Annotated in this window: 43 protein-coding genes and 5 pseudogenes (1 of these 48 only partly in view); 28 read left to right on the plus strand and 20 right to left on the minus strand. The window is 69.5% G+C overall.

Annotated features, from left to right (window positions below; all coding sequences use genetic code 11):
* Window position 1: 1 nt before the first annotated feature.
* The 4 genes and pseudogenes from ACIRB7_RS10760 to gvpO form a co-directional block, all read right to left on the minus strand.
* The gene (locus ACIRB7_RS10760; RefSeq protein ID WP_403595402.1) at window positions 2–457 is read right to left on the minus strand and encodes a hypothetical protein; all 456 of its coding nucleotides are present in this window, start codon (window positions 455–457) and stop codon (window positions 2–4) included.
* A gap of 376 nt (window positions 458–833) precedes the next feature.
* Window positions 834–1,442 carry a hypothetical protein gene (locus ACIRB7_RS10765; RefSeq protein WP_403596180.1) on the minus strand — a complete coding sequence of 203 codons (609 nt, stop codon included), beginning with the start codon at window positions 1,440–1,442 and terminating at the stop codon, window positions 834–836.
* 282 nt (window positions 1,443–1,724) lie between these two features.
* Window positions 1,725–1,955: pseudogene (locus ACIRB7_RS10770) on the minus strand (gas vesicle protein K); the annotation flags it as partial.
* 152 nt (window positions 1,956–2,107) lie between these two features.
* Window positions 2,108–2,239: a gas vesicle protein GvpO gene (gene gvpO, locus ACIRB7_RS10775; RefSeq protein ID WP_403595405.1), complete on the minus strand. Its 132-nt coding sequence runs from the start codon at window positions 2,237–2,239 to the stop codon at window positions 2,108–2,110.
* Window positions 2,240–2,588: 349 nt separating this feature from the next.
* Between gvpO and ACIRB7_RS10780 the strand changes: the two genes are divergently transcribed.
* Complete coding sequence (locus ACIRB7_RS10780) at window positions 2,589–3,470, plus strand: histone protein (protein WP_403595408.1); 882 nt, start codon at window positions 2,589–2,591, stop codon at window positions 3,468–3,470.
* 3 nt (window positions 3,471–3,473) lie between these two features.
* Window positions 3,474–4,547 carry an SRPBCC family protein gene (locus tag ACIRB7_RS10785; protein ID WP_403595411.1) on the plus strand — a complete coding sequence of 358 codons (1,074 nt, stop codon included), beginning with the start codon at window positions 3,474–3,476 and terminating at the stop codon, window positions 4,545–4,547.
* 114 nt (window positions 4,548–4,661) lie between these two features.
* Here the strand turns inward: ACIRB7_RS10785 and ACIRB7_RS10790 are convergent, their stop codons facing one another.
* Entirely contained in the window at window positions 4,662–4,835 is a 174-nt protein-coding gene (locus tag ACIRB7_RS10790) for a CsbD family protein (RefSeq protein WP_403595414.1), read from the minus strand.
* A gap of 421 nt (window positions 4,836–5,256) precedes the next feature.
* Between ACIRB7_RS10790 and ACIRB7_RS10795 the strand changes: the two genes are divergently transcribed.
* Together ACIRB7_RS10795 and ACIRB7_RS10800 are read left to right on the plus strand one after the other, a co-directional pair.
* Window positions 5,257–5,436 (plus strand): RNA polymerase sigma factor, encoded by a 180-nt coding sequence (locus ACIRB7_RS10795; RefSeq protein ID WP_403596183.1) that lies wholly within the window; start codon window positions 5,257–5,259, stop codon window positions 5,434–5,436.
* An 83-nt stretch (window positions 5,437–5,519) separates the two neighbouring features.
* Window positions 5,520–6,101: a hypothetical protein gene (locus tag ACIRB7_RS10800; RefSeq protein WP_403595417.1), complete on the plus strand. Its 582-nt coding sequence runs from the start codon at window positions 5,520–5,522 to the stop codon at window positions 6,099–6,101.
* A gap of 52 nt (window positions 6,102–6,153) precedes the next feature.
* Here the strand turns inward: ACIRB7_RS10800 and ACIRB7_RS10805 are convergent.
* Window positions 6,154–6,489, minus strand: a pseudogene (locus ACIRB7_RS10805) (RNA polymerase sigma factor); the annotation flags it as partial.
* A gap of 251 nt (window positions 6,490–6,740) precedes the next feature.
* On the opposite strand from ACIRB7_RS10805, the gene ACIRB7_RS10810 reads away from it, so the two are divergent.
* From ACIRB7_RS10810 to ACIRB7_RS10840, 7 genes and pseudogenes are all read left to right on the plus strand, one after another.
* Window positions 6,741–7,220: an Asp23/Gls24 family envelope stress response protein gene (locus tag ACIRB7_RS10810; RefSeq protein ID WP_403595420.1), complete on the plus strand. Its 480-nt coding sequence runs from the start codon at window positions 6,741–6,743 to the stop codon at window positions 7,218–7,220.
* A 63-nt stretch (window positions 7,221–7,283) separates the two neighbouring features.
* Window positions 7,284–7,463 carry a hypothetical protein gene (locus ACIRB7_RS10815; protein ID WP_403595423.1) on the plus strand — a complete coding sequence of 60 codons (180 nt, stop codon included), beginning with the start codon at window positions 7,284–7,286 and terminating at the stop codon, window positions 7,461–7,463.
* A gap of 235 nt (window positions 7,464–7,698) precedes the next feature.
* Window positions 7,699–7,863 carry a hypothetical protein gene (locus tag ACIRB7_RS10820; RefSeq protein WP_403595426.1) on the plus strand — a complete coding sequence of 55 codons (165 nt, stop codon included), beginning with the start codon at window positions 7,699–7,701 and terminating at the stop codon, window positions 7,861–7,863.
* 35 nt (window positions 7,864–7,898) lie between these two features.
* Entirely contained in the window at window positions 7,899–8,546 is a 648-nt protein-coding gene (locus ACIRB7_RS10825) for a DUF6286 domain-containing protein (RefSeq protein ID WP_403595429.1), read from the plus strand.
* A gap of 50 nt (window positions 8,547–8,596) precedes the next feature.
* The gene (locus ACIRB7_RS10830) at window positions 8,597–9,196 is read left to right on the plus strand and encodes an alkaline shock response membrane anchor protein AmaP (protein WP_403595431.1); all 600 of its coding nucleotides are present in this window, start codon (window positions 8,597–8,599) and stop codon (window positions 9,194–9,196) included.
* A gap of 651 nt (window positions 9,197–9,847) precedes the next feature.
* Window positions 9,848–10,255 (plus strand): annotated as a pseudogene (locus ACIRB7_RS10835) (hypothetical protein); the annotation flags it as partial.
* 117 nt (window positions 10,256–10,372) lie between these two features.
* On the plus strand, window positions 10,373–11,341 hold the full coding sequence (locus ACIRB7_RS10840; RefSeq protein ID WP_403596186.1) for an endo alpha-1,4 polygalactosaminidase: 969 nt from the start codon (window positions 10,373–10,375) through the stop codon (window positions 11,339–11,341).
* A gap of 36 nt (window positions 11,342–11,377) precedes the next feature.
* Here ACIRB7_RS10840 and ACIRB7_RS10845 read toward each other — a convergent pair.
* Window positions 11,378–12,840 (minus strand): annotated as a pseudogene (locus tag ACIRB7_RS10845) (hypothetical protein); the annotation flags it as partial.
* A 555-nt stretch (window positions 12,841–13,395) separates the two neighbouring features.
* Entirely contained in the window at window positions 13,396–14,562 is a 1,167-nt protein-coding gene (locus ACIRB7_RS10850) for a PP2C family protein-serine/threonine phosphatase (RefSeq protein WP_403595434.1), read from the minus strand.
* Window positions 14,563–14,663: 101 nt separating this feature from the next.
* On the opposite strand from ACIRB7_RS10850, the gene ACIRB7_RS10855 reads away from it, so the two are divergent.
* Entirely contained in the window at window positions 14,664–15,164 is a 501-nt protein-coding gene (locus tag ACIRB7_RS10855) for a MarR family transcriptional regulator (protein ID WP_403595438.1), read from the plus strand.
* A 174-nt stretch (window positions 15,165–15,338) separates the two neighbouring features.
* On the opposite strand, the gene ACIRB7_RS10860 is transcribed toward ACIRB7_RS10855, so the two are convergent.
* Window positions 15,339–15,851: a MarR family winged helix-turn-helix transcriptional regulator gene (locus ACIRB7_RS10860; RefSeq protein ID WP_403595441.1), complete on the minus strand. Its 513-nt coding sequence runs from the start codon at window positions 15,849–15,851 to the stop codon at window positions 15,339–15,341.
* A 144-nt stretch (window positions 15,852–15,995) separates the two neighbouring features.
* Between ACIRB7_RS10860 and ACIRB7_RS10865 the strand changes: the two genes are divergently transcribed.
* Both ACIRB7_RS10865 and ACIRB7_RS10870 read left to right on the plus strand, forming a co-directional pair.
* Window positions 15,996–16,898, plus strand: a complete 903-nt coding sequence (locus tag ACIRB7_RS10865) for a PP2C family protein-serine/threonine phosphatase (RefSeq protein ID WP_403595444.1) — start codon at window positions 15,996–15,998, stop codon at window positions 16,896–16,898.
* Complete coding sequence (locus ACIRB7_RS10870) at window positions 16,802–17,287, plus strand: PP2C family protein-serine/threonine phosphatase (protein ID WP_403596189.1); 486 nt, start codon at window positions 16,802–16,804, stop codon at window positions 17,285–17,287. The genes ACIRB7_RS10865 and ACIRB7_RS10870 overlap by 97 nt, the downstream gene beginning before the upstream one ends.
* 53 nt (window positions 17,288–17,340) lie before the next feature.
* On the opposite strand, the gene ACIRB7_RS10875 is transcribed toward ACIRB7_RS10870, so the two are convergent.
* From ACIRB7_RS10875 to ACIRB7_RS10885, 3 genes are read right to left on the minus strand one after another with little or no spacing between them, the layout of a single operon-like run.
* Complete coding sequence (locus ACIRB7_RS10875) at window positions 17,341–17,784, minus strand: DUF6003 family protein (protein WP_403595446.1); 444 nt, start codon at window positions 17,782–17,784, stop codon at window positions 17,341–17,343.
* 40 nt (window positions 17,785–17,824) lie between these two features.
* Window positions 17,825–20,353, minus strand: coding sequence for a SpoIIE family protein phosphatase (locus ACIRB7_RS10880; RefSeq protein ID WP_403595449.1), 2,529 nt, complete (start codon window positions 20,351–20,353; stop codon window positions 17,825–17,827).
* A complete protein-coding gene (locus tag ACIRB7_RS10885; RefSeq protein WP_403595452.1) occupies window positions 20,350–24,402 on the minus strand; it encodes a HAMP domain-containing protein in 4,053 nt (1,350 codons plus the stop codon). The genes ACIRB7_RS10880 and ACIRB7_RS10885 overlap by 4 nt, the downstream gene beginning before the upstream one ends.
* 164 nt (window positions 24,403–24,566) lie before the next feature.
* Between ACIRB7_RS10885 and ACIRB7_RS10890 the strand changes: the two genes are divergently transcribed.
* Together ACIRB7_RS10890 and ACIRB7_RS10895 are read left to right on the plus strand one after the other, a co-directional pair.
* Entirely contained in the window at window positions 24,567–25,259 is a 693-nt protein-coding gene (locus ACIRB7_RS10890; protein WP_403595455.1) for a MarR family winged helix-turn-helix transcriptional regulator, read from the plus strand.
* A 332-nt stretch (window positions 25,260–25,591) separates the two neighbouring features.
* Complete coding sequence (locus tag ACIRB7_RS10895; protein WP_403595457.1) at window positions 25,592–26,809, plus strand: phosphatidylserine/phosphatidylglycerophosphate/cardiolipin synthase family protein; 1,218 nt, start codon at window positions 25,592–25,594, stop codon at window positions 26,807–26,809.
* A gap of 52 nt (window positions 26,810–26,861) precedes the next feature.
* Here ACIRB7_RS10895 and ACIRB7_RS10900 read toward each other — a convergent pair whose 3' ends face one another.
* Complete coding sequence (locus ACIRB7_RS10900; RefSeq protein WP_403595460.1) at window positions 26,862–27,314, minus strand: hypothetical protein; 453 nt, start codon at window positions 27,312–27,314, stop codon at window positions 26,862–26,864.
* 242 nt (window positions 27,315–27,556) lie between these two features.
* Here ACIRB7_RS10900 and ACIRB7_RS10905 point away from each other — a divergent pair, with 242 nt between their 5' ends.
* Entirely contained in the window at window positions 27,557–27,889 is a 333-nt protein-coding gene (locus ACIRB7_RS10905; RefSeq protein WP_403595463.1) for a DUF4190 domain-containing protein, read from the plus strand.
* Between the two features lie 68 nt (window positions 27,890–27,957).
* On the opposite strand, the gene ACIRB7_RS10910 is transcribed toward ACIRB7_RS10905, so the two are convergent.
* Window positions 27,958–29,076 (minus strand): lytic polysaccharide monooxygenase, encoded by a 1,119-nt coding sequence (locus ACIRB7_RS10910; protein ID WP_403595466.1) that lies wholly within the window; start codon window positions 29,074–29,076, stop codon window positions 27,958–27,960.
* Window positions 29,077–29,486: 410 nt separating this feature from the next.
* On the minus strand, window positions 29,487–30,509 hold the full coding sequence (locus tag ACIRB7_RS10915; protein WP_403595469.1) for a LacI family DNA-binding transcriptional regulator: 1,023 nt from the start codon (window positions 30,507–30,509) through the stop codon (window positions 29,487–29,489).
* 401 nt (window positions 30,510–30,910) lie between these two features.
* On the opposite strand from ACIRB7_RS10915, the gene ACIRB7_RS10920 reads away from it, so the two are divergent.
* On the plus strand, window positions 30,911–33,496 hold the full coding sequence (locus ACIRB7_RS10920; protein ID WP_403596193.1) for a glycoside hydrolase family 9 protein: 2,586 nt from the start codon (window positions 30,911–30,913) through the stop codon (window positions 33,494–33,496).
* Window positions 33,497–33,519: 23 nt separating this feature from the next.
* Window positions 33,520–34,914, plus strand: a complete 1,395-nt coding sequence (locus tag ACIRB7_RS10925) for a cellulase family glycosylhydrolase (RefSeq protein WP_403595472.1) — start codon at window positions 33,520–33,522, stop codon at window positions 34,912–34,914.
* Between the two features lie 93 nt (window positions 34,915–35,007).
* On the opposite strand, the gene ACIRB7_RS10930 is transcribed toward ACIRB7_RS10925, so the two are convergent.
* Window positions 35,008–35,439, minus strand: coding sequence for an MmpS family transport accessory protein (locus ACIRB7_RS10930; protein ID WP_403595475.1), 432 nt, complete (start codon window positions 35,437–35,439; stop codon window positions 35,008–35,010).
* Window positions 35,440–35,837: 398 nt separating this feature from the next.
* Between ACIRB7_RS10930 and ACIRB7_RS10935 the strand changes: the two genes are divergently transcribed.
* The 8 genes from ACIRB7_RS10935 to ACIRB7_RS10970 all read left to right on the plus strand — a co-directional run bounded on the left by ACIRB7_RS10935 (window position 35,838) and on the right by ACIRB7_RS10970 (window position 52,481).
* Entirely contained in the window at window positions 35,838–44,825 is an 8,988-nt protein-coding gene (locus tag ACIRB7_RS10935; RefSeq protein WP_403595478.1) for a DNRLRE domain-containing protein, read from the plus strand.
* 65 nt (window positions 44,826–44,890) lie between these two features.
* Complete coding sequence (locus ACIRB7_RS10940; RefSeq protein ID WP_403595481.1) at window positions 44,891–45,235, plus strand: hypothetical protein; 345 nt, start codon at window positions 44,891–44,893, stop codon at window positions 45,233–45,235.
* Window positions 45,236–45,449: 214 nt separating this feature from the next.
* Window positions 45,450–46,772, plus strand: coding sequence for a DUF2254 domain-containing protein (locus ACIRB7_RS10945; protein WP_403595484.1), 1,323 nt, complete (start codon window positions 45,450–45,452; stop codon window positions 46,770–46,772).
* Window positions 46,773–47,441: 669 nt separating this feature from the next.
* On the plus strand, window positions 47,442–47,924 hold the full coding sequence (locus ACIRB7_RS10950; protein WP_403595487.1) for a DedA family protein: 483 nt from the start codon (window positions 47,442–47,444) through the stop codon (window positions 47,922–47,924).
* Between the two features lie 346 nt (window positions 47,925–48,270).
* Window positions 48,271–49,026: a (5-formylfuran-3-yl)methyl phosphate synthase gene (locus ACIRB7_RS10955; RefSeq protein ID WP_403595489.1), complete on the plus strand. Its 756-nt coding sequence runs from the start codon at window positions 48,271–48,273 to the stop codon at window positions 49,024–49,026.
* A gap of 8 nt (window positions 49,027–49,034) precedes the next feature.
* On the plus strand, window positions 49,035–50,438 hold the full coding sequence (locus ACIRB7_RS10960) for an aldehyde dehydrogenase family protein (protein WP_403595492.1): 1,404 nt from the start codon (window positions 49,035–49,037) through the stop codon (window positions 50,436–50,438).
* A gap of 2 nt (window positions 50,439–50,440) precedes the next feature.
* Entirely contained in the window at window positions 50,441–51,547 is a 1,107-nt protein-coding gene (locus ACIRB7_RS10965; protein WP_403595495.1) for an NAD(P)-dependent alcohol dehydrogenase, read from the plus strand.
* 28 nt (window positions 51,548–51,575) lie between these two features.
* Window positions 51,576–52,481: a class I SAM-dependent methyltransferase gene (locus ACIRB7_RS10970; protein ID WP_403595497.1), complete on the plus strand. Its 906-nt coding sequence runs from the start codon at window positions 51,576–51,578 to the stop codon at window positions 52,479–52,481.
* 63 nt (window positions 52,482–52,544) lie between these two features.
* Here ACIRB7_RS10970 and ACIRB7_RS10975 read toward each other — a convergent pair.
* The 3 genes and pseudogenes from ACIRB7_RS10975 to ACIRB7_RS10985 form a co-directional block, all read right to left on the minus strand.
* A pseudogene (locus ACIRB7_RS10975) lies at window positions 52,545–52,685 on the minus strand (calcium-binding protein); the annotation flags it as partial.
* 34 nt (window positions 52,686–52,719) lie between these two features.
* Window positions 52,720–53,223 (minus strand): DUF4265 domain-containing protein, encoded by a 504-nt coding sequence (locus ACIRB7_RS10980; protein ID WP_403595499.1) that lies wholly within the window; start codon window positions 53,221–53,223, stop codon window positions 52,720–52,722.
* Between the two features lie 122 nt (window positions 53,224–53,345).
* Entirely contained in the window at window positions 53,346–55,250 is a 1,905-nt protein-coding gene (locus ACIRB7_RS10985; protein WP_403595501.1) for an SMI1/KNR4 family protein, read from the minus strand.
* A gap of 166 nt (window positions 55,251–55,416) precedes the next feature.
* Between ACIRB7_RS10985 and ACIRB7_RS10990 the strand changes: the two genes are divergently transcribed.
* Window positions 55,417–56,403 (plus strand): TerC family protein, encoded by a 987-nt coding sequence (locus ACIRB7_RS10990; protein WP_403595504.1) that lies wholly within the window; start codon window positions 55,417–55,419, stop codon window positions 56,401–56,403.
* A gap of 361 nt (window positions 56,404–56,764) precedes the next feature.
* Here ACIRB7_RS10990 and ACIRB7_RS10995 read toward each other — a convergent pair whose 3' ends face one another.
* Window positions 56,765–57,671: the 3' end of a SpoIIE family protein phosphatase gene (locus ACIRB7_RS10995; protein ID WP_403595507.1), read on the minus strand. Its footprint extends 1,475 nt past the window's final position; the window shows 907 of its 2,382 coding nt (coding positions 1,476–2,382); its start codon lies off the right edge, out of view; its stop codon occupies window positions 56,765–56,767.

Here is a 57,671-nt window from a genome sequence, read left to right on the forward strand (position 1 = left end):
TTTAGCGGTTGCGCCGGCGGCGCACGAGGACGAAGACGAGGAAGGCGGCTGTCGCCGAGAGCAGCGGGGCCCACTTGGACCCTGCGGCGTGCGCCGCCTGAGTAGCCTTTTCACGGACGGCGTAGGGGGTCTTGTCGGCTGCGAGGTGTCCGGCTCGCGAGGCGGTGTCGCGGACGTGCGAGGCGGTTTGGGTCGCGGTATGCAGGAGCGGCTCAGGTGTCTTGCTCTTTGCCAGTTCGGTCGCGTGGCCGGCTTTCGCCCGGGCCTGGGCGGTGGCTTGTTTGGCTGCGGCGATGGTGTGTTCCTTGATCGCGGCGGTCCTCTCTTTGGCCGTGGGCTTGCCGTCGGTTCCGGCCCACGGTTCATCGGCCGGGCCGGGTTCTTCCTGGTGGGGCTCGGCCTCTGGCTGCTCTCCAGAAGGAGAGGAAGACTCGTTGCTGTCATGCTGGCTGGTCATCGGGTGCCTCTCCATCCCGGCCGTATCGGCCGCGGCTGCGTCAGTGGTGCGCTCACCGGCACGCCGGCTATCCGGCTTCGACCTCGTCGTGAACCCGGGCTCTGAGGGCCCGTGCTGTGATGATTGCCCGCTGAGCGGCTGCACGCCCGGAGCCGGGCTGGTGCTCTCCCTCGGTCGGACGCAGCAATACCGGCCCGGGTCCGGCAGTCCACGGAACTCGACTTCTGCCGCTGGCACGCGAGAATCATCGCCGACGGCGCAGCTGGCTGCATTTCGCACGCCGAGGCGCCCCGGGCTGGCTCGCTATGGCTGGCTGCGGGATCGGTCCGTAAACCAGTGCGTGCAGGTAGCTCCCGTGAGGCCGGCTGGGGCCGCCTCAGCGTGTGCGGTACCAATTCTGGACGTCTTGCACGTGCGGTACGTGAGGAGCAAGCGGGCTGGCGCGCTGCCACATGTCGCGGAGTTGTGAGGTGGGCCGTTGCTGTTCGCCGTGGAGGGCGTTGAGGATCAGCAGGCCGCCCGTGAGGGCGGGGACCGCCCACTGGGCGTAGGAAAGCTGACGTTCGGCTTTGACCGTGTCGTAGGGGCGGCCTTCGGCGTCTTCTGCGTCTTGGGGGAGGCCGACGGAGACCAGCTCGATTTTCTTGCCCAGCGTCCGGGCGTAGGCGGTGACGGCGAGAGCGGCGCCGGTGAGGACGGTCTTGGCCAAGGTGGAGGAGGCGACACCTTGCTGGGTGGCGACACGGGCAGCGTTGGCGCCGAGCAGTCCGCCGGCGCCGACCAGGTGCATGCTGATCGCGGCAGCGCTGACTGGTGTCCACCTGGCCCAACCGGAGCTGGCGAGTGACGCGTTTTCTTTCCATGACCTGGAGTGGTGTTTTGCTGCGCCGTTGAGGCCGACTGCGCCCATCAGCGAGCCGCCGAACCAAGCGGCGAGCCCGACATCGTGGAGGCTGCGCAGGACTGTGTTGCGTTCGGACGTCATGGGGCTCCCTACGGCATGCGGCGGAGGCGCCGTCGTCGTATAGAGCAGCGCTGCTGCCACCGTCCGCCGGGGCTGCCACCGATTGCCAGCGGAGTTGCTCCAAACGGCCCGAGCGATGGAAGGTAGCCGAGGCGAGCAGCGGGGGTGGTGCGCAGTGCGGAGGCCGGGGATGGCGGCACTACCGCCGTGCCTTATGAGGTGTATGAGCGGTGCGCCGCAGATGGGGTCGGTGGGCCGGGAGGTTGCGCTAGGTGCGGGGCGGCAGGAGGGGCCCAGCCGGCCGAGATCGAGGTTGAGGTCCTCCAGTGCGTAGCCGTGCTGGGCGTACAGGTCGGCCAGGCGGTCGTGGAGGGCAAGGAGTGTGGCTCCCAGCTCCTCTTCCCGTTCGTCGGTGAGGTCTCCTGCGTCCACGCGGCGCATGGCCTGGCGCTCGATGAGCTGGCGCAGGAGTTCGACCGGGGTGAGCACGAGCTTGAGGAGGTCTTCTTCGACCGTGTCACGGTCGGTGTACATGCGGTGGGCTGGGCGTGGGGTTGCCTCGTGCGGGGTGGGGGGTGTCTGGAGCAGCCGGAACGCTTGGGACAAGGGTGTCGTGACGCCCTCCAGAGCGGGTGCTGGGGGCGGGGGTGGGTGGCGGGGTGGCCGCTGGGGGGTGTTCGCGTTCTTCACTCACCGATGCGGTCCAGTTCCATCACTTCCACCTGGGCTTGCCAGCCGTCCTCGGTCGGTTTGAGGGAGAAGGTGGAGTCGGGGGTGCGGCCCAGCAGTTGGGCCAGCTGGACGGTCGCTGAACGCATCGCCGAAGCCGCGCTGGGAACTCCCGCCTTCCGCTTCGCGGAGGTGCGGGGGCCTTGTCCTGTGTCTCGACGTCTTCTTCGGTTGCGCGAGGACGGGTTCTGCGCGGTCTTGTCGGTTCTGCGGCCATCGGACGCTCCGCTGGGGCATACCGCTTGCAGTACCTACAATCTCTACATATAGGGAAATATGCTCTGCATCGGGGGTAGGCGGCGTACAGGCCTCCCGAGCGGGGCGTACTTCGGCCGGCGCCATCAAGACAGCAGCCGGCACATCCGCAGACCCACCCAGCCGGTGTTCCTGGGCAGCGTCGTGCCGCCCGCAAGCGCCCTGGTGAAGGGACAGCAGCTCATGCAGAACACGACCAAAATCGCGCTCGCGGCCGCCGTGGCCGGGGGCTACGTACTCGGTCGGACAAAAAAGGGCCGCCTCGCGTTCACCGCGGCGACCTACCTCGCCGGCCGACGCTTCGGTCTCGAGCCCGGCCAGCTCATGGCGCAGGGCCTCACCAAGCTCAAGGAGACGCCTCAGTTCGCTGAGATAAGCGACCAGCTTCGCGGTGAAGCCCTGGATGCGGGCAAGAAGGCTCTGACAGCTGCGGCCAACCGCAAGCTCGCCGACCTCGCCGGCTCTCTGCACCAGCGGACCGCCGAACTGGGCAGCCTCGGCGCAACGGAAGACGAGGAGCAACAGGAGGAACCCGAGGAGGACAAGGACGAGGAGGAGGACGAGGAGAGCTACGAGGAGCCGGAAGCCGAAGAGAGCTCCGAGGAGCCTGAGGCAGACGAGGAGGAAGAAGAATCCGAGGAGTACGAGGACGAAGCGGAGGACCCCTACGAGCCGGAGGCAGAGGAAGAGGAGACCGAGGAAGAAGAGGAACCTGAGGAGGAACCCCCGCCCCGCAGGCGCGGCCGGCCCCGAGCCAGGGCTACCCAGGACGCACCCGCTCGAAAGGCGCGCCGCTCGACGCCCTCCGAGCCGCCGCCCCCGGCACGGAAGACCGCGGCGAAGAAGGCACCGACGGCGAAGACCCCGTCGAAGAAGACCGCGCCCTCCGAGACTGCGGCCAAGAAGACAGCGACGAAGGCCCCGGCGAAGAAGACCGCGGCGCGCGGTCCGGCGAGCAAGACAGCCGCCAAGAAGACCGCAGCGCGCACTCCGGCACGCAGAACGGCAGCCAAGAAGACTGCGGCGAAGAAAACGCCGGGCCGCAAGCCGTCCACGCGGAGGTAGGTCATGGCACAGCCAGACCGCGCCAGCGCGCAAGAGCCCAAGTCCGGGCTGGACCAGCTGCTCGAAGAGCTGACCACGTTCCTGGGTACCCAGGCCGGGCAGCTCGCGGACAAGGCGTCGGACAAGCTGGGTGATGTGACAGGTCAGCTCCAGGACGTGGCGCAAGGCAACGGGAAGCTGTCCGACATCGTCGGCATCGGGGGGCGGATGCTGCAGGGCGACTCGCCTATGAAGGCGATGATGAGCCAGGGCCTGAGCGGACTCAAGGACAAGGTGACCGACGCCGCCTCCCAGATGTTCGGCAAGGGCAAAAAGGGCCGTAAGAGCGGCGGCAAGGTCATCAACATCATCGAGTTCCTCGATGTCGGCTTGCCGCTGCGCACCGTGTACGACCACTGGACTCAGTTCGAGGACTTCAGCGGCTTCGCCAAGGGTGTACGCGACGTCTCCCGCAACGATGACACCACCAGCGACTGGAAGGTCAAGGTCGGGCCGTCGACACGCGGCTGGAAGGCCACCGTGCAGGAGCAGGTACCGGACGAGCGGATCGTATGGACCTCCGAAGGCCCCAAGGGCACCACACGCGGCTGCGTCAGCTTCCACGAGATCACGCCAACGCTGACCCGCATCATCGCGGTGGTCGAGTACTACCCCTCCGGACTCTTCGAGAAGACCGGCAACCTGTGGCGCGCCCAAGGCCGGCGCCTGCGCCTGGACCTCAAGCATTTCCTCAGGCACGTCTCGCTCACCACCGACGAGGCCGAAGGCTGGCGCGGCGAGATCCGTGACGGCGAGGTGGTCCGCACCCACGAGGAAGCACTGGAAGAAGAAAGCGAAGCGGAAGACGAAAACACGGACGAGGAGGAAGGCGAATTCGAGTACGAGGACGAGTACGAAGACGAAGAAGAGCAGGAAAACGAGGACGGACGGCCTGAGGAGGACGAAGAGCCTGAGGAGAACGAAGAGGAACCCGGAACGTACGCTGGCGACGCGGACGAGGAGGAGTACCAGGACGAGGACGCCCCCCAAGAGGACGACGAGGACGAACCAAGCCGCCCGCGCCGGCGGCGCCGATAGCCGCCCACAAGGCCGCGCCATCGGGACGGCCGTCGATAGGGGCCGACGTGAGACGTCGGCCCTTATCTATGGGTTTCCTGGAAGTCCCTGGTACCGGGGCTCCAAGGCGTGGGGTCAATGCTTGAGCGTGTCCTTGGCCTTCTGGATGGTCTGCTTCGCATCGCCCGCCATCTGCTCGCGGGCCCCCTTCGCCTCCAGGCTCTCGTTGCCGACAGCCTGGCCCGTGGTTTCCTTCAGCTTGCCCTTGGTCTTCTTGACCGCGTTCTTGACCTTCTTGCCAGCCGCCATGTCTGCCACCTCCCACACCGCCGCTTGGTGTGGTCTGTAAAGAAGCTGCCCAGTGCGTACCCCCGGACGGGCACCCTAAGCGAATTATCCCCCCAAATCGGAAAACGCTACCGGTCTTCTCCCCGCGGCCAGGTGGCTACTCTGCCTTCTGCTGATTCTGGATGCGGCTTGCAGCGCCTCCCGGGGGATAGCGGCACAGTGCCGGCCGGGAGCTGGCGCAAGCGAGATTGTTCCCTCCGAGGCGTCGCATAATGCGGCGTCGGACCCGTGGCTCCGGCGCCTGGATCGGCGCGTGACGGACATCTACGACGCGGTCGCCAGCGTGCGGGATGCAGCGCATGCCCGCCGACTTGTCGCGTGGTGTGCAGACGCGGGCAGCTCACCACCTCGAGTGGCAGAGGCCGACGAAGCCACAGCCGCCATGACGCGAGCGCTACTGGGACTGAGCCCCGAGCTTCGCGCGTGCTGGGTCCTGCGGGAACTGCACGGCCTGCACTACGACGAAATCGCCCACGTGGTGGGCAGCAGCGAACAAACGGTACGCGGCAGACTCGCTCGCGCACGACGCATACTGATGGAGGCGATGCGCCCACGGCGCTAGAAGACGACCACCTGGCCTCCGGCGACCAGCCCGAAAACGCGTGCGCCACGAACACCGAAGCACCCTTGCGCGGACAAGCCGACATGCTTCCCGGCGCGGAGTTCCTGCCCTGCGGACGCCACCTGGGCCGCGCCTGGGAACAAGCCCGCACCCCCGCCGACACGACAGATCCGCACACCAGACACTGCCCCAGTTGCCGCGAAGCCATCGAAAGGCTGACAGCGCTGGACCGGGCCACCCGTGCTCTGCGCGCCGAGGAACGACCCGACAGCCACAGCCTCGCCAACCGAATCATCAGCGCTCTCCGCGCCGAGGTACGGCTGGGCACCCTCCTGCGACCGGCCGGCCCCGATCACGACCTGCGCATCACAGAAAGCGCCAAAGTTCTGCGCCGGGCCGCCGACACCGTACCCGGCGCCCGCACAGCCAGCTGCCGTCTGACCCCGTCCAACGGCAACCGCGCCGCCCATGCCGTCGCCATCTCGATCGCGGCCAAACTCGACAAGCCGCTGCGAGAGCGCGCCGAAGCGGTACGCCGAGCCGTACTTCACGCAGCCGAGCACGTTCTTGGTCTCGCCGTCACCACCGTCGACGTAGAAGTCAACGCCGTGCTGGAGCCCTCCCGCGTACCGAGCGGCGAAAGGGCTGAGCTGAGCGAAGGATGACCGCATCCCCACCGGGAAGACAGCTGGCGAACCGCGGCCGAAGCAACCGCGTCGCCGTTCCCGGCGTAGCCGCTGGCAGCCCGGCAGCGGGTTCCGGAACGGTGTCCAGGGGAAGTGGGTGGGGCCGGCGGCGCAGGGTGTTGAGGCAGCGGTTCGTCACGATGCGGTACATCCACGTGCCGAACGAGGCGCCGTGCCGGAATTCCGGCAGCTGCCTCCAGGCGCTGAGGAAGGAGTCCTGAACCGCGTCCTCGGCGTCCGCGCGGTCGCCGAGCCGATGCTGGGCGAGGGCGAGCAAGCGGCTGCTGTGCCGCCGGACCAGTACGGCGAAGGCCTCTTCATCTCCGTCGCACGCCCATGCCACCAGCACACTGTCGTCCAGGCCGATAGACGTGTCCTGATCGGCCGCAGCGGCGACGGCGTGCACCGAGCCCGACCGCAGGGGGGAACCTGTGCGGGGTGGGGGAGGGGGGCTCGTCCGGTTGCGCATCCGCCGCTCGCTTCCTGCCGCAGAATCGCGGCCCGCGTACGCCCTCCTCGATGGTACGGCTGCGAGCGTGAGGAATGTCCGTGCGGTGTGTCTAAAACATTGAGGGCACCGCACCGGCGCGCCCGGATCGACATCATGGGGAGGTCCTCATGTCGGACACCGTCAACCCCACCGCGGGCGGGAAGACGCCACGCTCTGCGGGTAAGGCCCTCGCGGGTCAGGCAGGAGCCGGGGCCCCGCCTGAGACGCGGGGCCGGACGACCATCGCCGACAGCGTGGTCGAAAAGATCGCAGGTATGGCCACCCGTGAGGTGCCGGGCATCCACAGCCTCGGCTCATGCATGGCCCGCACGCTCGGGGCGGTCACGGACAAGGTTCCCGGCGGCCGTCCCAGCGTGTCCCGCGGCGTGAAGGTCGAGGTGGGTGAGCGGCAGGCCGCCGTCGATCTCGACGTCGTCGTGGAGTACGGCGTCGCCATCGTGGACATCGCCGGCGACGTCCGCACCAGTGTCATCACGGCTGTGGAGCGCATGACCGGCCTTGAAGTCGTCGAAGTGAACATCGCCGTCGACGACGTCCACCTGCCCGACGAGGAGGACGACGAGGAAACCGCGGGCCGCGTGCAGTGACCCCTCGACCCGGCAAGGCCACCGGGACGAAAGACGACCGACGTGAAAGTTCAGGTGAGTGAGATGAGCGCAGCAACCGTGGGCCTGCTTGCCGGCATGGCCCTGGGCTTCGCCGCCTATTTCGGCGGCTTCTGGGCGTTCCTGCTCGTGGCGTTCCTGGGCCTGGTGGGCCTGATCATCGGCCTCATGATTCAGGGTGACCTCGAGATGTCCGACTTCACCCGTTCCCGGGACCGGCAGTGACAACGCAGCCCGGCGCTGCCCTGCCCGGCGCGGCGGCCCCCACCCAGGCGGCGGTCCTGCCACCGGCCGAGCGCGGTGCCACCGTGATTCCGGAGAAGGTGGTCGCCCGCATCGCGGCCCGCCCGCGAAGGAGGCACTGGCCGCGCACCCAGGTGCCTCGGCCGCCCACGCGAAACTGACGGCTCCGCACGCCTCCGCGACCATCGGCGGCGGATCGGCACGGCTGACGCTGACCGTGGGCCTGCCCTACCCGACAGACCTCGCCACCGCCTCCCGGCAGGTGCAGCACTACATCAGCGAGCGGGTCGCCCGCCTCACGGGGATGCGCGTCACAGAGGTGACCCTTGCCATCGAGCACCTGGTTTCCGCAGATGGCCAGGAACGCCGGCGCGTGCAGTGAACCGGAGCGCATTCCCCCCGGGAAGGAGAGCCGGCATGGAACGCGACCCAAAACCCCCAGCCGCAACGGAGCAGCTCACCGCGGCCGACGAGGTGACCTCCCGTACGGTGGAGCAACTGGCCAAACAGCCTGCGGCCGAAGGCCGGCCGACTCCCCGCCCCTGGTCCGCGCGCCGGATACCCGCCGCGCTCACGGCCCTGCTCATCGGGGCCGCGGCAGGCATCCTCTTGTTCGACGTCGTCAGGGTCCGCGCCGGCCAGACTGCCGAGGCCTGGCGCACGCGCCTGGCCGATGAACTGGCCACCCGCCCACTGCACGACATCTGGATACAGGTCGGTGCCGCCGTCATCGCCGTCCTCGGTCTTTGGATGCTCGTCATGGCACTCACCCATGGTCTGCGCCACAAGCTTCCCCTGAAAACCCCCGACGCCCAGACGCACGCCGTGCTGGACCGCGCCGGCGCAGAACTCCTGCTGCGGGATGCAGCGATGCGCGTCCCCGGTGTCAGCGCCGCCAGGATACGGATCCTCCACCACCGCATCGGGGCGCGCGCGGACGTGCGCTACCGCGCCCCCGCCGATGTCAAGGCCGACCTCCTGGTCGCTCTCCGGGCGGAACTCGACCGGTTCGCCCTCGCGCGTCCACCTCGGCTCACCGTCAAGGTGCGCCCACGCCGCAAGTAGCACACGCCTGGGCATGCCTGCTGCCGAGCGAGAGACAGGGATGGGATTCCATGAAGAGGAAATCCGCAGTCAACCGAGTCGTGCTGGCCCTGGCCGGAATTCTCCTGCTGGGCACCGGCCTCCTGATCCTGGCAGGCAGTCTCGACCTCTACCGGCGCTGGCGCATGACACCACCCGACGGCTGGCCCCTGACCACTCCCCAGGGTGTCCTGCTCGATGATGCCGACCGCACGCGCTGGGTCGGCGAGGGATGGTGGTGGCCTGCGGTCATCGCCGTTCTGGCCATCGTCGTCCTGCTCGCCCTGTGGTGGCTGCTGGCACAACTGCGCCGCACTCATCCCGGCCCTACACCCGTCGGCGCAGACCCCGTGGAGGCAGTGGAACTGGGCGAGCGTGCCCTCAGCGACGCTCTGACAGCCGACGCCCGGCACCTGCCCGGCGTCCAGCAGGCCCGCGCACGGATGACCGGCTCCTCCCGCCATCCCGAAGCCCACCTCGACCTCACCCTCACCCCCGACACCGAGCCCGGCCACGTCCTGCAGGCGCCGTGTGACGGACCCCTGGAACGCGCCCGCCAGTCCACCGGCCGACCCCTTCCGGCAAGGGCGCAGCTGCGGGTGTCCCCGCATAAAGCACACCGCGCTGTATAGGGCTCCTGCGGTGCGGCCCCGAAAAACGCCGCACAGGATGTAGGCGCATCACCACGGGAACTTCGGACCCACGGCGGCGGGCCCCGACCCGCGCCCTTCGACTCCAGCCGACGGCGCGGGACGTCTGCGCTGGGGCGGCTGCGTCAGCATGCAAGGCCCCGGGACGGCACGCGAGGGCACCCGCTTTCAACGGAACAGCGTCACCACTTACGCCACAACGACCGTGCAGCTCGACACGAACAGCATCAGAAATGCGACTCAAACCAGACACAACGTGTGACTCACCCTCGAAATCATCCACATAACCACTAAACGGTGATCCGAGCCCCGCGGCACGCTGTCAAAGCCCCGGCCCAACAAACCCTGTCCGCTCACACACCCTGCTTCCTACCGGTGACCACAGCCGCCGCGAGGAACTGCTGGCTACCGCCCTTCACGGCCCGGAGTGGGCTATCCCCCACTCCGGACACACCCGTCAGGGGCCTGCCTGGTACCTCAACCCCACCCGGGGTCTCAGCACCGACGGCATGAACTACATGCACCCGGCCGGGAACGGGAGCGACCTCTCCCCCAGAACAACAACTGAGTGAAGGACACGCTGCGCGAGCCCTTCCGCCTCGTCGAGTCCAGCGACATCACCTACCGCGAAGCATGCCCCCGGTTCGAGTTCCTGGCCTCCGTGATCGCCATGGACACCGACAACGACTTCCTCACCTCTCCCTGGGCGGGAGAGTTCTTCGTCGCATCCACCTGGGACTACGACAACAACGATCTCGCCGCCTCCATCGAGACGGAATTTACCGACACCTGGCCACTCCTCCGCGCCAGCGCCTTCAGAGGAGAACTTCTCCGTGTGCGGAAGGCCCTGGCGGCGCTCACCGAGTGGAGGCCGAGGCCGAAGGCGCTTCCGCGTCGGGGGGCGGGGCCGGATCCTGGACCGTACCGGACGGGGGGACGGGCGGCAGACCGGGCGAAGGTCCCCTCACAGGGACCGAGTTGCGGCTCGGGGATCTGTCCGCATACCGCGACTTCGTGGACGTGCGTGATGTGGCACGCGCGGTGGAACTCGCGGTCACGGCCCCGGCGGCGCTGCCACCCGTACTGAACGTGGGCGGCGGGGAAGCGGTGCCGGTGCGGGAGTTGGTACGCAGGCTCGCGGACGCGGCCGTGCTTCTCCTGCCGGTCCTTCTCGCCGCGTGCTCCTCCGCCCCGGACCGGCGGGCCGACGGCTCGGTTCCCAGCGCGACCGGCCCCACGACCCCGCTCTCGGCCGGGTCGGCCGCCTCGGCCCGTACGCCCGAGGCCACGACCGGACCGACCGCCGGGCCGACCACACCAGGGCCGACCGCCGGAGGGCCGCCTACCGAGGGGCCGACCGCCGCCGGGCCGAGGGCAAGCCCGACCACCGCCCGGCCGACCGGCGCCGCGACCGGCACCCCGGCCGACCGGCGGTGGCGGCCGCGGCCCGGTCTGACCTGGCAATGGCAGCTCGACGGCACGGTGGACCCGTCCGTCGACGTCTCCGTCTACGACATCGACGGTTTCGAGAACAACGCCGCCACCGTGGCACGGCTGCACCGGGACGACCGCAAGGTGATCTGCTACATCAACGTCGGGGCCTGGGAGGACTACCGCCCCGACCGGGACGCCTTTCCCCGTTCCCTCCTCGGCGGACCCAATGGCTGGCACGGTGAACGCTGGCTGGACATCCGCCGCGTCGACCTCCTGCGCCCCCTCATGGAACGCCGCTTCGACATGTGCCGGGACAAGGGGTTCGACGCGGTGGAGCCGGACCTGATGGAGGGATATGCGGCCGACACGGGCTTCCCGCTGACGGCCGGCGACCAGCTCCGGTACAACCGGATGATCGCCGCCATCGCGCACGAACGCGGTCTGGCCGTGGGCCTCAAGAACGACCTCGGCCAGATCCCCGAACTGGTGCGGCCCTTCGACTTCGCGGTCAACGAGGAGTGCGCGCAGTTCGGCGAGTGCGCCCTGCTCGAACCGTTCGTCGCGGCGGGGAAGGCGGTCTTCCACGTGGAGTACGAGGAGCCCAAGGCCTCCTTCTGCCCGGACTCCCGTGCCCTGCGGCTGTCGTCGATGCGGAAGGAGTTGGAGCTGGGCGTCTGGCGCAGCCCCTGTTGACCCTGTCGGAGCGAACAGCGCGGCGCCGCCCGCTCGTCAGCGGGACAGTTCCGACGGGCCCGGCTCTCGACCGGGCCCCAATTCCGTCGGTTCCCAGGCTGCCGCGCACAGGGACTCGGCCACAGCAGCCGTGTAGTGGGCGGAGGCGAGCCAGCGGGTGGCGAAGCCGTCGGTTTCGGCGGGGAGGAGGCGCCCGAAGAGGTCGCGATCGTGTTGGGCCGCCGAGTCGCACAGGGCGGTGAGGAGTGCTGCGGCCGTGGGGAGGCCCGCGCGGCGGATGCGGCGGGTCTCGGCGGTGACGTCGCCGAGCATGCCGAGGGCGGCGCGGCCCGCCAGGACCGTCTGTTCGACCCGCTGCTCCAGGAGGTACAGGGGCGCGCTGGACCCGCCGGGCTGTGGCGGGGCGGGGTGGACGGAGGCAGCCGGGTCCGGGAGGTCGGCGCGGCGCAGGCGGTCGAAGCCCAGGTCGATCGTGCCCTCGCCGGCGGGGTGCGCACAGGCGAGGAGGGTGAGCCGGGGGTGAGGGGCGGGCACCATGCGGCCGATGATCCTCAGCCGTGTCCCCGGCGCCGTGGCCAGCAGCATCAGGTTGTCGCGGTGGCCCAGCGCGGGGTCGTCGTCGGCGACGGTGAGGCGGATGGAGATGCCTCCGTCGCACAGGGCGAGCAGGCAGGTGCCGCCCGGCTCCCTCACTGCGCCGAGGAGTTCGACGTCCAGGAAGAGCAGGTCGCTGCCGCCGCCGCCCGGGTCCGTGTAACGGGAGGTGGACCGCAGGGCGCGGGCGGCCTGGACGGACGGCGGTGTCTCCCACAGGGCGGCGAGTGGCGGCTCCGTCCACGCCGCGCCCTTGGCGGTGACGGCCTTGACGCCCTTCCCCGCGCCCAGTCTTCCGTCCGGCGAGACCGTCGCCCCCGAGACCGCGAGACCTGCCTGGCCCAGCTTCCGGTGGGTGTGCGCGCTGTCTCCAGACGTACGGCACGGTCGGCCACGCCCAGCGCGCGCCCGACGCCGCCCGGTGCCACGTCGCCGACCGTGCAGAGGCGGCCGTCGGGTCCGGCGACCCAGGTGCGGACGCCGCCGTGTCCCGAGTCGGTGACCACGGGTTCGGTCAACAGGCCGAACAGGCGCAGCGAGCCGTCCGGGCTGTAGGGACGACGCGCGCGGCCCCGTACGGCGGCCGGTTCCGCACCGGAGGCCGTGCCCACTCGGTGTGCCGTGCTCAGGAGTTCGGCCAGGGCCGTGACGAGGTCGGCGGTGCGGTAGGACGGGTCCCCGGCGCGGGCCGCGCGCAGCAGGGTGACGACGGACAGCGCGGCGCCCGCGGCGCGCGGCAGCTGCCGGAGCCGTGCGGTGTGGGCAGCGAGGAGAAGGGCCGACTGCGTGACGGCGCCGGCCCCGTCGTCGCCGGACTCCAGCACGGGGGCCAGATCCTCGGCTTCGCCTAGCGTGCCGGGCACGCCGGACCACGGGGCGCTCGCCGAGGGCGGTGTGCGTGTAGGTGCGAGCGGTCAGCGCGTCGGCGTCGTCCCGGTCGGTGGTGCCGACCGGGAGGATCGCGCCCGCCTCCAGCAGCGCCGCCGCGCGGGCCTCGGCGGCGGGGGTGGAGGTGCCCTCGCCCCGGGCCTGGGCGGGGAGGAGGACCGTGTCCGCGGCCGTCGTGTTCGTGGGGGTGTCCGTCAGGGAGTGCCTTGCCGTCACACGGGTACGCCAAGAAGGCGTGCCGAAAGCACGCGAAACCCTGTACTTCCCCCCACGAGAAGAGATGTCACAGCGGCCCCAGCGGCCACCGGAGCCGCACACGCTGCCACAGCCAGGGTGGGGCGAGACCGCTCGGCCCGCGATCTCTTCGCACATGCGGGCGATAACAAGCCGAAGATCCGCAGCGCGAGAGGCTCCCCTAAACCGTGTCGTACGGCAACAGTTGCCGTACGACACTCATGGAGAGGGCTGTCGAAGGATGGCTGGAAACGGGCCGTCGTTCCGACCCTGTCCGCGGACGACAACTCTGGTGAGTGACCCCTCTGTTCGCGGTCGCCTCAGGCCGTGCGGCCGCTTCAGGGGCGCCCGTGCCAGTCGAGGCAGACCACCATGGCGTCGTCGTCGGCATCGATGTCCCCCCGATGGCCGGAGAGTTCCTGGAGTACCGCGCGGGGTACCTGCGAGGGCGGGAGGAGGCGCGTGTTGGCCATCGCGCGGACCAGGGCTCGCTCGCTGTAGGGCTCGCCGGCCGGGGATGCCACGTTGTACACGCCGTCACTGACGAAGAGCAGTCGGTCCCCGGGTTCCACCCGGAAGCGCTGCGAGGTGTACATGGTGTCCTCGAACATGCCGAGCGGCAGCTGCGCGTCGAGTTCGATCGGCTCGGCCTTGCCCTGCCTCAGGCGCCACATCCTCGGGGAGCCGGCGTCGATGATCTCGGTTTCACCGGTGGCGAGGTCGAAGCGCAGGAGCAGTACGGAGAGGTGGGCTGCTCCGTGGTAGTGGCCGTAAACGGCCTGGTCGGCCAGGTACGCCTGGTCCGAGAGGGACAGGCCGGCGCGGCGACCGTTCCGGAGAGCGTTGATGGCGAGGTTGGTGAGGAGGGCTGCCTCGATACCTTCACCCATGCCGTTGGTCACGGTGAGAGTGAGATGCCGGGCGGAGGTCGACCAGTCGAAATTGTCCCCGTAGATGGCGTAGGCCGGTTCGAGCTGCGCGCCCAGTTCGTATTCGGGGCGCGAGCAGGAGCGGCCGGGCAGCAGCTGCCATTGCATCTCGGCCGCGAGGGTGAGGCGGTCCGCGCGGCGTGCCTGGAGGTAGACGTCGGTGTCCCGCTCGGCGACCACGATGGCGTGCCCCAGGACTTCCGCGATGTCCTCGAGCTCGTGGGCGGTGGCCGGGTCGTAGGCATCGGCAGGAAGCCCGACGCTGAGGACGCCGATGCGGTCGCCTCGCACGCTGATGGGAAGGTGCGCCGTGACCGCGCCGGTGCGTCTGTCGGTTTCCACGTGCGGTTCCTGCGCGCCGAAGGCTCTGCCGGGAGCACTGGTGTGAACAGGGAGGGGCTCGGCAGTATAGGGGAGCGCGCTGACCGGTTGCAGTATGGTCATCGCGTAGTCGGCCATGAGTAGATCGACGGAATCGGCGGCGTAGAAGGAGGCCAGCGCTTCCTGCACCGCTTCGAGGAGGGCGTGTGGCGCGGCTCTGCGCAGGGCGCGTTCCACTGCCGAGAATCTGTCCAACGTTCGGTTACCACCTGTTCGTAATAGAGAGAAAAAGGAGCGGTTGGTCTCACATGCCTCAGCGACTGACAGGGCCTTTGCGGAGTGTCACAGTTGGGGACATGCATTCCAAAACTTCCCCAGGCGGCGATCGGGATGCTGCCGCGCAGACGACTCGCGAGATCGTCGAGCTGCTCGAAGTGCTCTGGAGTCAGGGCCGGGACGTGACGCAGACGGCCCCGGTGTCGTCGTCACAGCTTCGGGTGCTCTACGCGCTGGACCGCAATCGGGGGATCAACCTACGCACTCTGGGGGAAGTCCTCAGCTCGGCGCCCTCGTCGGTGAGTCGAATGTGTGACCGCCTGCACGCTCTGGGTTTCATCAAGCGCTCCCTCAGTTCGGCCAGTCGCCGCGAGCTCGAGCTGCGTTTGTCGAGCCGAGGGGAAAGCTATCTCAGGGGTTTGAGGGTCCGTCGTGAGAACGCGCTGCTGGAGATCATCACCGAAATGACGGTTGAGGACCAGGTCGCACTCGCAAGGGGCCTGGCCGGCTTCTGCCGCGCCGTCGAGGGCACCGCCCCGGAGAGTGAAGAGCCGGTCGGTAGCGATGTGGAATCGGCCTGACCCGGTCACGGGTCAGGCGAGTCGACCGGTTCACGGCCCTCCCGATTCTGGCTGCCACTGATCGCAGGGCTGCGACGCACTCTGCGTGAAGCCAGATTGTTTCCTGACTCCAAGTTTGTCAAACGGCAAATATTGCCGAACGGCAAGGATACTGGATCTTGCCGCTGGCTCGCCTCACATCCGGCGGGGCACGTTCGTCGGGGGCGGGTGTCGGTCGCGCGTGTTCGTGGCTCGGCGCAACTGATCGCGCACGACCTCCAGTGCATGCCGAACCTCTTCGCTTCCCCATGTGAGGGGAAGCGCTGCCGCAAGCGCCTGCGCGCGTCGGTCTCGTATGCCGACGGCCGCCCGCTCGCCTGCGGGGGTCAGGTTGAGGAGGGTTCTGCGGCGGTCGTCGACGTCGCTCGCGCGTACGAGAAGCCCGGCCGTCTCCAGGCGTCCACACATCCGGCTCATGGTGGCAGGAGTGACGCCGAGGGTTCGGGCGAGATCGCCGGCCGAGAGAGGCGCCCCGGTGGCCAGGGCGGTCAGGGCCCGCATGGCGGGAGTCGTGTCGAATCCGGCGGCCCGGAGCGTGACGTTCTCCGCCAGGGCGACCAGCGCCGCCGCCGTAGCGGCGGAGGTAGCTCCAGCTGAGATCGCCGTTTCATCCTCGTCCGGTTGCGTTCGTGCCTCGCTGTCGTTCATGGCCGTTCTGGTTCGACGCTTGTGTTTCCTGACCTCGTGCCCGCCGACGGGACGCGCATGCCTGCAACCGAAGACTCGGCGGATGTGCACACCCCCCCCAGGCCGGGGGACGACCGTCATCACTCTGCGCTGGAACGCTCAACGGTGAACGCCGCAGCAGCCCCGGGGACACTCCACATCCCCATCGACCACCACAGCGCCGTTCAGGCTGCCGCCGACCAGGCCCGGGCCCTCGCGCGTCAATGCCGTATGCCGGGAGCCCTGCCCGACCAGGCAGCCGTCCTCGCAAGTGAACTCGCCAGCAACATCAGCGGCAACGGCCATGGCCGACTGACTCTCAGCCTGCGCCTGCCGCACCGGAGAGCTTTCACCACCGTGGCGGTGGAACAGCTTCCGCTGCCTGGAGAGACGACCACCGACGGCACCATGGTCTGGCGTATGCCCACCCCGCCGGCAGCTGCCCCCACTCGCAGCTTGCTGCCCTCGCCGGGCGGCCGGTCCCGGAAACCGTCCCCCGACTCCCCGGCGGGTCTCCCGACCGCCGGCGAGACCGACCTGGCTCTGGTCGAAGAGGAACTGCGTGCGGCGCTCGCCAAAGGCGACAGCCTGACCTCCGAGCACCGCAGGCTCAAGCACGAACTGGCAGAGACCAACAGCGGAGTCCTGGCCCTGTACGTACAACTCGAAGAGCGGGACGAAGAGCTGCGCCGCGCCCACGGCCGGACGCTGCGTGCCCTGGAAGACGCCCTACGTCCTCCGCCGCTCCATGTGGACGGCCTCGAGCTGGCGGTTCACTACGCTCCCGCCGGCACCGACGACCCGACCGGCGGAGACCTCTACGACTGGTTCGTCCTGCCCGACGGAACCCTCCACGTCACCATCGTCGACGCCCTCGGCCATGGCATCACAGCACCCGCACCGCACTCACCGTCACTCACGCCATACGAACCCTGGCTCTCGAGGGCCATCCCCTCGACAGCATCGTGGCGCGCTCGGACCACATCCTCGCGCCCTTGGATCAAAACGTCATGGCCACGGTTCTCCTGACACGATTGAACCCGGCGACGGGGGAAGTCAGTCTTGCGAACGGAAGCCATCCACCGGCGCTCCTCGTACGCGCCGCCGGCACGGCCGGCTACCTCGAAGCCCGAGGCCGCGGCATCGGTTACCCCTTGCCCGGCAGCGAACGGGTCATCACCACCACTCTCTGCACCGATGACTTGCTCATCCTCTACACAGACGGCCTCACGGAAAGCCGCAGAGACTCCTACGAGGGGGAAGGCCGCCTGCTGGAATCCGCCCGACGTCACCGGGGGCGACCCACTGATCACATCCCTGCCGCCATCGCCGGCGACATGCTCACCGACGTTCTGCACAAGGACGACACCCTGGCGATCGCCGTACGCTTCCTCTTCCCGCGGTCCGAGCAGGCGTGAACCGAGAACCGCGGAGAACAGCGCATCCACCGGCGCGACGACTCCCCGGGGAGTCACATGGCCAGGCGTCCGATGGCGTGAGGATCGATCCCGGTCAACTGAGCAATGCGCGGCGCGGGGATGCCTGCGGTCAGTGCGCGATGGACGAGTGCTTTCCAGTCCTGAGTGGTCTCCCGGAACCCCAGGAGTTCGCTCTCCATGTCAGTGACGGCCTGAGGGGCGCACTCCTGCTGCACGCGCAGGGTCTCGCTCCCACTCAAGGGAACGGGCAGGCGTTCGGCATCCTCGGGAATGAACGCTTCCGCCTCAGCGGGCAGGATCCGGACCTGTTCCGAGGAAGCCGAAACGCCGTGGGCCTGCAACCATCTGTGTACGGCAGGTGTCCCGGCGCATTCCAGAACGCCGACGGCCGCCAGGGCTGCCCCCAGCCGCGGGTGCCGTTCGGGCAGGAGGAACAGAAGAGCATCATCGGCGATGTCGCGCCATCGCTTTCTCATCGGACAATCGGGGCATTGAAGCCAGCGTTCTCACCAACAGCTACGACACCCGTACGCCGATGAGGCAGGTGTCGTCATCCGTATCGGACTTGCTGTGGGTGAGCAGGTGGTCGAGCCGGCGCTCCAGGGTGTCGGAGGGGGCCTGTGCCGCGGTCAGGAGTTGGTCGAGGGAGTCATGGACCGACGTGTCCCTGCGTTCGACGAGACCGTCCGTGTACATCAGCAGCGTGTCGTCGGGCTCAAGCTGTATCTCCGCCTCCTCGTACTCCATCTCCGCGATCGCACCGAGAAGCATTCCGCCCAGCATCGGAAGAGCCTCGGCCTTCTGCTCCCGTATGAGAATGGGTGGCAGGTGCCCCGCCCTGGCCCAGCGCAGGGTGCGGGTCTGAGGGTCGTAGAGGCCGCAGACAGCAGTGGCCGTCACCTGTTCGGTGAGATGGTGAGCCACGAGGTTCAACCAGGACAGCAACTGCGCGGGTCCGGCTCCGGTCACGGCGAGACCCCGCATGGCGTTGCGCAGAACCACCATTCCCGTCGCCGCGTCGATGCCGTGACCGGCGATGTCTCCGACGCAGAGCAGCACCTTCTTGGACGGCAGCATCACGGCGTCGTACCAGTCGCCACCCACCAGCGAATCCGTCTCGGCAGGCCGGTAGCGTACGGCGACCTGCAGACCTGGCGTGTCCAGGGGACCGCGAGTCGGCGGCATGATCGCATGCTGAAGCTGCAGGGTCATCCGGTCGCGTTCGGCCGACTCCTGTTCGGTGTGCGCGAGTTGGTCACGGGTGGCGGCCAGAGCCACCTCGGTCCAGTGCTGGGAGGAGATGTCCTGGTACGCGCCACGGACGGCAAGGAGTCGTTCATCGTCACTGATGACGGGTTCGGCGATCACTCGGATGTGGCGGGTCACTCCATCGGGCCGCTGCAGGCGGAAGGCCGTCGAGGTTGCCCGGCGGTGATGCAGCACGGCCTGCAGCAACCGGCCGATGGCGACAGCGTCGTCCGGGTGCGCGTGGCCGGCCAGGTCGTGCAGAGGAACGGCCCCGGCGGAGAGAGCGCGACCGTACAGGTCGAACAGTTGTTGATTCCACGTGATCTCGCCGGTCACGAGGTTCTCTTCGAAGCCGCCGATGCGGCCGAGGCGTTGGGCGTGCTGCAGGAGGCTGGCCAGCCGGGCCGTCTCGTCCTCGATGCGCCAGATCAAGAGCACGCCACCGCCGTGCCGGCTGATGCTCAGATCCGCGACCGACGAGAGCGACACCTGGTCGACAAGGGCTGTCAGCGTCACGTGCTGGGCTCGGAACGGCTCGCCCGTGGCATAGACACGCTCGGTTCTCTCGAACAGTTCACTCTCGTCGGCCGCCATGGGGTAGGCCTCAAGCAGCAGAGCCCCGTTGACCACGCTGCGGGCGCGCCCGGCGGGGTCGAGGAAGCGGCTGTTCACATGGCGGATGCGGAAGTCGACGAGGTTGCCGTCGGCGTCGAGGTGCGGGGTGAGCACGAGGGCGGGGTCGTGCAGGCCGTCCGAGAGGTCGATGAGTTCGGACACCGTGGACTCGTCCCCCGCCCCAAGGGGCTCCGCGCCGCCGGGCGGAAGGCTCTCGAGCGTGTGCGCGCACAACTCGGCCAGGGCCTCGAGCTGGCGGGCGATGACGGGGGACTGGGGCGCGAGGGGCTGGGGCCAACAGATCTCCAGCACTCCGTGGACACGTCCTCCGGTCCCGGCCGGCAGGGCGACGCGGCCCCCGTCGGGCGACTGCCGCTGGCCGATGGAGGGTACTCCGGCCTCGCTCAGGGAAGAGCAACGCACGGTACGCCGCTCAATGAGGGCCTGGCGGGCCACGGTGGCGACACCAGGCGGTACATAGCGCCATCGGGCCGCCTCGTCGGGGGCGAACCCGGCATGGGCGCAGAGAGTGAGGGAGGAGTCGGATCCCGCGGTCCAGACGGCGACGGCCGTGGCTCCCAGGGGCGCGAGGGCGTGTTCGAGGAGGGACTCGGCCACCGTCTGGGTGTCGCCGGCGTTCAGTGCGGCGCTCTCGGCCGTACGCAGACGGACGGAGACCGACGGTTCGGTCCGGTCGTCGCTGTCCGTCTCGCGTACCGCATGCCGGACGAAGTCCCCCGCGGCCGCGGCGACCTGGTCGTGCGCGGCCTGGTTGACGATCTCCGCCGCGAACTCCAGCTGGGACATGCCGGTTTGTTCGGCGAGTTCGGCGAGCTGGCGCGCAGCGCTGGCCGGGCCGCACCGCAGCCGCTCGACCATGACGCCCTTGGCGAGTTCGATCAGGGCCCGGCCGTCCGCGGCGGCGTCGGCGGCCCGTATCTCTTCACGCAGGCGCTCGACGGTGGCGGCCAAACGGCCGACAGCGGATGCCCGCTGGTCCGCCTGTGCCTGCCTGTGCGCGATCTCGGGGACGCCGGGCATGTCTCGTTCCGAAGGCATGCCGGGGGTGACGGCGACGGCATCCGCATCGCGTGCCGTCGGCACGAGATGCTGCCCGGCGTGCTGCTGGGGCTGGGACGTTTCGGTGCCGTCTTGCCCGGCCGGGTTGTCCGAGGCGGTCACGACACCACCTGGACGTCATCGAGCTGCGGGCTCAGCCACCGGTGGATGCAGGCGATGAGGTCGTCGGCGTCGACGGGCTTGGTGACGTAGTCGCTGGCGCCGGAGGCCAGGCTCTTCTCCCGGTCCCCGGGCATGGCCTTCGCGGTGACGGTGATGATGGGCAGGTTCACGTGGGCCGGCATCTGACGGATGGTGGCGGTGGCGGCGTAGCCGTCCATCTCGGGCATCATCACGTCCATCAGGATCAGATCGATGTCGGGGTGCGCCGTCAAGGCGTCGATGCCCTTGCGGCCGTTCTCCGCGTGCAGGACCTCGATGCCGTGCAGTTCCAGGATGCCGCTGAGGGCGTAGAGGTTGCGGGCGTCGTCGTCGACCACGAGCACAGTACGGCCGTGCAGGGAGCTGTCCACGGCGCGGGGCGTCTGCTGCCGGGCTTCCTCGCCGCGCAGCAGCGGGACGACGTCTCCAGGCTGGTCGGCGGACAGGTGCAGGGCGATCCGTTCACGCAGTTCGTCGAGGCTGGACAGCAGCTCCAGGGGCCGCTGGCGGGCGCGGGACTCGAGCGTCCTCTCATGCGCCGCGTCGAGGCGACGGTTGTTGTGGGCGAGGACGGGGACGGTCCGCAGCGCGGCGTCGCCGTCCATGGCGTCGAGGAAGTTCAGGGCCTCACTGTTGGCCATGTCGAGCTCGAGAACCACGCAGTGGAATGGAGCGGCGGCGAGTGCTTCCGCGGCTTCCTGCGGTCCGACCGCGGCGACCAGTTCGATGTCGTCGCGGTCCCTGGTGCCGTGCCCGCCGCTCAATTCGGCCACCGCGCTCTCCGCGACCAGCGACAGCAGTCCGCGAGGCCGCTCCTCGATCACCAGCAGTCGGCGCGGCTTGCGGGTTTCGGCGTCGTCGGCCGACTGCCGGGGAATGTCGGAATGTTCTTCGGCGCGCGGGACGACATCGAAGGAATCGCCCTCCTGTGCGCTGGTGATCTGTTCCTGGAAGTCGGCTCGGACGCTGGGCAGGTAGAGGGTGAAGGTGCTGCCCTCGCCGTGGACGCTGTCGACGGTGAGGGCACCACCGAGGAGATGTGCGATCTCCCGGCTGATGGACAGGCCGAGGCCGGTGCCGCCGTACTTGCGGTTGGTGGTGCCGTCCGCCTGCTGGAAGGCGCCGAAGATGGCCTCCAGGTGTTCTGTGGCGATGCCGATGCCGGTGTCCTTGACCCGGAAGGCGACCACCGGGCCGGTGCAGTGCATCGTGGAGGGCCGTTCGTCCTCACCGGCCGAGTCGATGCTCAGTTCCACGCTGCCGCGTTCGGTGAACTTGACGGCGTTGGAGAGCAGGTTGCGCAGTACCTGCCGCAGCCGGGTGTCGTCGGTGACCAGGTCGGCCGGCACACCGGGTGAGGTGGAGATGGTGAATTCGAGGTTCTTCTGCGTGGTGAGGGGGCGGAACGTGGCGTCGACGTAGTCGAGGAGTTGACGTAGCGCGACCCGTTCCGGGTTGAGGTCCATCTTTCCGGCCTCGACCTTGGACAGGTCGAGGATGTCGTTGATCAGCTGGAGGAGGTCGGATCCGGCGGAGTGGATGATGCCGGCGTACTCGACCTGCTTGGCCGTGAGGTTGCGGGTGGGGTTCTGGGCGAGCAGCTGGGCGAGGATCAGCAGGCTGTTGAGCGGGGTGCGCAGCTCGTGGCTCATGTTGGCCAGGAACTCGGACTTGTACTTCGACGCGAGGGAGAGCTGCTGGGCCCGGTCCTCGAGTTCCTGCCGGGCCTGCTCGATCTGCAGGTTCTTGGCTTCGATGTCGCGGTTCTGAGCCGCCAGCAGGGCGGCCTTCTCCTCGAGTTCGGCGTTGGAGCGCTGCAGCTCCTCCTGCTGCACCTGCAGCTGCTCGGAACGCGACCGGAGTTCCCCGGCCAGCCGCTGGGACTCGTCGAGGAGTTCGTCGGTACGGGCGTTGGCGACGATCGTGTTGACGTTGACGCCGACCGTCTCCATGAGCTGTTCGAGGAAGTCTCGGTGGATGGGCGTGAAGGCGGTCAACGAAGCCAGCTCGATGACGCCGAGGACCTGGTCGTCGACGACGATCGGCACGACGATCAGACTGCCCGGCTCCGTAGGCCCGAGTCCGGAACTGATGCAGATGTAGTCGGCCGACACCCCATTCGCCGTGATGGTGCGACGGCTGCGGGCGGCCTGCCCGACGAGGGACTCGCCCAGCCTGAAATGGTCGTGCCCGGTGCTTCCGGCGGGGCGGCCGTAGGAACCGACGCGCCGCAGCGCGGTCCCGTCGGGTCCCTCCTCCGCCAGGTAGAACCCGCCGTACTGGGCGGAGACGAGCGGGGTCAGCTCGTCCATGACGAGCTCGGCGACGACGGCCAGGTCACGGTGGCCCTGCATCAGCCCCGAGATGAGGGCGAGGCTGGACTTGAGCCAGTCCTGCTCCTGGTTGGCCCGGGTCGTCTCGCGCAGCGAGCCGACCATCGCGTTGATGTTGTCCTTGAGCTCGGCGACCTCGCCCGAGGCGTCGACGGTGATCGAGCGGGTCAGGTCGCCCTCGGCGACCGCGCTCGCGACCTCGGCGATGGCACGGACCTGACGGGTGAGGTTCCCGGCGAGTTCGTTGACGTTCTCGGTGAGCCGCTTCCACGTACCGGAGACGCCCTCGACCTCGGCCTGGCCGCCGAGGCGGCCCTCGCTGCCGACCTCCCTCGCGACGCGGGTGACCTCGGCGGCGAACGAGGACAACTGGTCGACCATCGTGTTGATGGTGGTCTTCAGCTCCAGGATCTCGCCCCGGGCGTCGACGTCGATCTTCTTGGACAGATCGCCGTTGGCGACCGCCGTGGTGACCTGGGCGATGTTCCGGACCTGCCCGGTCAGGTTGTTCGCCATGGAGTTGACGTTGTCCGTGAGGTCCTTCCAGGTGCCGGCCACGTTCGGCACCCTCGCCTGGCCACCGAGGCGGCCCTCGGTGCCCACCTCCCGGGCGACCCGGGTCACCTCGTCGGCGAAGGCCGACAGGGTGTCCACCATCGTGTTGATGGTGTCGGCGAGCGCGGCGACCTCGCCCTTGGCCTCCACCGTGATCCTGCGGGAGAGGTCACCGCGGGCCACGGCGGTCGCGACCTGGGCGATCGAACGCACCTGCCCGGTCAGATTGGACGCCATCACATTGACGTTGTCGGTGAGGTCCTTCCAGGTGCCCGAGGCCCCCCGCACGGTGGCCTGGCCGCCCAGGTTGCCCTCGGTGCCGACCTCGCGGGCGACGCGGGTGACCTCGTCGGCGAAGGAGGAGAGCTGGTCGACCATCGTGTTGATGGTCTCCTTGAGCTCCAGGATCTCGCCGCGTGCGGTCACGGTGATCTTCTGTGAGAGATCGCCCTGTGCCACAGCCGTGGTGACCTGCGCGATGTTGCGTACCTGTGAGGTCAGGTTCCCGGCCATGGAGTTGACGGAGTCGGTCAGGTCGCGCCAGGTGCCGGAGACGCCCTTGACGTCGGCCTGGCCGCCGAGGTTGCCCTCGGTGCCGACCTCGCGGGCGACGCGGGTGACCTCGTCGGCGAAGGAGGAGAGCTGGTCGACCATCGTGTTGATGGTCTTCTTCAGCTCCAGGATCTCGCCGCGGGCGTCGACGTCGATCTTCTGTGACAGGTCGCCCTTGGCGACGGCGGTGGCGACCTGGGCGATGTCACGGACCTGTGTGGTGAGGTTGCCGGCCATCGCGTTCACGGAGTCGGTCAGATCCGCCCAGGTACCCGAGACGCCCGGGACCTCCGCCTGGCCACCCAGGGTTCCCTCGGTGCCGACCTCGCGGGCGACCCGGGTCACCTCGGAAGTGAACAGAGACAACTGGTCGACCATGCCGTTGAACACCGTGGCGATCTCACCGAGCAGCCCGTCGGCCTCGTCCGGCAGACGCGTGCCGAAGTCCCCGTCGCGCACGGCGGTGAGCCCGGCGAGCAACTGGCGCAGCTCCGGTTCGCCCACCTTGCCGGCTCCGCGCGCCCGTGTCCGCTGCACCGGACGTGCGTTCTCGACCGTCTGCTCAGTCATGACCATTCCTCGTCGACCTCACCGGGAACCCCGCCGGGAAGCGGGACACCGTCACAGCCCTGGCGGGCCGCCCCCTCGATGCCTTGCCACAAACAAACTGTTGTCGCGCGGCAAATATGTCGCAGAGTACCCCGGCCCGGCATCCCGAGGAAAGCAGCCCCGGGATGAGCGCGATCACCTGCTGGTCGGCGGCAGCGGCCATGACGCTGCGACCGCCCCCATCCTCCGCATCAGGATGCGGGGGATACGGTGGCTTGCTGGTATCGCACGCGGCAACCGCCGTAATTGTTCCCGCCGCCCTGTCGGGCGGCGAATTTGATCCGGAGTCTCTCGCCATGAGCTCAGCCCCGACGCCGCCCCTCCAGCGTTGCCGCCAAGCAGCTCAGGCATCGACTGATGCCATCGAAGCGCTCGAGGCCGTCTGGGAGCGCAGCAGAGACGCGCTGTCCCCAACGGTGTCGACCTCGCAGCTGCGAGCGCTCCATGCGCTCGAACGAGAGGAAGGCATCAACCTGCGCACCCTGGGCGAAGTGCTCGGCTCCGCTTCTCCGTCGATGAGCCGTCTGTGCGACCGGATGAAATCCCTGGGGCTCGTCGAACGCACTCCCAGCCCCGTGAGTCGACGGGAACTGGAGCTGCGGCTGACGGCACAGGGGAAGTTCTACCTTCAAGACCTGCGGAAGCAGCGTGAGCAGGCCCTGACGGAGATGCTCGACGCCATGTCCTTCGCCGAGCGCGAAGAACTGGTAAAAGGCCTCAAAGGCATGAAAAACGCACTCGAGGCAGCAGGGGCGCAAGAGGCAGCAGAGTCGGCGCGGCGATGCGGTCCGCCACTGTCCGCGCCGTACACCGGCTGACCCGCGGAAGCTGCGCCAAGGCTGTCCTCCGGTACGACCTTGCGAGCGGCTAACATTTGCCTGACGGCAACAGTCGGGTCGCCGCGGCGTGCAGTCGATCATCCGTGTGCGCAGCGAGCGGAAGTGTCAGTGAACAGAGAAGAGGCCGCAGCATGCCCGCGAACGAACCCAACCTCGACATCGGAGTCGGAGAAGCCCTCCAGGTCGCAGGTGCAGGCGAGAGAGCTGCGGATCACCTCAGCGACCCGCCGCGGACGGGTCGGTAAAGTCGGCTTGCCCCTACGGTAGCCGGACGTGCTGGGGTGACCTTCCCCCACCGGCCAGGGACAGCCATGACCAGCACACACAGCACGCCGGGCGCGGCCCTTGAGCGCCCCGCCCCACCACATCTCCTGGCCAAGCGGAAACAGCGGATGAGGCGACGCCTGGAGCGCCTGATCGGCATTGCCGCCACGGAAGGAAACGCGCTTCGCCCCCTGCGTAACGGCGATGAGATCTTCGCGGCCATGCTCGACAGCATCCGCACGGCGCAGCACACGGTGGACATGATGACGTTCGTGTACTGGCGAGGAGAGATAGCCCACCAGTTCGCCGAGGCGCTGGCCGACCGCGCCCGCAACGGCGTGCGGGTGAGACTGCTTCTGGACGGCTTCGGCAGCAGACTCATCGAACAGGATCTGCTGGACCTGATGGACCGGGCCGGCGCTGAAGTGGCGTGGTTCCGCAAGCCCCTCTATCTCTCTCCGCTCAAGCAGAACCACCGTTGTCACCGCAAGGCGCTGATAGTGGACGAGACCGTGGCCTACACGGGCGGAGTCGGCATCGCCGAAGAATGGTGCGGCGACGCCCGCAACGAGAAGGAGTGGCGCGACACCCACGTCCAGGTGAGAGGGCCCGCGGTGGATGGCATCGCCGCTGCTTTCGCGCAGAACTGGGCGGAATGCCATGACGTCCTGTTCGACGCCCGTGACCGCTTCACCGACCACGAGCCGCACGGCGACTCCATCGTGCAGGTGGTCCGTGGATCGGCCAGTTTCGGCTGGCAGGACATGCAGACCCTCATCCGCGTCATGCTCGAATCCGCTGAGGAACGATTCCGCCTTGCCACGGCCTACTTCGCCCCTGACGCCTACTTCATCGACCTGTTGTGCGCTACCGCCCGCCGCGGTGTGAAGGTAGAGATCCTTCTCCCCGGCCCGCACACGGACAAGCGGGTCTGCCGACTGGCGGGCCAGCACTATTACGAAGCTCTGCTCGCCTGCGGCGTTCAGATCTTCGAATACCAGCCGACGATGATGCACTCCAAGATCATCACCGTCGACGCGGTGGCAGCATTGGTCGGATCGACCAACTTCAACCGCCGTTCACTCGACCATGACGAAGAGGTCATGCTCGCTGTCCTCGACGAAGACTTCACCGCCGTTCTGGACCGTCACTTCGACGAGGACCTTGACGTCAGTGAACGCATCACGAGAGGGCCGTGGAAGAGACGGTCTGCGTTCCAGCGAATACAGGAGAAGGCGATCACACCTATCCGCCGCTTCCTGTGAGCCTTATGGCAACAGGTTCACCGACGCACCGCGGATCGGCCACCGGCCCTCTCTACTCCAAGGCGGGTACCGGCCCCACGCGAAGGTCGTACCGCTCAGGACCATGACCGTCGGATGCTGGGCAACGCCATCCCCGAACCTGGAACTCCTCGGCGTCGGGAAGAACCAGAACAGGTCCAGGCTCCCTGCCTTCGACGTTGACGAGAACCAGCTCCCGGCCGGGCACCCAGATGCGACACGTGCCGAGCGGGGTGCCGTGGCCTTCGGGCGCTTCCCTCTCCCAGGCGGAAAGCACGACATCGACGCGGGTCGCCGAGGCCAGGGTGGGAACCCCGACAGCCTCTCCATTGCCCTTCATCGAGTCCCCTTCGGGAACCGGGCACACGATCGGCGACCCAGGCATGCTCCCCGAGACCAGCCAGAACTGGCTGTGAGACACGCTCAACACGTCGAACACGACGTGCCAAGGGCTGCGGCCCGGGAACATCCCTGCGCTGAAGATCATCCCATCCTCTTGCCCGCACAAAGGGGCTGCAATCTGTGGTCTTCCACGAACCGACCGCACCCTCGCCTCGCGAACGAGCAAGGCGTTTGTCGACGACTTCGGGGCAAGAGGGCGTCTACAGCGAGTTGTTGGCATGCGAGAACAGAGATGAGTGTGATGTCGTGTCCTTGCCCCCTCACCATCAGTCGTCGAACGGCCACGCGCAGACCCAACCCGACACAGGCGTGCGGCGGAACAACGGAATGGCGATCGCCGCGCTCGTTCTCGGCATCGTGGCGCTTCTGCTCTTCTGGACCGTCTTCGGCGGCATCGTGCTGGGCCTGCTGGCTGTGGTCCTCGGCATCGTCGGCGCCCGCAAGGCGCGAGGCGGCCGCGCACCCCACGGCAAGATGTCGATCGTCGGCGCGGTCCTCGGCGCGGTCGGTTTGATCGCATCCGCTGTGATTCTCGCGATCGGTGCATCGATTCTCGGCTCGGACGAGTTCAAGAACTTCGACGAATGCGTCCAGCACGCTGAGACGCAGAGCGAACGTGACGCATGCGCGAACGACTTCAACAAGGACGTCAGCGACTGACCGCAGGCGGGGCGCGTGCCGCGCCGGTTCCCGCGCGACGCGGGAACCGGCGCGGCTTTCATGCGCGGCTACGGGTTGACACAGCCGATCGAGCCGATCGGATAGTCGTTGCCGGTCGATGTCGCCGTGAATCCGAAGGTGACGCTGCCCTCCGGCAGGATGGTCCGGTTGTAGTCGAGGTTCTTGACCGTGAGGGTGCCGTCGGACCCCGTGGTCAGCGCACCGTTCCACACGCTGTTGACCTTGGTGCCCGCGCCGGGCGTCCACTTCACGGCCCAGCCGTCACGCGGCGTCGTGTCGTGGTTCATGACCTCGACAGAACCCTGGAAGCCGCCGCTCCAGGCGTTGGTCACCTGGTAGACAGCCATGCACCCGGAGTGCGGGTCGGTGGGCGTGGGGGTCGGAGTCGGCGTCGGAGTCGGTGTAGGTGTCGGCGTCGGAGTAGGTGTCGGCGTCGGAGTGCTGCCCGAGCCGCGGATGCCCGTCACCTCGCCGTTGCCGCCGTCGAAGACGATGTCGGAGCAGGAGAAGAAGTTCTCCTGGCTGTCCGAGCGGACCCACTGGATGAACATCACCGCGTCGCCCGAGCGGCCCGAGGGCAGGTTCAGATTCCAGTAGTAGTGGCCGCCGTCCGTGCCCGGTGAGCCCGTCTGCGGCGGGTTGGTGACGGTCTCGATCAGTTCCAGGTCGTCCCAGCCCAGTTCGGTGCCGGGCGAGTAGCCGGGCTTGGACAGGTAGACCCGGAACGAGCCGGGGTGCGCGGCCCAGTTGCTGTGCTTGATCTGGATCGTCTTGCCGGACGTCAGGTGTGTGCGGGGCCAGTCGGAGCGGGCGGCGTTGTATCCGGTGAAGTTGTACGGCGACCGGTCACCGGCGCTGCACAGCTTCCCGTCCGGGACGTAACCCGGCCCTCGTCCACCCGCGTTGGAGTCGAGCACGGCGAACCAGTTGTACAGCGCGGTCGCGCCGCTCTCGGCGAGTGCCGCCTTGCATGCCGGGTTGGTGGGGTCCAGAGCGCCGGTGCTGGTCTTGGCGTCCAGCCAGCAGAGGTAGGTACGCGATCCCGGCGTCATCGTGACACCGTGCGCCTGCGCGTTGCCCTGGCCCATTAACGTCAGGGCGATTCCGCCGAGCAGCGTCGCGAGCGCCGCCGCCAGGGAAACAAGTTGTCTCTTGCGTCGAGCCATGGTGTCTCCTGTGCCTGTGTGGGGACTGTCTTCCGGCAGGTGGGGAGGATGGCCCGGGCACCGGGCGAGCCGGCGTCGCGGGTGAAGTGGTGGAGCGGGATCGGCAGGAACGCCGAACCGTCTACGCGTTGGGAGCGCTCCCACAGGTTGGTTCGTAGGGGACTGTAAGAGCGACGCTGTGCTCTGACAACCCATCGGGACAGAGATGCGCCGAGCGAATTCCGAAAGGGCAGGCCGAAGGCGGCGGGGGAGATCCGTCGATGCTCGTCGGCTTGTGCCGGCTGATTGGGAGCGCTCCCGAAATCATTGGGGCTGGTTCGGGGCGGGACTGGCGATGCCGACGCCCGGCGGGTGCACCCGGTGCCGGTGCACCCGGTGTCACGGCGGCTGAAGTGGCGTGCGAAGACGCCTCAGGCCGACTCGCGCACCACCAACCGCGTCCGCAGGATCACATGGCGCCAGGCCACCTCCGGCTGCGCCATTTCCTCAAGCAGCAGCCGCACCATGGTCCGCCCGATCTCCTCCATCGGCTGGCGGACGGTCGTCAGCGGCGGCTCCGTCTGCTCGGCCAGCTCGAAGTCGTCGAAGCCGACCACCGCCACGTCCTGCGGCACCCGCCGCCCCGCCGCGTGCAGGGCGGCCAGCGCCCCGGCGGCCATGCTGTCCGACGCGGCGAAGACGCCGTCGACCTCCGGGTGGCGCTCGATGAGCCCGGCCATCGCCCGCCGCCCGCTGGGCTCCGTGAAGTCGCCCTCCACGACCAGGGACGGCAGCTCGACGAGCCCGGCGTCGCCCAGCGCTTCCCGGTAACCGCGCAGCCTGCACTGGGCGACGTACATCTCGGGCGGGCCGGTGATCGCGGCGATGACCTTCCGCCCGCCACCCACCAGATGGCCGACCGCAGCCCGCGCGCCGCCGACGTTGTCCGCGTCCACGTAGGTCACCCGCTCGTCACTCGAGCGCCTGCCGAGCAGCACCGTGGGCAGGCCGGCGTCGGCGAGCATGTCCGGCAGCCGGTCCTCGGCCCGTACGGACATCAACAGCGCCCCGTCGACCCGGCCGCCGCGAAGGTACTCCACGAGCCGCTGCCGCTCGGCGTCCGTGCGGACGAGGGTGAGCAGCAGCTGCACGCCCGCCTCGTCCAAGGCGTCGCCGACCGCCCGCGCGATCTCCGAGAAGAACGGCTCTCCGAACAGTCGCCAGTCCGACTTCGTCATCACCAGCGCGACGGCGCCCGCACGCCGCCCGGCCAGTGAACGCGCGGCCAGGTTGGGCACGTAACCCAGCTCGTCGATGGCGCGCTGTACGGCACGGCGTGTGGACGCCTTGACGCCCGACGCGCCGTTGATCACCCGGGAGACCGTGCCCCGCCCCACTCCGGCAAGGGCTGCCACTTCCTCCAGCGTCGGTGTGCCGGAACTTCGCTTCAGCATGATCCCACCCCCAAGAACACCAGATCCTACGACCCGGTGGGTGCCGTACCGCGTGTCCTGACAGACCGCCAGGTACCGTGCGGACGCGGGGTGTCGCCGTGCTCGATCCGGACGCGGTCACCCGTCGCGGCCGGTGTCCCGTGAAGTCGCGGCCGCGGTCCCGGGGACTCGACGGCGGCGGCGAATCCCGTCGAACAGCTTGACGGCGCATCGCGCGACCACGAGATTGGGAGCGCTCCCACTCTCTGTGTCGCACCGCAGGACACCACGCCGGTGCCCCAGCCACCGCGTGCCTTCCCCCTCCCCGTAAGGACTTCAGAGTGCCGCGACATCAGTCCCCCTCTTCCCCCCTGCCCCGCCCATACCGCCGACCCGGCCGCTCCCGACGCGTGAGCGGGTTGATGGGCGCGGCGGTCACCGCCGGGGTGGTGGCCGCCGGCCTGGTCGCCCCCGCCGGTGCCGCCGAACCCGTCGACGAACCGCCCGAGGTCATCGTCAACGGGGACTTCTCCGCGGGCACCGCCCCCTGGTGGTCGACGGCCAACAGCCCCATGGCGGTCGTGGACGGACGCCTGTGCGCCGATGTCCCCGCAGGCACGGCCAATGCCTGGGACGCCATCGTGGGACAGAACGGACTCGCCCTCGTCGCGGGCGAGTCGTACACGCTGAGCTACACGGCGACGTCCACCGTGCCGGTCACCATTCGCGCCAACGTGCAGATGGCGACCGAACCGTGGAGCACGGAACTCTCCACCGTGCAGCCGGTCGGGACGACCGCCGAACGCGTCACCGAGACCTTCACGGCCGGAGCCGACCACGAGGCCGCTCAACTCGCCTTCCAGATCGGGGGCAGCGCCGAGGCCCTCACCTTCTGCGTCGACGACGTATCGCTGCGCGGCGGGACCGCGCCACCACCGTACGAACCGGACACCGGATCACCGGTCCGGGTCAACCAGGTCGGGTACCTCACCCACGGCCCCAAGGGCGGCACCTTCGTCACCGACGAGACCGGCCCGCTGCCCTGGACGCTCGGCTCGGCCGACGGGACGCGCCTCGCCGGCGGTACCACCACTCCGGCGGGCGTGGACACCGCCTCACGGCAGAACGTCCACACCTTCGACTTCAGCGCGGTCACGACGCCGGGGGAGGGCTACACCGTCACGGTGGCGGGGCAGAGGAGTGAGCCGTTCGCCATCGGCGACGACCTGTACGCGTCGCTGCGCACCGACGCGCTCGCGTACTTCTACCACAACCGCAGCGGCATCGAGATCGACGCGGACATCGTGGGGGAGCGGTACGCGCGGCCGGCCGGCCATGTGGGGGTGAGCCCCAACCAGGGCGACAACGACGTGCCCTGCCAGCCCGGTGTCTGCGACTACCGCCTCGACGCGGCAGGGGGTTGGTACGACGCCGGCGACCACGGCAAGTACGTCGTCAACGGCGGTATCGCCGTCGCTCAGTTGATGTCCACGTTCGAGCGGACCCTGTACGAGGAGACCGCCGACGCCGGGCCGCTCGGTGACGGTCGACTCCGGCTTCCCGAACACGGCAACGCGACTCCCGACATCCTCGACGAGGCCCGCTGGGAGCTGGAGTTCCTGATGCGGATGCAGGTGCCCGCCGGGAAGCCGCTGGCCGGTATGGCCCACCACAAGCTGCACGACAAGGAGTGGACGGGACTGCCGACCCGGCCGGACCGCGATCCCCAGCCCCGGGAACTCCATCCGCCGACCACGGCGGCCACCCTCAACCTGGCGGCCACCGCCGCCCAGTGCGCCCGGCTCTTCCAGGTCTACGACGCGGACTTCGCCGCGCGGTGCCGGACAGCCGCGCGAACGGCGTGGACGGCGGCCGAGGCCCACCCGGCCGTTCTCGCCGATCCGCAGGACGGCACGGGCGGTGGCGCCTACCCCGACGACGACGTGCGTGACGAGTTCTACTGGGCAGCGGCGGAGCTCTTCCTCACCACCGGCGAGGACGCGTACCGCCAGGAAGTCCTCCGCTCCCCGCTGCACGGTGACACCGACGCGGTCTTCCCGCGCGGCGGCATGTCCTGGGGGGCGGTCGCCGGGCTCGGCGCCCTGAACCTCGCGACCGTGCCGAGCAGGCTGTCCGCCGACCAGCTCACGACGGTGCGCGGCATGGTGACCGAAGCCGCCGACGGTTACGCGGCCGACTCGGCCGGAGCCGCGTACGGCCTTCCGTACGCGCCCGGCGACGGGCACTACGTATGGGGTTCGAACAGCCAGGTCGCCAACAACATGGTCGTCCTCGGGACGGCACACGACCTGACCGGCAGGACCGTCTACCGTGACGCCGCGCTGCGCGGGCTGGACTACCTGCTGGGCCGCAACGCGCTGAACCAGTCCTACGTCACCGGATACGGCGAGCGGGACGCGCGCAACCAGCACCACCGGTTCTGGGCCAACCAGCTCGACCCCGCGCTGCCGAACCCCGCCCCCGGATCCCTGGCCGGCGGTCCGAACGACGCCATCCAGGACCCGGTCGCGCAGGCCAAACTGCGGGGCTGCGCACCGTCGATGTGCTACATCGACGACATCGAGTCCTGGGCCACGAACGAGATCACCGTCAACTGGAACGCCCCGCTCGTCTGGGCCGCGTCCTACGTGGACGATCTGGGGAGCGGTGCGGCCGCGAAGGCGCAGTGCGAGGTCACCTACACCTCGCAGCGCTGGGGCGGCGGTTTCACCACCCAGGTCGTGGTGAAGAACACCGGCGCTTCGGCCATCAAGCCCTGGAAGCTCGACTGGACCTTCGCCGACCAGCAGCGGGTGACCGAGCAGTGGGGCGCCGACGTCCGGCAGAGCGGCCCCCGGGTCACTGCCGAGGCGCTGAGCTGGAACGCCCGGCTTGCGCCCGGCGGCACCGTGCAATTCGGCTTCAACGGCAGGTCCACCGGCCTCGTGAACGACCCGAAGGTCTTCCGGCTGAACGATCGGGCCTGCGGGATGCCGGCACAGCGATGACACTTCACACGAGGAGCAACGCGATGAAACGACGCTTGCCGGCCTTACTCGCGACCTGCGCCACGGCCCTGGGTCTCACGGCCCTGACCAGCCCCGAGGCGGCGGCCGCCGGCGGATGCAAGGTCGACTACACGGTCACCAGTCAGTGGCAGGGCGGCTTCCAGGCCGGAGTGAAGATCACCAACCTGGGTGAACCCCTCACCGGGTGGACTCTCAGGACCACCCTGCCGGACGCCGGGCAGAAGCTCGTCCAGGGCTGGAACGCCACCTGGTCGCAGTCCGGCTCCACGGTCACCACCGTCGGCCTCGACTGGAACCGCACACTGGCCACCGGCGCGACGGCCGACGTGGGATTCGTGGGCTCCTTCACGGGCGCCAACCCGAAGCCCACGGCGTTCACCCTCAACGGCGTCGCCTGTACGGGCTCCGTCGTAGAACCCCCGCCCGGAGGCGAGGAGCCCCCGCCCGTCCCGGGCACCGGCACCCCCGTGGACATCAACGGCAAGCTCCACGTCTGCGGCGTGAACCTGTGCAACCAGTACAACCGCCCCGTACAGCTGCGCGGGATGAGCACGCACGGCATCCAGTGGTTCAGCAAGTGCTACAACACCGCGTCCGTGGACGCGCTGGCGAAGGACTGGAAGTCGGACCTGCTGCGCATCGCCATGTACGTGCAGGAGAGCGGCTACGAGACCGACCCGGCGGGCTTCACCAGCCGGGTGAACAGCCTCGTCGACATGGCCGAAGCCCGTGGCATGTACGCGATGATCGACTTCCACACCCTGACGCCGGGCGACCCGAACTACAACCTCGAGCGCGCGAAGACGTTCTTCGCGTCCGTCGCGGCCCGCAACGCCGACAAGAAGCACGTGATCTACGAGATCGCCAATGAGCCCAACGGTGTGAGCTGGACGGCCGTCAAGAGCTACGCCGAGCAGGTCATCCCGGTGATCCGGGCCGCCGACCCGGACGCCGTCGTCATCGTCGGCACCCGCGGCTGGTCCTCACTGGGCGTCTCGGACGGCTCCAACGAGAGCGAGGTCGTCAACAATCCCGTCAACGCCACCAACATCATGTACGCGTTCCACTTCTACGCCGCGAGCCACAAGGACAACTACCGCGCGACGTTGAGCCGGGCCGCGTCCCGACTGCCGCTGTTCGTCACCGAGTTCGGCACGGTGAGCGCCACCGGCAATGGAGCGATGGACCGGGCGAGCACCACGGCCTGGCTGGACCTGCTCGATCAGCTGAAGATCGGCTACGCGAACTGGACGTATTCCGACGCCCCCGAAAGCAGTGCGGCGTTCAAGCCCGGCACCTGCAACGGCGGCAACTACAGCAGCGGCGACGTGCTGACCGAATCGGGGGCGCTCCTCAAGAGCCGGATCAGCACTCCTGACAACTTCCCCACCAGCTGACCGAGGACAGCTCGACCCCTGATGACGGCCCGTCGGATCACCCGGCGGGCCGTTTTGTCGGTACGGGGAACCCGGAGGTCCGGCTGCCGCCCCTCAGCCCGACGTCCCGGTGCAGGTGGCCCGCCCGAACGTGCCGGACGCCGTGGCGCGTTGGACGTGCCGGCCGCGGATGGCCAGGGCGCACGTGGCCTGACCGCCCTTCGCGTCGAGGACGACGCCGACCGAGGGAGGCGTACCGACCGGGGCCTTGACGGTCTTCTTCCACGGCAGCGCCACTCCCTGCTCGACCACCGCCTCGCCCGCGTCGCCGCCACCGAGATACGAGATGTCGGCGGTGCCGTTGCCGGACACCTCGTAGGTGACCTCGGCCGTCTCCGCGGCGGCGGGCGACGGCTTCTCCTCGTCGGCCAGGGCCCCGTACCCTACGACACCTCCACACAGCAGCAGGACGACAGCGGCGGCGACGGCGAGCAAGACACCCCGGCGGCCGGTGCGCCGATTCATGCCGGAGTTCACCGAATCCACGCCCTTCGTATCCTTGCCCGCTTCATTCCCTTCCCGTATTCCGTTCGTCTCCGGCTCTGCGTTCTCCGAGGTTTCTGACGATGACATGGGCTGTCTCGGCTTTCGGTGCGAGGACTGGTGCGGAACCGGCCGTTTATACATGATTTCCCGTGCCCGGGGCGAGCCACCGGAGAGATCGGGCGAAGCAGTCATAGCGGGAGACCGGGCGATTGTCGTGTTTGCGGCGGAATTTCGCGTGGCTTGACATGACGTTCCGTCAATCTCTAGACCTCCCCTTGTATGGGCGGACCCGCCGATGCACTCTCTCGGTCGATGGGAAGTAGAAAGTGAAGATTCCGAGACCCGGCCTGTGGTCGGGCCTGGCGACATTCGCGGTGATCAGTACGATGCTGCAACCCGTGGCGTTCTCCACGCCCGCGGAAGCGGCCGCACCGTTCGACGAGAAGGAATGGCGCGAACAACTGAAAAACTGGGACAAGGACGACGGTGATCCGCCCGTCCTGCCCCAGGAGTCCGTGTTCCTGAACGATCGCCTGCCCAAGGGTGACAAGGCCCGGAAGCCCCAGCGTGTCCGGGAGTTGACCGAACGCCGCACGCCGACCGCCCGCTACTGGCAGCTGTCGGACGGCAGCACCCAGGCGGAGATATCCGCCGTACCGACCGCCTTCCGGTCGGGCGCGGGCTGGAAGACGATCGACACGACCGTCTCCGCCGCCGACCGAAAAGGCTTCCTCTTCGCCAATACCGCCAACACGGCGCGCAGTTGGTTCGGCTCGGACGCCAACTCCGTCCTGCGCGTCGAAACCGGCACCGGTCAGGCCGTGACCTTCGGGCTCAAGGGCGCCGGCCGGCTCTCGCCGCGCGCCAAGGGCGCGGACGTCACCTACCCCGACGCCGTCAACGGTGCCGACCTCGCCTACCGCGTCGGCCCGGGCGAGGTGAAGGAGACCCTCACCCTCACCGAACGCCCGGCGAAGGCCCCCGCGTACACCTTCACCGTGGACACGGACGGGCTCACGCCCACCCTGCGCCCCGGCGGCTCGGTGGCCTTCCACAAGGAATCCTCCGCCGATCCGGTGCTGGTGATCCCCGCGCCGTACATGACGGATGCCAAGCAGGACGCGGACTCCCCGTACGGGACCGCCTACAGCACCGACGTCGAGACCCGGCTGGCCAGGAAGGGCGGCGGCTGGGAGCTGACCGTCGAGCCGTCCGCGGCGTGGCTGAACGCCCCCGAGCGCCAGTACCCGGTCGTGATCGACCCGACGATCACGATCGCGCCGACGCCCACCCAGTCCCAGGACGTGATGGTCACGTCCGACGACCCCGCCGCCAACTTCAAGGACTCCTGGCGGCTCTCCGCCGGCCGCACGGCCGCGGGCGCCGCCCGCTCCCTGGTCAAGTACGACCTGTCCGGCATCCCCGCCAACACCCGCGTCGACTCGGCCCGGATGCAGCTCTACTACGACCAGACCCACAGCGCCAACAACGTCGCCGTGACGCTCGGCGCCTACCGGGCCACCGGCCCGTGGGACGAGACGACCGCGACCTGGAACAGCACCAAGGACCTGGTCGGCGAGCAGTCCGCCTACTCCGTCACCGTCGACGACGGCGACGCCGACACGACCGCCGCCAAGGGCGCCTGGCCGGCCTCGGGCAACACCGCGTTCACGCAGTACGCGATCAACCGGGACTACCTCTACAACAAGGACACGGTCGCCGGTGACACCTACACCTGGCAGCCCAAGCTCGCCGAGTCCGGTGCCTACCGGGTCGACGTGCACTCCATCCCGGCCTCCGACCGCGCCACCAACGCGCCGTACACGCTGACGCACAGCGGCGGCACCACGGCGTACACCGTCGACCAGTCCGCCGGCACCGGTGGTGTCTGGAAGACGCTGGGGACGCGGGACTTCGCGGCCGGCACCACCGGCAAGCTCGTCCTCGGCGACGGCCCCGCCTCCACCACGACCGCCGTCATCGCGGACGCGGCCCGGTTCGTCAAGCCCGCCACCGACGTGATGCAGCCCAACACGTACAACAAGTGGCACAGCTTCTCCGTCCGCGACACCGTCCAGTCGTGGGTCGACGGCACGCAGAGCAATCACGGCTTCGTCGTCAAGGCGGAGAACGAGGCGACCGCCGCCGTCGGCGGCCCGCGCTACCACGCCGCCCGGTTCGGCTACGGCGGCGAGACCGCCACGTACCCGAAGCTCACCCTCACCTACGGCCGCCCCGGCGCCGACCTCAAGGCTCCGACGACCATCCACGACACCGGCGCCGAGCTGGCCTGGGATGCCTACCAGGACCCCTCCACCGCCACCTCGGACGACATCGTCGAGTACCAGGTGCACCGCAGCGTCTTCCAGCGGTTCACGCCCTCCGCCTCGACGCTGGTCGCCCCCGTCGGCAAGGACACGCGGACCTTCACCGACACCACCGCCGCTCCGACAACGGCCGCGGACCCGGAGCCCTTCGGCCGCGCGTACTACTACATGGTCGCCGTGAAGACGAGCGACGGCCAGATCGTCCCGGCCACCACCCAGCTCGTACGGCTGCCCAAGGCCGGACGCACCACCAAGATCTTCCAGAGCGGCCAGTGGGACACCACGCTCGCCTCGAACGAGCCGACCACACCGCACGACACCATCGACGACACCGGCGTCCGGCAGAACTGGCTGTCCGTCGGCAACAACTCGGCCACCTTCGGCAGGACGCGCGCCGTCCTCGGCTTCCCCTCGCTGAACATCCCGGCGACCGCCCGGGTGATGCAGTCCGAGCTCGTCCTGTGGGGCTCGCTCACCAACACCGGCTCCACCGGCGCCGCCTACGAACTGCGGCCGCTCACGCGGACGTTCGACGAGGCGACAGCCACCTGGGCCAAGGCCGACACCGCCACCGCCTGGACCACGGCGGGCGGTGACCACGGAGCGGCCGTCGCCGACACCGTCTCCCAGCTGACCAACGACCCGGCCCGGCACAACTGGGACGCCACCTCCCTCACCCAGGGATGGGTGAAGGACCCCACCCTCGCCAAGGGCCTGATGGTCAAACTCGCGGACGAGGCCGGACCCCAGGAGCGCACCCTCTTCCTTTCGTCCGAGGCGCCGGAGCAGGAGCTGCGCCCGCAGCTCGTCGTCACGTACATCGACTCCACCACGGAGTCCACGTACTACGCGGCGCAGACCCCCGCCCGCATGATCCCCGGCGACACCCACACCGTCGAGGTCACCCTCACCAACACCACCGACCGCGTCCTGAGCGCGGCGAACGAGACCCTGACCTACACCTGGGCGCTGCCGGACGGCACCGACGCGACCACCGGCGGGAACCAGGTCGAGACGGCGCTGCCGCGCGACCTCCTGCCCGGGGACACCGTCACCGTCCAGGCCCAGGTCAAGACGCCGATCAACTCCGGCTCCGGGAACAAGCGCACGGACTACGTGCTCACCTGGGACATCCGGAACAAGACGACCGGCACCTGGATGTCGGGCACCGACACCATCCCCGGCCTGCGCCAGAACGTCGCGGTCGAGGACCCGACGTCGAACCAGCTCGGGATGGAGAAGTTCTACTCGTACACCGGGAAGAACACCGGCGCCGGCGCGTCCGTGATGAACAACCTGTACGCGGGCAACAACGTCTGGTCGTACAACGCCTTCACCAACCCCGGCCGGGGCATCTCCACCTTCGCCCGCTTCACCTACAACTCCCTCGACACCTCCGACACCGTGCTCGGCCACGGCTGGTCCGCCCAGCTGGCCTCGCCCCTGCGGCTGGGCATGGGGCTCGACTTCCACCCCAACCCCCACCCGCGTGAGGTGACGCTGCCCGACGGCGACGGCACCGCGCACATCTTCCGCAAGCAGACCGACGGCACGTGGAAGGCCCCGGCGGGCGTCCACTACCTGCTGGCGGAGAAGCCGGGCGTCGACTGCAAGCCGTCCTCGGACGGCGACCCGCAGGCGTGGTCCATGACGCGGCCCGACCGGACGAAGTTCTTCTTCGACTGCGACGGCTTCATCACCTCGACGGTGGACAAGAACGGCAACACGCAGACGTTCACCTACGAGGAGCGCAAGTCCAACAACAAGCCGGTCAAGTTCCTCCGGTACATCACCGACCCGGCCGGCCGGCAGACCCTCAGCGTCGACTACTACGCCAAGGGATCGGCGTACAGCTACATCGACGACACGGGCACCAAGGTGAGCGGCAACAACCTCACCAACCCCAAGATCGTGGACCACGTGAAGTCCGTCCGGGACGTCTCCGGCCGCGAACTCACCTTCGTCTACAGCGACAAGGGGCTCCTCGGCGAGCTGACCGACGGCGCGGGCTCGGCCCAGCCGAAGGTGTTCCGCTTCGTCTACGACGCCACCCAGGGCAACAAGAACGTCAAGCTGGTCAAGGTCACCGACCCGCGCGGCAACGCGACCACCTTCGACTACTACTATCCGAACGAGGGTGACGACCCGAAGTTCCACTGGGCCGCGCAGAGCATCACCGACCGGCTCGGCGGCACCACCGGATTCGTCTACACCGACCCCGACGGCTCCGCCGGCTCGGTGATCGACACCCGGGTCACCGACGCCGAGGGCCACGCCACCGGCTACGTCCACGACGGCTACGGCCGCCCCACCCAGATCACCAACGCCAAGTCCCAGGTCACCAAGATGTCCTGGGACGCGGACAACAACGTCACCCGCCTGGAGGAGCCCAACGGCGCCTACACCACCTGGGTGTACGACCCCAAGACCGGCTACCCGCTGGAGCAGAAGGATCCGGAGGCCAACAAGAACGGCACCCCGGCCCAGACCTTCCAGTACCAGACCGGACTGAACGGTCACATCGCCGACCTGTGGCGCAAGACCTCACCGGAGGGCCGCACCTGGGAGTTCGGCTACGACGGCTCGGGCAACCTGACCTCGGTCACCGACCCCAAGGGAGTCGCCTCCGCCACGGCGGGTGACTACACCACCCGCTACGCCTACGACGCCCTCGGTCAGCTGACCAAGGAGACCGACGCCAACGGCAACGCCACCACCAACAGCGGTTTCGGACCCACCGGTTACCCGGCGACCATCACCGACCCGCTGGGCAAGGCCGCCACCTTCGTCTACGACGTCCGCGGCAACGTCCTCGAGGCCGTCAACGCCAAGGGCGCCAAGGTCACGCAGACCTACGACACCTACAGCCGCCCGCTGGTCAAGAAGGAACCCAAGGACCAGAGCGCGAACCTCTTCATCACCACCCCCGCCCCGGTCTACGACGCCAACGACAACATCACCCAGGTGACGGCGCCCAACGGATCCGTCTCCACCTCGGCGTACGACAAGGGCGACCAGCTCATCGAGCGGGTACTGCCCAAGGACGTGGCGACAGACCCCGAGCGCAGATCGACCTTCACGTACGACAAGGTCGGCAACGTCGTCACCGAGACCGAGCCGCAGGGCAACGTCACGGCGACGGTCGGCGACTTCACCACGACGAACCGCTACGACGAGATCTACCAGGCCGTCGAGACGGTGAACGCGCAGGGCGAGAAGGCGACCGCCACGTACGACAACGTCGGCAACGTGCTCAAGGTCGTCGACCCGCTGAAGAACGCCAGCGCCGACCCCGCCGACTTCACCACGAAGTTCACGTACGACCTCAACCACCGTGTCGTCACCACGACCGACGCCATCGGGGCATCCACCTCCGACCGCTTCGACCTCGACGGCAACACCATCGGCACGACCGACGCCGACGGCAACGAGGCGCTCGCCGCCTACGACGCCCGCAACGCGCTGATCGAGGCCAAGCAGCCCTGGAACAAGGACGGTTCGGGCAACACGCTGTACCGCACCACCCGCTACGAGTACGACCAGGTCGGCAACGCGACCAGGACGATCACCCCGCGGGGCGTCGAAACCACCGACGACACCACGGACTTCGTCGCCGAGACGGTCTACGACCAGCTCAACCGCGTCAAGGAGGAGCGCTCGCCCTTCGACAAGGACGACACGCGCTACAACACCCCGGACACGACCTTCTACAGCTACGACGAGGTCGGCAACCTCTTCCAGGTCTCCACCCCGCCGTCCGAGGGCCAGTCCGTCCGCAACGTCACCGAGTACGCGTACTACGACAACGGCTGGGCGAAGAGCTCCAAGGACCCGTGGGACATCACCACGGCCTACGACTACAACGAGCTCGGCCAGCAGACCAAGAACACCCTGACCGCCGCCGGCGGATCCCAGTCGCGCACCATGACCTGGGACTTCTACCCGTCCGGCAACGAGAGGGGCCGCTCCGACGACGGTGTCCCGGTGGGCCGGGCGGTCACCCTCGTGGACAGCTCCGACTTCCACAACACCACCTCCCAGGGCACCTGGAACCGCACCACCGCCCCGGGGAACTACGGCTACGACACCCACACCCACCCGGCCGGCACCGGCGTGGACCGGTTCGTGTGGCAGCTGAACATCCCGCAGAACGGCACCTACGAGGTCTTCGTCCGGCACCCGCAGGTCGCGGGCGCCGCCACCAACGCCTCCTTCACCGTCGACCACGACGGCGGCAGCGCCACGAAGACCGTGGACCAGAGCACCGGCGCCGGCCAGTGGATCTCCCTCGGCAGCTACGCCTTCGTCGAGGACGGCCCGCAGAAGATCACCGTCACCGACAAGGCGAACGGCACCGTCGTCGCCGACGCGGTGAAGCTGGTCCGTGCCAACGGCGGCGAGAGCGACACCGAGAAGAAGGACTTCGGTTACCGCTACGACGTCAACGGCAACCTCGTCGAGGTCAAGGACAACTCGCCCGGCGCCAAGATCGACACGTATCGCGTCGCCTACGACGGACTCAACCGCATCTCCAAGGTCGAGGAGGTCGCCGCGGGCACGGTGAAGAACACCACCGCGCTCACGTACAACGCCAACGGCAACCCCGTCACCTCGACGCACGACCTCACCTGGTCCAAGACCGAGTACGACGCGCGTGACCTCGTCACCAAGGTCACCAACGCCGACTCCGCGACGGCCGGGAACCAGCAGATCTCCACCTTCACCTACACCCCCCGCGGGCAGTCGCTGCGGCAGACCAAACCGAACGGGAACACGCTCGACCTGAGCTACTACCTGGACGGTTCGGTCGAGCAGGCCCTGGAGAAGACCTCCGCGGGCGCGGTCGTGGCCCAGCACGACCTGGAGTACTCGGCCAACGGCCACCGCTCCAAGGACACGCTGAAGCTGATGAACGCCGACGATCCGGCGGCGACCATCGACAACACGTACGTCTTCGACTACGACCCGCAGGACCGCGTCGCCAAGGTCGCCAAGAGCGGTGACTCCTCGGCGACCGAGACCTACACGTACGACGCGAACAGCAACGTCGTCGCGCAGTCCGTCGGAGGCGTCGACACGACCCACCGCTACGACCGCAACCGGCTGCTGTCCTCCTCGTCCGGCGGCATCACCTCCACCTTCAACTACGACCCGCTGGGCCGCCTGGACACCATCTCCGCCGGTGGCCAGACCATCCAGAAGAACACCTACGACGGTTTCGACCGGACCAAGCGCAGCCGCTCCGGTTCCGGCGCCTCGTCCGTGACCACCGACTACGTCTACGACCCCTTCGACCGTACGGTCACCGAGACCACCTCGGGTGCCGAGAGCAAGACGCTGGCGTTCACCTACCTGGGCATGGAGGACCAGGTCCTCCGCGAGGAGCTGAGCGGCAAGGCCGACAAGTCCTACCAGCTGTCGCCGTGGGGGCAGAAGCTCACCCAGATCAAGCACCTGGACACCGGCGGCAAGGAGTACTCGCAGTTCACCTACAGCCCCCGCGGTGACGTGGAGGCGATCACCAAGGACAACGGCACCACCCGGGCCACCTACGGCTACACCGCCTACGGCTCGAACGACGACGCCCAGTTCACCGGCGCGGACAAGCCCGACGCCTCCGCCCCCGAGGGGGAGGAGCCGTACAACGCGTTCCGCTTCAACGCGGCCCGTTGGGACGGCGGTTCGAACACGTACGACATGGGCTTCCGGAACTACGACCCGGGCCTGAACCGCTTCCTGACGCGTGACATGTACGGCGGCGCGCTCGCCGACATGCGCCTGGCGGCGGACCCGTTCACCGGCAACCGGTACGCCTTCGCCGGCGGCAACCCGATCAGCTTCGTCGAACTCGACGGACACCTCTTCGGGCTCTCCCTGTCCGACATCGGCCACGCGACGCTGGACGTCGTCGGTCTGATCCCGGTCGTCGGTGAGGTCGCCGACGTCGCCAACGGCGTCTGGTACGCGGCCGAGGGCAACTACACCGACGCGGCGCTCTCCATGGCCTCGGCGATTCCGTTCGCCGGATACGGGGCCACCGCCGTCAAGGCGGGCCGCTACGTCGACAAGGGCCTGGACGCCATGGACTCCGCGGGCGACGCCGCCCGCACGGCGGACAACGTCGGCGACGCGGCGAAGGCCGCGCCGGCGCCGAAGGATCCGGCCCCTGCCCCGGCGCCCAAGCAGGACGCGCCGGACGCACCCGCGGCACCCGCCTGCAAGATCAACAGCTTCGTGCCCGGAACCAAGGTCCTCATGGCCGACGGTTCCACCCGGGCGATCGACCAGCTGAAGGTGGGCGACCTCGTCCTCGCCACGGACGTGGAGGGCGGCGACACCCGCGCCCGCGCGGTGACCGACACCCGGAGCCACGAGGGCCGCAAGGACCTCGTGACGCTGACCGTCGACACCGACGGCCGCGACGGCGCGAAGACCGGCGTCATCACCTCGACGGCGGGCCACGAGTACTGGCTGCCGGACGCCGGACGGTGGGTGCCGGCGACGGCTCTCGAGCCGGGCATGTGGCTGCGCGCGGCCTCGGGCACCTGGATCCAGATCACCGCGGTCGACCGCACCACCCGTAAGGAGCGGGTGCACAACCTCACCGTCGAGGGCGTCCACGACTACTACGTCCTCGCGGGTGACGGTCAGCTCCTCGTCCACAACGGCTGTGGCGACGACCTTCCCGAGATCAAGATCCCGCAGAGCCTGCGGGGCGGGGACGGCATCTTCAGCCCGGGACCGTACGCCCGCAAGGGTGTCCTCGCCCCGAGCACCTCGCAGCGCTTCGGCAAGGCGGTCCGCAAGGCCGTCAACGCCATCGGCGACCGGTTCGGCTGCCACCGCTGCGGAGTGAAGGACCCCGGCACCAGCGTCAACAACGCCCAGCGGATGTTCAAGAACAGGACGCTCGGCAACTGGATCCCCGACCACTGGCCGGCCAACGCCGTGCTCAAGAAGCTGCAGCTGCTGGGCAAGGCACGCCAGCTCCTGCTGCCGCACTGCAAGGCGTGCTCGGACATCCAGCGCAACGCGATGAACAAGCATTCGCGCAGCTGACGCCCGGACCGGCAGAGGCAGGACAATGAGACCGTCGGTGACGGCGGACCAGGAGTGAGGCAGTCGTGCAGTTCAGTGTGAGAGTGCTGGGACGGATGAGCGGCGACGTCGTCGCTCAGCGGACGGCGGACGCGTTGGGCATCTTCAACTCGACCCCGCAGTTCCTCAGCAACGAGCGGTGGGAGATCGAGGTGGTCCTCCCCGACGAGGCCGAGGACGACGTCGAGTCCGGCCCGGACGGGGAGATCGCCCCCGTCTGGGAGCTGCTGTGCGACAGCGTCGGGGACGACGGCCCCGACGTCGACGCGGCCGCGGCCGAAGAGGCCGCGACCGCGGACCTGGCACGGGTCAGGCAGGCCCTGCTCGACGCGGGGGCCACCGAGGTCCTGATCGAAACGCTCGAACCGTAGGTCCTCACGTCTACGCAGGACGGCCCGCCGGATGTCCGGCGGGCCGTTCTCGCTTCGGGAGGGCGCGTCCAGCCGGCCTCGGCGCCGGCCGACGTCCGCAGCGGGGTTCCACCTCGCCGAGTCCTCCGGCACACGCCCGGTCGGCGCGACACGCCGCCCCGGACGGAGCGCCCGATCAGGCCGGACGCCATGGTCCGAGACTTATGTTCCGACCATGAGTGACAGAGACGTTTCGTCGGGCGCGTCCCACCGTCGGGTGCTGGCGCCTCTGCGCGAGCACCTGCGGGACACGTTCTGGTTCGCGCCGGCTGCCGCGATGGTCGGCGTGTTCGTCATCTGGCTGGCGGCCGACGCGCTTGACACGGCTGTCGTCACGGCGCTGAAGCGGGAGGGCGACTTCGAGCAGCTCGCCGAGTTGCAGCGGTTCGCCGATGACGCGAAGACCGTGGTGAGCACGGTCAGTTCGGCGATGATGACGTTCATCGGTGTGGTCTTCAGTATCTCGTTGGTCGCGGTGCAGATGGCGAGCGGCCAGTTCACCCCGCGCGTGGTACGGCTCTTCGTCCGCAGCCGGATCACCAAGGCGACCTTCGCGGTCTTTCTCGCGACGTTCGTCCTGTCCCTGCTCGTCTTGACCTCCTACGACAGCTCCCCCGACCCTCGTGCGGCCATCTCCGTCCCCCTCGTGCAGTCCTTCCTCACGCTGCTCATGGTTGCGCTGAGCTTGATGTTGTTCGTGTTCTACGTGAACGCGACGCTGCGGTTGATGCGTGTCAGTCATGTGATCGCGCGGATCGCCACGGAGTCCTTCCGGGTCGCCGCGGCGATGCCCGAGACCCTGCCGCGTGCGGAGCTCCCCGACCTGGGACCCGTCACCGGGTGGGTGGCGCACGAGGGCCGGGCCGGAGTGCTGCGGGACGTGGACACCGTCCGGCTGGTACGGGCCGCCCGCACACACGAGGTCGTTCTGCGTCTGGTCCCACGGATCGGGGACTTCCTCGTACCCGGCACACCCGTCCTGGCGGTCCACGGAGGCCGGCCCCCGGCGAGCCGCGCACTCCGCTCCACCGTGTCGGTGGGTGTCGAGCGCACCTACGACCAGGACCTGGCATTTGGGCTGCGGCAGCTGTCCGACATCGCGCTGCGCGCCCTGTCGTCCGCCATCAACGACCCGACGACCGCGGTGCAGGCCCTGGACCGCATCGTGCAGTTCCTGGCCGCCCTGAGCCGACGCCCCCTGGGCGCCGCCCTCTACCGTGACCGGGCCGGCGAGGTGCGGCTCGTGCAACCGGTGCCGACATGGACCGCTCTGGTGGATCTCGGCTTCGCCGAGGTGCGCGCCTGCGCCCTCGGCAACCCGCAGGTCTCACGGCGCTTGCTGGCCGGCCTCGACGACCTGCTCGTCATCGCACCGCCGGAACGGCACGAACCGCTGCTGCGCCACCGCGAACTGCTCATCCAGGTCATCGGCCGGGAAGCACCCAACCCGACCGATCGCGCCTTCGCCCTGTGGCCGGACCGACAGGGAATCGGCTGACCCCGCCGCCGATCCGCGGCCGGTACGCCGCCCGAACGCCCCGGGAAGTCCCCCGCCCAGCTCGTCTTCCGCAGTGCGCGGCTGCCCTACGGCCGGCACACGATCAAGGTCGAGTGCACCGGTGACAAGAACACATGGGCGAGCGGCACGTACGCCCTCGTCGACGCGTCCCAGCCCTACACCGGCGGCGACCTGAACCAGACCGAGTCGTACCGATGCTCCGATCACCTTGGGAGGAGGCTGGTCGACCACGGCCCGCATACGCCTGCCGGCCTGAGCCACCACACGCGGCGCCGACGGCGCGAGGCCCGGTCTCAGGGGCGCGCGAAGGAGCGACGGCGCGAGGTGGGCCGAGCCGACGACGACCCCAACGAGGACGAGCTGAACGCGAGGGTGCGCCTGGAGTAGCTCAGGGGCTCCTGCCGCATCTCCACCCCCGACGCCTTATATTCGCCGTACGCGCGTTCGGTTAGGCTGACCTTGCCTGGCGGACGGGCATGGGTTCAGGTTCCCGTCCGCGGGTGAGAACCCAGAGGACGGAACAGCCAGAGGCAAGGCGCAGGTGAGAGACGGTGACCGGCTTGAGCGCGTCGTGCGTCCGCTGGGGCGGGAGGCCCATGAGGGTGTCGGGGGACGTGGGGTCCGGCTCGACGTCCGGCAGGAGGCGCCGTGGATAAGATCGCGCTCACGGCCGGAGCCCTGTACGTCATCGTCCTGCTCCGCGCCGGGGGGACGTTCGCCGTCGGGTGGCTCGCCGGCGCCGGTGCCCGGCGCAGCAGGTTCGCCGGGCGGATCTCCTCGGCGAAGTTCCGGCGCGCCGAGCGGGCGATCCAGCGGTGGGGCGCGCCGGTGGTGGCCGTCTCCTTCCTGACCGTCGGTTTTCAGACCGCCGTCAACTTCCTCGCGGGCAGCGCGCGCATGCCGTTGCCGCGCTACCTCCCCGCCCTGTTCGTGGGCGGGGCGGCCTGGGCGCTGATCTACGCGACGGCGGGGCTCGGCGTGCTCGAAGTGCTGGGAAGGCTCTTCGCCGAACGGACGGCCCTCGGGGTGTCCGCCGTGGCCGCCCTCCTCCTCGCGGTGTGCGGGGTGGTGGTGTACCGCAGAAGAAGAGCGGCCCTGTCCTCCGGCGAGACCGTGGCCGAGGAATCGTGAGCCGTCCCACGCGGGCGGGTGCCGTGCCGGGCGAGATGTCGCCTTCCCACCGCTGACGCAGGGGCCTCTCCCAGCTGGCGCCGGGTGGCGGCGGTCACGGAGCGCGCAAGTGCGCAGGGGCGCACCGGCGGGAGGTGATCGGCCCCATGCGGCGCGGATCAGCAGACGCCGGTTCACCCCGGTGCACACGCTGTCATGCGCGTGCGTACACGCGCCCCTGGGGATCTTCCCGCGCGCCCTGTCGGTGCGCACGGGCGGTGGAAATGATGAGCACACCGCACATGGACCAGGTGAGCCGCGGTTCCCCGGCCTCGGTCGGGCGGACTCGCGGCGGAAGGAGTTCACGGTGTTACTTCTCATCTCCCCGGACGGCGTCGAGGAGGCCCTCGACTGTGCGAAGGCGGCGGATCACCTCGACATCGTCGACGTCAAGAAGCCCGACGAGGGCTCTCTCGGCGCCAACTTCCCGTGGGTCATCCGGGAGATCCGCGACGCCGTGCCGGCGGACAAGCCGGTGTCCGCCACCGTCGGGGACGTGCCGTACAAGCCCGGCACGGTGGCGCAGGCCGCGCTCGGCGCGGTCGTCTCCGGCGCCACGTACATCAAGGTCGGCCTCTACGGCTGCACGACCCCCGAGCAGGGCATCGAGGTCATGCGCGCGGTCGTCCGGGCGGTGAAGGACCACCGCCCGGACGCGCTCGTCGTCGCCTCCGGCTACGCCGACGCCCACCGCGTCGGCTGCGTCAACCCGCTCGCCCTGCCCGACATCGCCGCCCGCGCCGGTGCCGACGCCGCCATGCTGGACACCGCGATCAAGGACGGGTCCCGGCTCTTCGACCACGTTCCGCCGGACGCCTGCGCCGAGTTCGTCCGCCGCGCCCACGCCTCCGGTCTGCTCGCCGCCCTCGCGGGCAGCGTCAAGCAGGCCGACCTCGGTCCGCTGACCCGCATCGGCACGGACATCGTGGGTGTACGGGGAGCGGTCTGCGCGGGCGGTGACCGGAACGCCGGAAGGATCCAGCCGCACCTGGTCGCCGCCTTCCGGGCGGAGATGGACCGGCAGGCCCGGGAGCACGCCGTCGGCGTCCCCACCGTGAACTGACCGCCGGCATGCCGACGCCTGAGGCCCGCCGCGTCCCCGGTGGCCGGGCCGTACGCTTCCCCGTCGTCGACCCGGCCACCGGGGAGGCCTTCGACGAGGCCCCCGACCAGCAGCCGGACGAGCTGGACGCCGTGATCGCCCGCGCCCAGCGGGCCTGGCACGGCTGGCGCGCCGAACCCGCCCCCCGCACCGCCGCGTTGCGCGACGCGGCCGACGCCGTGGAGGCGGCCGGCGACGACCTGGCCCGGTTGCTCACCCGGGAACAGGGGAAGCCGCTGGCCGAGTCGTACGCGGAGGTCGCCCGTACCGCCGCCCGCCTGCGCTACTTCGCCGACCTGACCCCACGGACCCGCCGGATCGACGACGGCCGGCCCGTGCACAGCGAGATCCGCTGGCGCTCCCTCGGCCCCGTCGCCGCGATCGTCCCGTGGAACTTTCCCCTCCAGCTCGCGGCGGCGAAGTTCGCGCCCGCGCTCGCGGCGGGCAACACCATGGTCCTCAAACCGTCTCCGTACACCCCGCTCGCCACTCGGCTGCTGGGCTCCGTCCTCGCCACCGTCCTGCCCGAGGACGTCCTGACCGTCGTCACCGGCCGCGAACCCCTCGGCGCCCGCCTCGCCGCCCACCCGGGCATCCGCCACGTCACCTTCACCGGCTCGGTGCCCACCGGGCGTGCCGTCGCCGCAGCGGCGGCGGCCTCGCTCGCCCGGGTGACCCTGGAACTGGGCGGCAACGACGCCGCCGTCCTCCTGGACGACGTCGACGTGGACCGGATCGCGGACCGGCTGTTCTGGGCGGCGTTCCGCAACTGCGGACAGGTCTGCATGGCGGTCAAACGCGTCTACGTCCCGGCCCGGCTCCACGACGAGGTCGTCGAGGCCCTCGCCCACCGCGCGAAGACCGTCGCCGTCGGATCCGGACTCGACCCGGACACCCGGCTCGGGCCCGTCAACAACGCCCCCCAGCTGGCCCGGGTCGAGCAGGTCACACAGCAGGCCGTGGCGGCCGGCGCCCGGGCGGCGGCCGGCGGCCACCGGCTCGACGGACCGGGCTACTTCTTCGCCCCCACGATCCTCACCGACGTCCCGCCCGACAGCCCGGTGGTGACCGGGGAGCAGTTCGGACCGGTCCTGCCGGTGCTGCCGTACCGGAGCCTCGACGCAGCCGTCGACGCGGCCAACGGCACCGGCTTCGGCCTCGGCGGCTCCGTATGGGGCACCGATCTCGACCGGGCCGAGGCGGTGGCCGACCGGCTCGAATGCGGCACGGCCTGGATCAACCACCACGCCGAACTCTCCCTCGCCCAGCCCTTCGCGGGCGTCAAGGACAGCGGGGTCGGCGTCGCGGGCGGACCGTGGGGGCTCTACGGAAACCTCCGGCCGTTCGTCGTCCACCGCCCCCGGGAGGCGTGACGATGAGGTTCCAGGCGGCCGTACTGCGCTCGTACGAGAACCCGTTCACCGTCGAGGAGGTGACCCTGCGGACGGAACCCGCCGCCGGCGAGATCCTGGTCGAGATCGCGGGCTCCGGGATGTGCCGGACCGACCTCGCGGTACGGCGGTCCGCCGGCCGCAGTCCGCTGCCGGCCGTCCTCGGCCACGAGGGCGCCGGGGTCGTGGTGCGGGCGGGCAGCGGCCCCGACACCGCGATCGACGTGGGTGACCACGTCGTGCTGAGCTTCGACTCCTGCGGACACTGCCGGAACTGCCGCGCCGCGGCCCCCGCCTACTGCGACTCCTTCGCCTCCCTCAACCTCTTCGGAGGCCGCGAGGAGGAACCGCCGCGGCTCACCGACGCGACCGGGAAAGCGCTGGCCCCCCGCTGGTTCGGCCAGTCCTCGTTCGCGGAGTACGCGCTCGTCCCGGCCCGCAACGCCGTCCGGATCGACCCCGCGCTGCCGCTCGAACTCCTCGGGCCCCTCGGCTGCGGCTTCCTCACCGGCGCCGGCGCCGTGTTCAACACCTTCGGTGCGGGCCCCGGCGACACCCTGACGGTCCTGGGAGCCGGTGCCGTGGGCCTGGCCGCGGTGATGGCCGCCACCGCCGCAGGCGTACGGACCGTGGCCGTCGACCGGCATCCCCAACGACTGGCCCTGGCCGAACGTTTCGGCGCGGTCCCCCTGCCCGCCGGGACGGCACGACTGCCCGAACAGATCCGACGGCTCACCGACGGCGGCGCGCAGTACGCCCTGGACACCACGGCCTCGGCCCCGCTCATCAACCACGCGCTCCAGGCACTGCGCCCCACCGGCACCCTCGGCCTCGTGGCACGCCTCCACACCGCGCTGCGGCTCGAACCGGGCACGCTCGACCGAGGCCGCAGCATCCGCCACATCTGCGAAGGGGACGCCGTACCCGGACTGCTGATACCCCGGCTGACCGGTCTCTGGCAGGCCGGCCGCTTCCCCTTCGACCAGCTGATCCGCACCTACCCGCTGGCCGACATCAACGAGGCCGAACGCGACTGCGAAGCCGGCCGCGTGGTCAAACCCGTCCTGCTCCCGGAGAGAACAAGCCGATGAGCACCCCACTCCTGCCTACGGAGGAAACATGGCCGGCACGGCGCCGCAGCAGACAGATGTGGAAGGCGTGGACGGAGGTGTGGGCCTGACCGCCCTCCTGGTCGCCGCGGCACGGGCGATCGAGACCCACCGCCACGACAGCCTGGCCCAGGACGTCTACGCGGAACACTTCGTGCGCGCCGCCCCGGCGTGCACGGACTGGCCGGTACGCATCGAACAGGTCCCGGAGGGGGACGACAACCCGCTGTGGGGGAGGTTCGCCCGCTACTTCGGCCTGCGGACCAGGGTCCTCGACGACTTCCTGCTCCGGTCGGTCCGTACGGACGCCCGCCAGGTGGTCCTGCTGGGCGCGGGGTTGGACACGCGCGCCTTCCGCCTTGACTGGCCGTCCGCAGCGCAGGTCTTCGAGATCGACAGGGCGGGCGTGCTGGACTTCAAGCAGCGGGTGCTCACGGACCTGTCGGCCGTCCCGAAGGTGAAGCGCGTGCCCGTACCGGTCGACCTGCGCGCGGACTGGGTCACCGCGCTGACCACCGCCGGCTTCGACCCGGCCGTGCCGAGCGTCTGGCTGGCCGAGGGGCTGCTCTTCTACCTGCCGAGCCCTGCCGAGACGTACCTCATCGACACGGTGGACAGGCTGGCCACCGGAGGCAGCGCTCTGGCCTTCGAGGCCAAGCTGGAGAAGGACCTGCTCGCTTACCGCGACAGCCCGATCTACACGGCGACGCGCGAACAGATCGGCATCGACCTGCTCCACCTCTTCGACCCGGGCCCACGACCCGACTCCGCGGGCGACCTGACGGCCAAGGGCTGGTCCACTTCGATGCACACGCCCTTCGACTTCACCCGCCGGCACCGACGCGGCCCCCTCCCAGAGCCGAACGACGCGCTGGAGGGGAACCGGTGGGTGTTCGCGCACAAGCCCCGGTCCTGACGTCCGGGGCGCTCACGTGGCCGTACGCGCACGGCCGTCCGGGACGACCGTGCGCGGACCGTGTCAGACGGCCTGGGCGGCCACCAGCTGGTCGCCCGGGATCCCGGCCTTGTCCGGCGCGTAGTAGTCCTCGATGCCGGCGGCCCACGTGGTCACGAGGATGCGGTCCTCGGCATCCGGGCCGAAGGCGTCGAAGAGCGCGTGGGACAAACAGCCCGCGCGGCTCGGACCCGAGGAGCTATGCGTCGCGCCATGCGTCGGTGGCACAGGGGACCTCGAAGTGCCACCACCCGTCCTCCTCGCCGCGGACGAGCAACGCCTTGATCCCGGCGAGGTCCGCGTCGCCGGGCACGGTGAGGGCGACCAACGGAAACGTGTCGCTGTAGACCTCACCGCCCAGCCCGAAGGGCGACAGCCGCTCGTGCACGGCCCGGGCGCTTCGCCCCAGGGGGCCGGAGGCGACGGGCAGGACACGGATGGTGCAGTTGTCCGACGCCTCCACCCGCTCCTTCGCCCAGTGGAGACCGTCGGTGTCCGTCGCGAACCGCACGACCTCGCCCTCGGCCACCCCGTCCTGGAGGAAGGGGATGTTCTCCAGCCGGGCGGTGTCACGGCTCACCCGGGTGGCCCAGAGCCCCTCTGTGTCGTAGGGAAGCCAGCCCTCGCGCGGCACGAACCGGAACCACACCTTGATCCGATCGCCTTCAGTAGCGCCAGGGTCGGCGGGAGTCATGGAGGTCATGCTCGCAATGGTCGCGTACGCGGCCGGACGCTCGCCCTCGGGGGTCGGACGCGGGCGCGTCTGCCCGTACGCGGGAGCGCGTCTGCCCGTACGCGGGAAAGGGCGGCTCCTCTCGGTCGGACTCAGGGCCGATGACGGACGAGATAGGCGTAGGCGAACCCCTCGCCCGCGTGTGGCGCCCGGGTCCAGGACCGGGTGGTGAAGGTACGGAGCTTGCCCTGGGTCAGCGCGAAGCGGGGGAGCGAGAGCCCGAGGGTGGTGTGCAGGGCCTCCAGCAGGCGCCGTTCGCGGTCCGCTTCGCTGTCCGTTTCGCCGTCCTCCGGGCGGAACAGGTGCTCCGGGTCCAGGGCCTCCGGTATCGCGCCCGAGCGCTGGATCTCCGTACCCCGCACGGTGAAGGCGTAGAGCTCCTCGCCCTGTTCCGCCACCGACAGGTGGAACGCGGCCGGACGGTCACCCGGCGACGGCCTCCTGGGGTCGCACCACACCACCACCGCACGGCCGGACGAGGAGGCCGCCGGCGCGGGGGACAGGAACAGATCGTGCAGGTGGTGCTGGGAGTGGCCGTCGAAGGCGAAGGCCCACTCCTCGGCGGTACGGCCGACGGCGACCACGGCCCGGTCCTCCCACAGTTCCACGCCCTCCCGCTCGTGGGGCCTCGGCGCCCGCAAGGAAACCCGGCGCGGATCCGCGGGCGCGCTCAGCCCCGCGCCCTCCTCGCCGATCAGGGCGGGCAGGCGGGCGGGGTCGGTCCCTTCGACCCAGACACAGCGGTAGCCGTCGAACGGTCGCCGGTACGGGGCCGGTTCCGTCAGCCAGGCGAGGCCCGGCGGGTCGAGGTCGGGCACCGGCACGGGGGCGGGGCCCGTCTCCCCGGCCCTCGGTGTCGCGAGGATCTCCCGTCCGCGCTCCGGGGTGACCAGCGGACCCAGGACCGGGTCGGCGAGCAGGCCGATCGGCACGATCAGCAGGGGGCCCGGCGCCTCCCACAGCGGCAGCGCGTCCCGCAGGACCCGCCACGCGGCGTCGGTGGGCCCCCAGCGGGCGTACTCCCGCGCCTCGGCGACGGCCCGACCCCATGAACCGGGAGGCGCATAGCGATGGGTGCCGTCCCGCACCGTCCTCAGCACCGTCCCGGCGGTCGCCCGGGCGACCCCGCGGGCGGCCATCATGCTCAGCCAGTGCTCGTCCTCGCCCCGTCGCCGTTCGTCGCCTGCCTGCCTCATCGCCTCCAGGGGCAGGATCTCCGGCAGGTAGCGCGGGTCGGCCACCAGGCCGCCGTAGTCCCAGGAGCCGCGCGGAGCCAGCAGCTGCCGCATCTGGTGCAGGAGGACGGCGCTCCCGGGCCGTCCGAAGGACCTCGCCTCCTCAAGCAGGGGCAGCGCTTCCTCGAACCGTCCGCGCAGGGCCAGCAGACGGGCCTCCTCCACGTGGGCGTCCTGCGCGCGCGTGGTCGCGTTCACGAAGTCGGGCCTTTCCACCCGGTCGGCGTGGAACCCGCGGTACATGGCCTCCATGTACGCGCGGAACGACGGGTAGCGGTCGGGCATTTCACCACCCCACCCCTTGTAGACGTAGAGCGCCCACTCGCCGTCCTGGTCGCTGTCGCCCGGGTCGAGCAGGGCGTTCGTCATGTCGGAGTCCGTCTCGAGGCGCAGCGCCCGGCGCCACATCCCGGCCAGCAGGACGTCCTCCTCGCGCGGGTCGTCGCCGAGGCTCTGCTCGTACAGCGGCGTCATGCCGAACGGATCCCGGAACCAGTCGATGTCCGCGGCGCCGCCGAGCTGGTAGATCCCGGCCGGCTGGTCCACGTGCCACCCGTCGCTCACGGCCAGGAACGCCCGGTACGAGGGCGGCAGCCGCCGCCCCAGGCGCTTCTCGGCCGCGCCGATCGCCGCCTCGTCAGCACCGGGCCTGGCCGGGAGGACGATCTCCTCGCCGTCCTCGTCGTCCGCGTCCGGACGCGGAACCCACTCCTCCTGCCAGCGTTGCAGGAACTCATGCCAGTTGAACGGCTCGCCACTCATGCACGGATGGTGTCACCCGGCACTGACAGCGACCCCCCTGACGGTGACGGACCGCACGGAGGGGCGCCCCGCGGACGGGCCGACGTGCCGCGTCGAGCGGGATGCCGCAGACTCCTGTTATGGGGTCGGTGCACCCTGGTTCCGGCCCACGGCGAAAGTGCCCGGTGTGCTCCAGGTCCCGTTCTGGCTGTGGGGGGCGTTCGCCGCGACGGTGGTCGTGTCGCTCGCGGTGGACTTGCTGGCGCACCGGTCCGCGCATGTGATCGGCTTCAAGGAGGCCGCCGCCTGGAGCGGGCTGTGGGTGAGTCTCGCGCTCGTCTTCGGCGGCGTCGTCTTCCTCGTCCTGGGGACGACGGCGGGGACCGAGTACACGACGGCGTGGCTGCTGGAGAAGAGCCTGTCGGTCGACAACCTCTTCGTCTTCGCCGTGATCTTCGCGTACTTCAAGGTGCCCCGCGCCTACCAGCACCGGGTTCTGTTCTTCGGCGTCATCGGCGCCCTCGTCTTCCGCGGGATCTTCCTGTCCCTCGGCGTGGCCGTGGTCAGCCGCTTCACCGCGGTCCTCTTCGCCTTCGCGGCCGTCCTGTTCTACAGCACGTACAAGCTGCTCAAGGACGAGGCGGAGAGCTTCGACCCCGGCAAAAGCCTCGCGGTGCGGATGCTCCGCAAGGTCATCCCGGTACGTGACGAGTACGCCGGGACCAGGTTCTTCGTCAAAGAGGCCGGGAAACGCATGGCCACCCCACTGCTCGCGGTGGTCGCGGCCATCGAGGCGGCCGACCTGATCTTCGCCGTCGACAGCGTCCCGGCCGTCCTGGCCGTCAGCGACGACGCGTTCATCGTCTACACCAGCAACGCCTTCGCGATCCTGGGCCTGCGCGCCCTGTACTTCATGCTCGCCGGTCTCCTCGACCGCTTCCACTACCTCAACAAGGGCCTCGCGATCATCCTGTCCTTCATCGGCGTCAAGCTCATCCTCCAGGCGTCCCACAAGACGATCAGCACCAGCATTCCGGAGATCCCCTCCGTGATCAGCCTCGCGGTGATCGTCGTCGTCCTGGCCGGCTCGGTCGGTCTCAGTCTGGCGAGGCCGCCCGCCGAGCCACCGGACACCGGATCCGGGCCCCCTCGTGACCCCGCACGCGAAGATTGACGCGCTTCCACTTTCCCGCTGCCCGATTCGGGAATATCGTAAAAATATGGTCAAGAAGGAACACGACGTCGACTCGTATACGTGTCACGTGTGTGGGCAGCCCGTCACCGCCGAGATCACACGCCACAAGACGCTGGGCGTCTTCGTGCCCGCGTGGGGTCCGGGGCCGTGTCACAACCCCCACTGCGCCGACTACGTACCCAAGTCGCGTCACACACCGGAAGCCCGCGCAGGGGCCTGAGGCCTGAGGCCTCCTCCGACCGGCGAGCGTGGCTCGCGCGGGCGAGGGGCACCGCACTGCCCGCACGCCCGGAGTCGTACGGCGCTGAGGCCCCGCGTCGTACGGCCCTGGGGCCCGGCCTCACAGGGTCAGGGCCTGCTCCGTCCAGATCGTCTTGCCGCGCGCCCCGTAGCGACAGCCCCACCGGGTCGCCAACTGGGCGATGAGGAACAGCCCCCGGCCGCCTTCGTCGGTGTTCAGGGCCCGGCGCAGTCGGGGCTGGGTGTTGCTGGGGTCGGTCACCTCGCAGACCAGGACGCGGTCGCGGATCAGGCGCAGCACGATGGGGCCACCCGCGTAGCGGACGGCGTTGGTGACGAGTTCGCTGACGATCAGTTCCGTGGCGAACGCCTGCTCGTCCAGGCCCCAGGCCGCCAGCTGGGCGTTGACGTCGGCACGGGCCTCGTGCACCGCCGCCGGGTCGGCGGGGTACTCCCACATCGACGTGGACTGCTCGGCCACGGCGCGGGTGCGGGCCAGCAGAAGGGTGACGTCGTCGTCGGGACACTCGTGGGCGGGGTGACCGGCGATCAGCTCGGTCCCGATCCGGTCGAGGGGTTCCCCGGCCCGTACCAGCCGAGCGAGTGAGGCGAGCAGGGCCGCCTCGGGGTCCGCGGTGTCGTCGTCGCGACGCACGAGACCGTCGGTGTAGAGGGCGAGGACGCTGTCGGGCGGCAGCGTCGTGGTGAACACCTCGAAGGGGTTGTCACCGACGCCCAGGGTCGGTCCGGGGGCCACGGCGAGGTACTCGGCGCTGCCGTCCGGCAGTACCACGGCCGGCGGCGGATGGCCGGCACTGGCCATCTGGCACATCCGGGTCACCGGATCGTAGAGGGCGAACAGGCAGGAGGCCCCGAGTGTGTCGGCCTCCTCGGCCTCGGCCATCATGCGCTGCACCAGGTCGTCGAGACGCATGAGGAGCTCGTCCGGCGGGAGATCCAGGTCGGCGAGGGTCTGCACGGCGGTGCGCAGCCGGGCCATCGTGGCG

The sequence above is a fragment of the Streptomyces sp. NPDC093795 genome, assembly GCF_044764665.1.
Taxonomy (GTDB): domain Bacteria; phylum Actinomycetota; class Actinomycetes; order Streptomycetales; family Streptomycetaceae; genus Streptomyces.

What these genes read in the sequence shown, in the direction of transcription:
- ACIRB7_RS10760 (WP_403595402.1), bottom strand. Translation starts at nt 457, where the DNA reads ATGACCAGCCAGCATGACAGCAACGAGTCTTCCTCTCCTTCTGGAGAG.
- ACIRB7_RS10765 (WP_403596180.1), bottom strand. Translation starts at nt 1,442, where the DNA reads ATGACGTCCGAACGCAACACAGTCCTGCGCAGCCTCCACGATGTCGGG.
- gvpO (WP_403595405.1), bottom strand. Translation starts at nt 2,239, where the DNA reads ATGCGTTCAGCGACCGTCCAGCTGGCCCAACTGCTGGGCCGCACCCCC.
- ACIRB7_RS10780 (WP_403595408.1), top strand. Translation starts at nt 2,589, where the DNA reads ATGCAGAACACGACCAAAATCGCGCTCGCGGCCGCCGTGGCCGGGGGC.
- ACIRB7_RS10785 (WP_403595411.1), top strand. Translation starts at nt 3,474, where the DNA reads ATGGCACAGCCAGACCGCGCCAGCGCGCAAGAGCCCAAGTCCGGGCTG.
- ACIRB7_RS10790 (WP_403595414.1), bottom strand. Translation starts at nt 4,835, where the DNA reads ATGGCGGCTGGCAAGAAGGTCAAGAACGCGGTCAAGAAGACCAAGGGC.
- ACIRB7_RS10795 (WP_403596183.1), top strand. Translation starts at nt 5,257, where the DNA reads ATGACGCGAGCGCTACTGGGACTGAGCCCCGAGCTTCGCGCGTGCTGG.
- ACIRB7_RS10800 (WP_403595417.1), top strand. Translation starts at nt 5,520, where the DNA reads ATGCTTCCCGGCGCGGAGTTCCTGCCCTGCGGACGCCACCTGGGCCGC.
- ACIRB7_RS10810 (WP_403595420.1), top strand. Translation starts at nt 6,741, where the DNA reads ATGTCGGACACCGTCAACCCCACCGCGGGCGGGAAGACGCCACGCTCT.
- ACIRB7_RS10815 (WP_403595423.1), top strand. Translation starts at nt 7,284, where the DNA reads ATGAGCGCAGCAACCGTGGGCCTGCTTGCCGGCATGGCCCTGGGCTTC.
- ACIRB7_RS10825 (WP_403595429.1), top strand. Translation starts at nt 7,899, where the DNA reads ATGGAACGCGACCCAAAACCCCCAGCCGCAACGGAGCAGCTCACCGCG.
- ACIRB7_RS10830 (WP_403595431.1), top strand. Translation starts at nt 8,597, where the DNA reads ATGAAGAGGAAATCCGCAGTCAACCGAGTCGTGCTGGCCCTGGCCGGA.
- ACIRB7_RS10855 (WP_403595438.1), top strand. Translation starts at nt 14,664, where the DNA reads ATGCATTCCAAAACTTCCCCAGGCGGCGATCGGGATGCTGCCGCGCAG.
- ACIRB7_RS10860 (WP_403595441.1), bottom strand. Translation starts at nt 15,851, where the DNA reads ATGAACGACAGCGAGGCACGAACGCAACCGGACGAGGATGAAACGGCG.
- ACIRB7_RS10875 (WP_403595446.1), bottom strand. Translation starts at nt 17,784, where the DNA reads ATGAGAAAGCGATGGCGCGACATCGCCGATGATGCTCTTCTGTTCCTC.
- ACIRB7_RS10885 (WP_403595452.1), bottom strand. Translation starts at nt 24,402, where the DNA reads ATGACTGAGCAGACGGTCGAGAACGCACGTCCGGTGCAGCGGACACGG.
- ACIRB7_RS10890 (WP_403595455.1), top strand. Translation starts at nt 24,567, where the DNA reads ATGAGCGCGATCACCTGCTGGTCGGCGGCAGCGGCCATGACGCTGCGA.
- ACIRB7_RS10895 (WP_403595457.1), top strand. Translation starts at nt 25,592, where the DNA reads ATGACCAGCACACACAGCACGCCGGGCGCGGCCCTTGAGCGCCCCGCC.
- ACIRB7_RS10900 (WP_403595460.1), bottom strand. Translation starts at nt 27,314, where the DNA reads ATGATCTTCAGCGCAGGGATGTTCCCGGGCCGCAGCCCTTGGCACGTC.
- ACIRB7_RS10905 (WP_403595463.1), top strand. Translation starts at nt 27,557, where the DNA reads ATGGCGATCGCCGCGCTCGTTCTCGGCATCGTGGCGCTTCTGCTCTTC.
- ACIRB7_RS10910 (WP_403595466.1), bottom strand. Translation starts at nt 29,076, where the DNA reads ATGGCTCGACGCAAGAGACAACTTGTTTCCCTGGCGGCGGCGCTCGCG.
- ACIRB7_RS10915 (WP_403595469.1), bottom strand. Translation starts at nt 30,509, where the DNA reads ATGCTGAAGCGAAGTTCCGGCACACCGACGCTGGAGGAAGTGGCAGCC.
- ACIRB7_RS10920 (WP_403596193.1), top strand. Translation starts at nt 30,911, where the DNA reads ATGGGCGCGGCGGTCACCGCCGGGGTGGTGGCCGCCGGCCTGGTCGCC.
- ACIRB7_RS10925 (WP_403595472.1), top strand. Translation starts at nt 33,520, where the DNA reads ATGAAACGACGCTTGCCGGCCTTACTCGCGACCTGCGCCACGGCCCTG.
- ACIRB7_RS10945 (WP_403595484.1), top strand. Translation starts at nt 45,450, where the DNA reads ATGAGTGACAGAGACGTTTCGTCGGGCGCGTCCCACCGTCGGGTGCTG.
- ACIRB7_RS10960 (WP_403595492.1), top strand. Translation starts at nt 49,035, where the DNA reads ATGCCGACGCCTGAGGCCCGCCGCGTCCCCGGTGGCCGGGCCGTACGC.
- ACIRB7_RS10965 (WP_403595495.1), top strand. Translation starts at nt 50,441, where the DNA reads ATGAGGTTCCAGGCGGCCGTACTGCGCTCGTACGAGAACCCGTTCACC.
- ACIRB7_RS10970 (WP_403595497.1), top strand. Translation starts at nt 51,576, where the DNA reads ATGGCCGGCACGGCGCCGCAGCAGACAGATGTGGAAGGCGTGGACGGA.
- ACIRB7_RS10980 (WP_403595499.1), bottom strand. Translation starts at nt 53,223, where the DNA reads ATGACCTCCATGACTCCCGCCGACCCTGGCGCTACTGAAGGCGATCGG.
- ACIRB7_RS10985 (WP_403595501.1), bottom strand. Translation starts at nt 55,250, where the DNA reads ATGAGTGGCGAGCCGTTCAACTGGCATGAGTTCCTGCAACGCTGGCAG.